Genomic DNA, 57,671 nt, shown 5'->3' with positions numbered 1-57,671 from the left:
TTATTTGTTAAACATTTATAAGAATATTTTTATTTTAATTTAGGACTTACAAGAAAGATTGGATTGCCAATTCATAACTTTTTAAACCAAAACCTAAAATTACTCCTTTTGCATTTCCAGAAATATAGGACTGGTGTCTGAAGCTTTCACGTGAAAAGGTATTAGAAATATGGACTTCAATCACTGGAGTTGTAATGGCTTTTATGGCGTCGCCAATGCCAATGGAAGTATGGGTATAGGCCCCGGCATTTAGAATAATACCATCGTAGGAGAAACCAAATTCCTGAATTTTATCTATTAATTCGCCTTCAATATTACTTTGAAAGTACGTGAATTCTATTGTTGGAAATTTTATTTGTAATGAGGTAAAATATTCTTCAAAGGTTAAGCTGCCATAAACTTCTGGTTCGCGTTTTCCTAAAAGATTGAGATTTGGTCCGTTGATAATGCTAATTTTCATAATTCCAGTTTTTGTAAAAATAAAAAAACCGTTCCAATTTAAAGAACGGTTTTGATAAATTTAATTTTTTATTGGAATTTAGAACGTAAATCCAGCTGATATTTGTAAAACGGAGTTCTTAACTTCAGCCTCTTTTGAAGCTTCGGTTAATCCTAATACGTAACGACCTTGTAGAAAAAAGTTTTTAGTGATATTAAATCCTAAACCTCCAGCTACTCCAAACTCAAAAGTTTCAGCATTTTTTACATCAAAATCATTTCTTTCGCTCAATAAAAAAGAGGCTTGTGGTCCAAGATCAAGACTGACTGTTTTATTCAAATGAAATTTTGCCAAAACCGGAATGGATAAATAACCCAATTCATTTTTAAATTCTTCTCCAGCATTTTCATAGCTTGCTCCTTGAGTAGAATATAATAATTCAGGCTGAACAGAAAAACCATCAGTTAACTTAATCTCGGCTACTAAACCAGCATGATAACTGGTAATTGCATCTTTTTTATTGTAATTAGTTGAATTGATAGTTATTTCGCTTCCCGTTTGATTGGCGTAATTTAAACCGGCTTTAATTCCAAATTTAACTAATTGAGCTTGCATAGTACTTGAAATAGCGAGCAGTAAAACGGTAACTAAAATTGTCTTTTTCATAATATTGTTTTTAATTATTGTTCTTAATTTGAACATGCAAGATAAAACTCTTAAAGTATAGAAATATTATAATTTTATATTTTTTACTTATAAGATTCACTTAAACTTAAAGATCAAATTGATATTGTTTTTATTTAACAGATTTTTTTCACGACTTATAATTATTTTAAAAAACAGTAAACACATTGCAATCAGATGATTAAATGTTAATTTTTACTGTTTTTAATCGAATTAATTTGAAATTCATCGAATTTTATTAATTAATGTAATTAGCTGTATATGAGTTGTTTAACTTTGTGTTGCTAAATGTAAATAAAATTATTATGAAAAAAATTACTTTGTTATTAGTTGCAGTTTTCACGTTTGGAAATGTAAATGCTCAAGATGGAGGGATTAAAGTAGGAGCTCATGTAGGTTTGCCTACTGGGGACATTAAAGATGCTTATTCTGTTAATTTAGGTGTCGATGTTACTTACATGTGGAATGTTACAGACAAATTTAGTGCGGGTGTTACAACAGGGTACACTGCTTATTTAGGTGAAACAATTGGTTCTGGAGCTGGTAGATTTGAAGTCCCTAACGCTGGATTTATACCATTAGCTGCTACAGGGCAATACTCATTTACTGATAATTTGTTTTTAGGGACTGATTTAGGGTATGCAATTTATGCTGGTAGCGGTGATGGAGATGGTGGTTTCTTATACCAACCGAAATTTGGTTATCAATCTGAAAAAATTGAAGTTTATGCAGGTTACAAAGGAATTTCTAATAACGGAACATTTTCTTCAATCAATTTAGGTTTTAACTACAAATTCTAAATTTTTGAAAATTGATTATAGCACCTTCCACATTCGTGGAAGGTTTTTTTATGCCCAAAAAAGCTTTACTTTGTAATTATGAACTGGATTTCCTGTATAAAAAACTATCAATCATACTTAAAAATCGAACGTGGTTTGTCTAAGAATACTATAGATAATTATTCTTTTGATATCGAACGGTTGTGCCTTTTTTTGGCTAAAAACGAAATTATCGTTTCGCCAATAAAAATTGGAGAAGAAACGGTGCAGCAATTTATCTATAGTGTGGCTAAGGAAGTCAATCCACGTTCACAAGCCAGAATTATATCAGGTCTTAAAAGTTTTTTTAGTTATTTGATATTTGAAGATTACCGGGCAGACAACCCATTAGAACTTATTGAAACTCCTAAAACGGGCAGGAAGCTTCCGGATACGCTATCGGTGGATGAGATTGATCGTATTATTTTTGCGATAGACTTAACCACAAACGAAGGCGAACGCAACCGGGCCATGCTCGAAACACTTTATGGTTGTGGATTACGGGTTTCAGAATTAGTTTCTTTGAAAATTTCCGACTTATTCTTTGAGGAAGGCTTTATTAAAATAACGGGTAAAGGAAATAAGCAGCGTTTTGTTCCAATAAGTGATTTGACGCAGAAATACATTAAAATTTACAGGAATACTATTAGAACACATAGTACTATTCAAAAAGGTTTTGAGGATACGCTCTTTCTAAATAGAAGAGGAAAACAGTTAACTCGAGCAATGATTTTTACTATTATAAAAACCTTAGCAGTCAAAATTGATTTGAATAAAACTATAAGTCCGCATACTTTGCGACATTCTTTTGCAACTCATCTTTTGGAAAATGGAGCTGATTTACGCTCAATACAGTTGATGCTAGGTCATGAATCGATAACGACAACAGAAATATATGTGCATCTTGACAGAAAGTTTCTGACACAAGTTCTAAATTCGTTTCATCCCAGAAAATAACATTTTGTGTTATAATTTCAAATTTTAAACTATTTAGGAAGGAAAAGATCTACAGATTGAACCTAAAATGAAATTTCTAAATAGCAAGGGGGCTTTCTCATTAAATTGATGCGATTTTATTGTTAATTTGATAGCTAAATAAAAAATATAATCTAAATTGTGTTGTATTATAATGATAAAAAGTAGTTATGATTTTTGATTTTCCCCAAAACGAAAATTGCCAAGAGGTAAATAATTTTTACAATAAATTATTTAATGAGATTCCAGATTTAATTTTTGAATTTGTTATTGCTCCTGACAATACCTATTTATTTCCATTAGTGAGTAAATCGGTAAACGATTTTTTTGAGTTGTCTTCAGATCATTTTGTTGACAGTGATAAATTCCTTGTCTATGACAGGATATTTGAGGCCGATCGATTGTCGTTTTTTGAGTCATTGGTAAAAGCAAAAAGAAACATTACAAGATGGGATTTTGAGTTCCGGGTTTTATTACCTGAAAAGGGATTGCGCTGGCTTAAAGTTGAATCAAAACCAGAATTATATCCTGATGGGAATATTGCTTTTTATGGAAGGATTTCAGATATAACAGACTTAAAAGAGCAGCAAATTAAACTTAAAATTTCTGAAGAACGTTTTAAATTTGCTCTTGAAGCTTCTACAGCAGGAGTCTGGGATTGGGATTTAACGACTAACAAAGTTTTCTATTCCTCACAATCGATGAAAATTCTCGAACAGGAGTCTTTGGATATTTTTGATAATCCTGAGCGTTGGGATGAAATTGTGCACCCTGATGATTTAGAAAAATATTACTCTGAAATTCATGATCATTTTGACAATAAAACACCTTTTTATGAAAATTATCACCGTGTTTTAACGTCAAGCGGAAAATATAAATGGATTTTAGATAGAGGAAAAGTAATAGAGCGGGACATCAATGGGAAAGCATTGCGAGTTATAGGAACGCATACTGATATTTCTTTGCAAAAAGAAAAAGAACTAGAGTTAATAAAAACAATGGAATTGTATAGTCAGCAAAATAGCCGACTATTGAATTTCTCACATATTGTATCCCATAATCTAAATACTCAAGCGGGTAATATTAAATCACTATTAGATTTTATAGATGCTGATGATAATTTAGAGAGCAACAAAGAAATGTTGTCTCATTTGCGCACTGTTTCGAATGATTTAAACGAAACAATAGCAAATTTGACCCAATTGGTACTTATACAAAGTAATTCGAGTATTCCGATTGAATCATTGGACTTGAATTTATATTTAAATAAGACTTTGGACTTGATCAAGAATTTAAAAAATCAAAATCAAGTTACCATTATAAAAGAGATTCCTGATGGTGTTTTTGTCGATTTTAATCCAGCATACTTAGAAAGTGTTTTGTTGAATTTTACAACAAATGCCATAAAATATTCGAATCCTAATAAGCCTGTTGAGATAAAATATTCTTTCTCATTGGAAAATGGAAATAAAACGTTGTCAATTTCTGATAATGGATTAGGGATCGATTTGAAAAAATATGGGGATTCTCTTTTTGGAATGTACAAAACATTTCACAAGCATGAAGAAGCCAGAGGATTAGGATTGCACATTACAAAGAATCAAATAGAATCGATGAAAGGGACTGTTTCGGTTGAAAGTGAAGTTGGGGTAGGAACTACTTTTAAAATCATTTTTAACGACTGCTTGAATGATTAATTAGCTGATTTCGAAAATAGATAGCATATTTTAATGATATTCTTCTTTCTATATAATGCAAAAAAAAAACTTCTCAGTGATGAGAAGTTTTTTTATATATGTAAATTCAATAAATTATTTAGCAATATTCACGGCTCTTGTTTCGCGAATTACAGTTACTTTAACTTGTCCAGGATATGTCATCTCCGTTTGGATTTTTTGTGAAATATCAAAAGATAAGTTAGCTGCATTTTCATCAGAAACTTTCTCGCTTTCAACAATTACACGAAGTTCTCTACCCGCTTGAATGGCATAAGCATTTTTCACACCGCTGAATCCGTACGCTACTTCTTCAAGATCTTTTAGACGTTGAATATAAGAATCCAATACTTGTCTTCTCGCTCCTGGTCTTGCACCTGAAATAGCATCACAAACCTGAATAATTGGAGATAATAATGATTTCATTTCAATCTCATCGTGGTGTGCTCCAATAGCGTTACAAACCTCTTCTTTTTCACCGTATTTCTCAGCCCACTGCATTCCTAATAATGCGTGTGGCAAATCACTTTCGGCATCTGGAACTTTACCAATATCGTGTAATAAACCAGCTCTTTTAGCCAGTTTTACGTTTAAGCCAAGTTCAGCAGCCATGATTCCACAAAGTTTAGAAACTTCACGGGAGTGTTGCAATAAATTCTGTCCATAAGAAGAACGGTATTTCATACGTCCTACCACTTTAATCAATTCAGGGTGTAATCCATGAATTCCTAAATCGATAACGGTACGTTTACCAACTTCTATAATTTCATCGTCAATTTGTTTAGCAGTTTTTGCAACTACTTCTTCAATACGTGCCGGGTGAATTCTTCCGTCAGTTACTAATTTGTGTAATGCCAAACGAGCAATTTCTCTTCGTACAGGATCAAAACAAGAAAGGATAATAGCTTCCGGTGTATCGTCTACAATGATTTCTACTCCGGTTGCAGCTTCCAGTGCGCGGATATTTCTACCTTCACGACCAATGATTCTTCCTTTTACGTCATCAGATTCAATGTTAAATACAGAAACACAGTTTTCTACTGCTTCTTCCGTACCAACTCTTTGAATGGTATTGATGATGATTTTTTTCGCTTCTTGCTGTGCCGTCAATTTTGCCTCTTCAATAGTATCTTGAATATGAGACATTGCTTTGCTTTTTGCTTCAGCTTTAAGTCCTTCTACTAATTGATCTTTAGCTTCTTCAGCAGATAAACCAGAGATAACTTCCAACTGTTGCAATTGACTTTTATGTAGTTTGTCAACTTCAGTTTGTTTTTTATCTAGATTTTCAATTTTTGTGGTGTATTCTAAAGTTTTAGATTCAAAATCATCATTTACTTTTTTAGCTTTTGATAATTCATTAGAAATTTGAGATTCTTTATCGCGAACTCTTTTTTCTATTTCGGCAACTTTTTTATCACGGGATAAAATAACTTGTTCGTGTTCTGATTTTAATTCAATAAATTTCTCTTTTGCTTGAAGAATTTTATCTTTTTTTATGTTTTCAGCTTCCAGATTAGCATCTTTCAAAATGGATGATGCTTCTTTTTTTGCGTTTTTAATTAAGTTTGAAATATTGCTTTTTTCTATCAGTTTGGCAATACCAAAACCTCCCGCAATACCTATAATTCCTGAAATAATAATCGTTAATATGTCCATGTTTGTTAAAATTTATATATAAAAAAAGCCTACATTAGGTTGCTTGTATAAACTCGGAAAGACAAGTTTTGAGCTAACTCGTTGTTCAAGCTTCCGTACTTAAACGGCTTGCTATAGTAACGATGATTTGCTCATTCTAAATTGTTAGTGTTGAGTTTACCAAATATGAACTAATGTAGGCAGTATCTTAGTTTTTGTAAAGAACGTTTATTTGTCGAGATATTGATCTAAAATCGAATTGATTTTTTTAATTCTTTCGATGGTTGCTTCTCCATCTATGGCATTATCAATTTGTTTTTGTTCCGTTTGTGAAGCAAATTGTAAAGCACACATTGCCAATACATCTTGCTTGTCACGAACCGCGTAATTTTCTTCAAATTGCTTGATCATCTTATCAATTTTTTTCGAAGCGCTTCTAAGGCCTTCTTCCTGAGAGAAATCAACCGTTAACGGGTAGACTCTGTCTGCGATTGATATTTTAATTTTAAGCTTTTCGTCCATATCTTTTATTAATCTGATAGCTGTGCTATACAGTAATCAATTTCGCGAATTAATGAATTTATTTTAAGCTTCGTATCTCTTTTATTATCGTCACTGCCTAGTAATGTATTTGCTACTTTGAGTGTTTCATACTGCGTTTTTAGCGCTTCAATCTCTTGTGATTGAGTTTGTATTATGGATGCAGTTTTTGTTAATTCGTTTTTCAAATCTTGATTGTTTTTCTCCAAACCTTTCATTTTTGTAAAAAGTTTTTCAATCTTATTTTCAAGAGTATCAATAATTTCTGCAATTGCACTCATTATATATCTTATTCATTACATAATCATACAAAGTTAGTATTCCTTTTTAATTTTGCAATATTTTATTATTTTTTTTGCATTAAATTAATTAAATATCAGTTTTACAAATGGTTACGAACTATTTTTTTTAGCGCTGTTTTGAATACTTTTTTTATCTTAGCAAAAATGTAAACGATGAGATTTTCTGTATTTTTTTTATTTTTTTGCACTGCTGTTTTTGCACAAGTTGACTATCCAAAAGATTATTTTAGTTCACCATTAGATATTCCGATGCAATTATCCGGGAATTTTGGAGAGTTGAGACCCAATCATTTCCATGCGGGTTTTGATTTAAGAACGCAACAAAAAGAAGGATTAAAAGTATATGCAGTGGCCGATGGTTATGTGTCAAGAATAAAGATATCTACTTTTGGTAACGGAAAAACAATCTACATCAATCATCCTAATGGGTATACATCCGTTTATGGACATTTAAAAATGGCCAATGGTGAAATAGAAAACTACATCAAGAAAACGCATTATGCAGCACAATCATTTGAAATTGAAATGTTTTTTAAGCCAGATGAAATGGTGGTGAAAAAAGGAGAAATTATTGCTTTCTCTGGTAATACAGGAGCTTCCGAAGGACCGCATTTGCATTTTGAATTTCGGGATTCTAAAACAGAATTCATAATCAATCCGATGCTTTTTGGGTACAATAAATTTTTAAAGGATACTAAGAAACCAGTTGTTTCAGGAGTTTATGTGTATCCTTTAGATTCGAAAACTACAGTCAATCATTCGAAACGACCTTTATTACTGAATGTTTCATTGCAAAAAGACGGAACCTATTTATCTGACAAAGTAGTTGCAAACGGTGCAATAGGTTTTGGAATTTCTGCTTATGACACTGATGATGTCTCGTTTAATAATAACGGAGTGTATAAAGTGCAATCTTTTTATAATGGAAAACCAAACTTCGGGTATGAATTCAATACGTATTCATTCGACGACATGCGCTACATTAATGCGCTGATTGATTATTCGCGATATAAGAAAATGCAACAACGGGTTCAGAAGCTTTTTATGAAAAACCCGTATAATTTGAGCATTATCCAAGCTGATGAGAATAAAGGAGTGCTACAAGTTACTCCAAATTTAGCATCGCTGTATCGCATTGAAGTTTCGGATTTCTTTGGAAATAAAAAAACAATAGCCATTCCTGTTCAATATGATTTATTGACTACAATAATCAGTCCTGAGCCAGTGCAATCGAATTATTTTGTCAAAGCTAATAAAGATAGCAATTTTGCTTTAGCAAACATGTCGGTTTTCTTTCCTGCAGGAACTTTTTACGAAGATTTTGATTTGAATTTTGATGTAAAAAATGATACTTTGTTTTTACACGACGATACTGTTCCAGCTCACACTAATTTTACGGTTTCAATTGAAGATACAAAATCGACTGAAGCGCAAAGAGAAAAAATGTTCATTGGTAGAATCGAAGGAAAAAAAGTAAATTACAATCCAACCTATAGAAAAGACAGCGTATTCAATACAAAGGTTAAAGTTTTAGGAAAATATGCTTTGGTTGCAGATACTATTACACCAAAAATAAGTATGGCCGTTCCTGTAGAAGGGAGATGGATCAGCGAGCAAAAAACAATTCAGCTTTCCATATACGATGACTTGTCAGGTATAAAATCATACAACGGCTATTTAAACGGAAAATGGGTATTATTCGAATATGATAATAAAACCAGAAAACTAATTCATTATTTCAGTGATGGAATTGTTGCTGATGGTGCTAATGATTTAAAAGTTGTGGTGATTGATAATGTAGGAAATTCGACTACCTTTGAAACTCGTTTTTTTAGAAGCCAAAAAAAATAAAAACCAAATCATTTGAGTACTAATAAATTAATTTTTGTTTTCTTTTTTTTCTTCGCAAGCCTAAGTTTATTGGCCCAAACGGCTAGAATAAAAGGTGTGATTTTAGACAAAAACAATCAACCGGTAGAAAACGTAAATGTTTCTTATTCCAGTATTGGCACTCAATCCAATAAAAATGGTTTTTATGATCTAAAAGTCCCTGCGAACCAAAAAGTAACGTTAGTTTTTACGCATGTCTCGTTGAAAAAAATAACGGTAATTTTTTCTTTGGATTCTAATGAACAAAAGGAGTTCAACCCAGTGATGAGTGATCAGGAAGAGCAAATGGGTGAAGTGATTGTGACATCCAATAACCGAAAACTGATTCAGGGTGTTGCAACAATTGAGCCTGAAATCATCCGAAAAATTCCAGGAGCTAATGCCGGAATCGAAAACATTTTAAAAACCTTACCTGGAGTAAATTCTAATAATGAATTGAGTACGCAATATGCAGTTCGAGGCGGGAATTATGACGAGAATTTGGTTTATGTAAATGAAATTGAAGTCTATCGTCCGTTCCTGATTCGTTCGGGACAACAAGAAGGGTTGAGTTTTACCAATACGGATTTAGTTCAAAATGTTGATTTCTCGGCGGGAGGTTTTCAAGCTAAGTTTGGAGATAAATTATCGTCTGTTTTGGATATTACCTATAGAAAACCGGTTAAATTTGGCGCAAGCCTTGAAGCAAGTTTTCTTGGCGGAAGCCTTTCCGTTGATGCGGTGTCCAAGAATGAAAAATGGTCTGGGGTTACGGGAGTTCGATACCGCAACAACAGCCTCTTGGTAAAAAGCCAAGAGACTCAAACGAATTTCACCCCTTCATTTGCGGATATTCAAACCAATATAAACTATCAGGCTTCGGCTAAATGGCAGTGGAGTTTTCTTGGGAATATTTCACAAAATAAATACCAATATCAGCCATTAACGAGACAGACTAATTTTGGAACCATTGACAATCCTATGGCACTTACTGTTTTTTATGAAGGTCAGGAAAAGGATAAATATGATACTTATTTTGGGGCTTTAAAAACAACTTTTAATGTTTCGGATAATTTTACTTTGAAATTTATCGGTTCTGTTTTTCAAACTTTAGAACAAGAATATTTTGATATTTTCGCCCAATACCGTTTAGGAGAAGTGGATTCCAGCATTGGATCAGAAACCTTTGGAGAAGTCGCTTTTACAAGAGGAATTGGTTCTCAGTTGAGTCATGCCAGAAATGATTTGGATGCACTAATTGTAAATACAGAGATAAAAGGATTTCATGATTGGAAAGAAAACCAATTTGAATGGGGAATTAAGTATACACGGGAATCTATTCGTGACAGAATAATAGAGTGGGAGGTAATTGATTCGGCTGGTTTTTCATTGAATCCACCAATTGTTGATTTGCCTAAAAATGATCAGCCGTATTCGCCTTACACCGGACCGCTTGTTCCGTATAAAAATATCCGAGCGACTAATTTTAACTCCATCAATAGATTTTCCGGTTATGGTCAATGGAGTTTGAAAGCGAATATTGGTACGAGTAAAGTTTGGTATAATGCCGGAGTACGCGTGCACAATTGGGAAGTTACAGGCGATAATGTAACGGGTAAATCCCAAATTACTTTTAGCCCCAGAGCACAATTTGCCATAAAACCAGATTGGAAGAAAGATATGGTTTTTAGGCTTTCGGGAGGATTATACCATCAACCGCCATTTTACAGGGAATTGAGAGATGCAGATGGAGATGTGCAACCCAATACCAAGGCGCAACAATCTGTTCATTTTGTTTTTGGCAATGATTACAGTTTCAAAATGTGGGATCGCCCTTTCAAGTTGGTTTCAGAGTTGTATTATAAATCACTGACGGATGTAAATACATATACGATTGACAATGTTCGCATTCGTTATGCGGCAAATAATAATGCAACAGCCTATGCGCAAGGATTAGATGTTCGCTTGAACGGGGAATTTGTGCCCGGAACAGAATCATGGTTTAGTTTTGGTTACTTGAAAACAGAAGAAAACAGTAATGATAAAGGATATATTGCCAGACCTACGGACCAAAGATTGAAATTTGGGCTTTTGTTTCAAGATTATATGCCTAATATTCCAAGTATAAAATTGTACTTGAATTTGGTCTACAATACTGGATTGCCGGGTGGTTCGCCATCGTATGCTGATCCTTATTTGTACCAAAATCGATTGAATGATTACCGCCGTGTGGATGTTGGCTTCTCCAAAGTTTTTATAGATAACACTACAGTAAAAAAGAATACAGGTTGGTTTAAGGACTTTAAAGAGTTGGCGATAGGATTAGAAATTTTCAATCTTTTTGATAATCAAAATGCCATTACGAATACTTGGGTTCGGGATGTGTATTCTAAAAATCAATATGCGATTCCTAATTATATGACCACCAGAGTTTTTAATGTGAAATTGACGGCGAAGTTGTAAACGCTAACAATTAGAAAAGTTTAACCCAATTTTAATTAGTTAAATCAAGTACCGAATACCATTACCATTTTTAAAAATGATTACATTTGAATTTTAATAGTACAACAACATGAAAAAACTACATATCACAATATTAGGAATCGCAGTTTTACTTTTAGCCAGTTGCAAAGAGGAAATCGAAAAGCCAAAAGTGACTTATAATGGATCTAATAAAGGAAAAGCAATTGCCGTAGCCGATTCTACTCAAATACAAATTGCCGACTTGCCACTTCAAATGGAAGGAACGGATTATTTGATTCATCCCGTAGCGGATTTAAGTATTCGTGAGAAAGGGATAAAATCGAGATATGGTTCTTCCAGCGTCAATGATTTGAGTTTTACCATTTCTAATTATGGAGAATTTGAAATTACCGGGTTTTTGCAAAATATAAAATTTCAAAAAGTAGATTCGGATTCCATCAGAAAATTGACAGACAAGCCTGTTTTGATTCAAACAGCTACGTATTTGAAGTCGGTTGCTGATAAAACCAATAATCAGATTATGGTGTATACGATGGTCGACATGGATACAAACAAAGACGGAAAATTAGATACAAGTGATATTAAAGCATTGTATTTAAGCGAAATTAGCGGTAAAAAATTCACTAAGATATCGTATAATTTACAGGAATTAATAGATTGGAAATTGATAGAATCTAAAAATCGTTTGTACTACAGAACCGTAGAGGATACCAATAAAAATGGAGAGTTTGATAAGAAAGACGTGGTGAATTACTACTATATTGATTTGTCAAAAAAGGAATGGAAAATAATTGGTTACGAACCGGTTTAGAAGCGATAATTTTAAATCAAAATATCACTTTCCAAGTCTGATTTTTCTATGGTAAAATCAAATCCCAGTTGTTTTACTAATTGGATAACTAAGTTTTTGTACCAGTTTTCGGATTTAGGATGAATGTATATTTTTTCGATCAACTGATTGATATTTACACTAATTTTCAGTCCTTCATTGATTTTGATAGTGCTTTCGCCAATGTCAGAAATGATACGAACTTCACGTTCATATTGAAAACTTTTTCGCTTGAACAAAAAAGGGAAAAACATATCGTCAAACGGAATGTGTTCTTTTTTGTAATCGATGTAATTTACTTCTCCAATATATTGATAGAAATTTGTTTCAGGACCAAGCGATTCCTGTAATCTGCCAATTGTGGATTGAATCGCTAAACCTTCACTGTTTTGCGTAAAAATCTGCCACATAGCAAACGATTCATATTCATTGATATGCCAGCTGCTAATGGCTACTTTTTCTCGATGGGTTTTGTAAAAATTTAAAAAGTCAGGATTGTCAATGGAAAGTTTTTTTATTTCCTCAAAAGTTGGTTCGCTAAAGGTGCCTTCATATTGATCTTCAAATTTATCGGATCGCGACATAAACAGCTTTTGTGACAACAACAAATCAAGAAACTTAGATAAGTCAAGGTATTTCCAAACAACAGTATTTGGATCTTCAGGAAGTTTTATGTTTGGATTGTTGATGTACATCTTTTAGATTTAAAAATTTAAAAAATTGAATTATTTAAAGATTTTCGACCCTCAATAAAATCTTAAATCAAAAATCGTTAATCTGCAATCTTCATTCAAAGGACTGCATTGTCACTAATTTGTTATACATGCCATTCATTGCAATAAGTTCGTCATGTTTTCCTTGCTCGACTATTTTTCCTTTTTGCATCACCACAATCAAATCTGCTTTTTGAATAGTCGAAAGACGGTGTGCAATAACAATTGAAGTTCTGTTTTGCATCATATTTTCCAGAGCTACTTGAACGAATTTTTCGCTTTCGGTATCCAATGCTGATGTTGCTTCATCGAGAATCATAATTGGAGGATTTTTCAAAACTGCTCTGGCAATTGATAATCGTTGTTTTTGTCCGCCGGAAAGTTTGTTTCCGCTGTCGCCAATATTTGTGTGAATTCCGAGTGGTAAGTCTTTTACAAATTCGTACGCATTGGCAATTTTCAACGCTTCGATGATTTCTGTATCCGTGGCGTCATGTTTACCAAGTGCGATATTTGCTTTTATGGTATCATTAAACAAAATGCTGTCTTGAGTCACTAATCCCATCAAATCACGAAGGGAATGCAAATTAATGTCTTTGATGTTGATTTCATCGATGCTTATTGTTCCTTCATTTACATCATAGAAACGAGTTAATAAATTGGCAATCGTACTTTTTCCGCTTCCGGATTGTCCTACAAGAGCAACTGTTTGCCCTTTTTTTACGTTAAGTGAAAAGTCTTTTAAAACGTTCTCGTCTTCGTATCTAAAATTAATATTCTTAATTGCTATACTGTCTTCAAAAGCTAATTTTTTAATTGCATTTTCGCTGTCTGTAATCTCATTATTTACTTCTAAAACTTCAAAAACACGTTGAGCAGCTGCTAGTCCATTTTTTACCGAATAAGAGGCTTTAGAAATGGCTTTGGCAGGAGTTAAGATATTATAAGCAAGACCCATGTAGGCTAGAAATTTAGCGCCATCAAGTAATGCTTTTCCATTAGGTAATGTATCAGCAAGTACCATTTTTCCACCAAACCAAAGCAATATGCAAATAGTAATGATCCCTAAGAACTCACTTAAAGGCGTAGCCAAGTTGTTTTTTTTACCTATACTGTTGGACAATTTTAAAACTCGGGTGACTGAATCATTAAATTTTTGTTTAAAATTTGATTCGGCATTGTAACTTTTAACAACTTTTAGTCCAGATAACGATTCTTCTACAATCGAAATTAGATAGCCGTTTTCATATTGAACTTTTTCGGATTTGCTGCGCAGTGATTTACCAATTTTTGATATTAATAGTCCTGAAAGTGGGATAAAAATAAAGACAAACAAGGTTAACTTGAAACTTATAGCAATCATACCAACAAGAGTGAATACGATGGTCATTGGCTCCTTAACGATCAATTCTAAGATAGAAAAAAAAGAATTTTGAACCTCGTTTACATCACCTAACATTCGAGCCATAATATCACCTTTTCTTTTTTCAGAATAGTAGGAAACAGGTAAGTTAATGATTTTGTGATACATTGAATTTCTTAAATCCTTCAGCACACCATTTTTAAGATGCATCAAATGATTGGATGCTAGGTAATTAAATAGATTTTTTAATAGAAAAGTTACACTTACTATGGCAATAACTAACAGTAAGGCAAATTCAGGACCATTCTTTTCGGTTAGTAGTGTGATGTTGTAATATAAGTATTCTTTAGAAAATTTGATGATGTCAAAAATAGACTCTAAAACAGGTTTTTTATCGATTTTTTCAGAAGTACCAAAAAGGACATCCATCATTGGGATTAATGCAATAAAAGACAAGGTACTAAACAGTGCGTAAAAAATATTGAATATTACGTTCCAGACCACATGAGAGCGATATGGGTTTGTGAAAGGAATAATTTTTTTGAAATTTGAGTCCATTTAAGTTGTTTTTTTATCATCAAGACCCGATGAGTTCTCCACTTATCGGGTCTGTCTGAAAAATCAATTTTTTATTAAATTAGTTCAATTGCATTGATGCAATAATATTTTTTATTTTGTTGTCCAAAATGCTCTCTACTTCGTTGAAATCTTCTACGGAATCCAATTCAGTATTTACACTGATGTAGAATTTTATTTTAGGTTCCGTTCCACTTGGTCTGGCGCATATTTTAGAGCCGTCTTCAGTGTAATAAATAAGCACGTTCGATTTTGGGATTTCCATTTTGGTTTCCTCATCGGTAAGCAAGTTTTTAGCAATTGAAGATTGGTAATCTTCCATCATTACAACTCTCAATCCGTTGATTTCTTTCAATGGATTCTCACGTAAATCAATCATCATCTGATTAATTTCCTGTAAGCCATCCATTCCTTTTTTAGTCAATGAAACTAAGTATTCTTTGTAAAAACCGTTGTCAACATACAGTTTTAGTAATTCTTTGTAAACAGTGCTTCCTTTAGCTTTGGCTTGAGCCGCCACTTCGCAAATCAATAAAGTCGCCGCCACAGCATCTTTATCACGTACGGCATCGCCTACCATGTAGCCAAAACTTTCTTCACCACCACCAATGAATTCCAACTCCGGAAAATCCTTAATCATCTTGGCAATCCATTTGAAACCTGTCAAACCAACTTTACATTCTACGCCGTAGTTTGTCGCTAATTCCATCATCATAGGAGTAGAAACTATTGTAGAACCTACAAATTGCTTGCCATTGATTTTACCTGCTTTTTTCCATTGTTCCAATAAAAAGGCAGTCATTAAAATCATGGTTTGATTTCCGTTAAGCAAAGTCATTTTGCCTTCGTTATTTCTAACGGCAACTCCTAAACGGTCACAGTCAGGATCAGTCCCAATAACAATATCAGAATTGGTTTTATCAGCCAAGGCTAATGCCATCGTCAATGCTTCCGGCTCTTCAGGATTTGGAGATTTTACCGTTGGGAAATCACCATTTGGCTCCGCTTGTTCCGGAACAATATGAACGTTTGTGTAACCTGCTTGTGATAAGGTATCAGGAACCAACGTTATTGAAGTTCCATGTAACGAAGTAAAAACAACATTTAGATTTTCTTTGGCTTTAGCCGAAGTTCCAAAACTGGCATTCTCGATAGTCGATCTGATAAAAGCTTCATCAACTTCCTTGTCAATATAGTGTATCAAATCTTCATTGGCAGTAAACTTGATTTGATTGTAATTTAAATTCTCAATAACATTGATGATTCCCTCATCTTCCGGTGGCACAATTTGTCCGCCATCTTCCCAGTATACTTTGTATCCGTTGTATTCCGGCGGATTGTGAGATGCCGTAAGAACAATTCCGCATTGACAGCCTAAATGTTTCACCGCAAATGACAATTCTGGTGTGGGTCTCAATTCCGAAAACAAATAGACTTCAATTCCATTAGCCGAGAAAACATCCGCAACTAATTTGGCCAAAGTATCACTATTATGACGACAATCGTAAGCAATAACGGCTTTCAAAGGTTGGTTTGGAAATGCAGTATGCATATAGTCCGATAGTCCTTGCGTACTTTTTCCAAGCGTATATTTATTGATGCGATTGTTTCCTACACCCATAACACCGCGCATTCCACCAGTCCCAAATTCAAGATTTTTATAAAAACTCTCTTCCAGTTCTTTAGGTGATGTAGTTATCAATTCGGTAATAGCTTCCTGAGTAGCGGTGTCAAATGTTGGCGTAAGCCACTCATTTACTGCGTCCAAAATGTTTTGTTTGATATCCATGCTATATTTTTTTAGTTTCTAAATTCGTAATTAAAATTTAAATACAGTTTTTTGTTTTTTTAGAAGCTATATCCTGCTATCCGCTGTATCTTTTTCTTTTTTTAAAGAAGAAAAAGAAAAAGGATGCCGCTGCTACCAGGGCTAGGTATTGGCTAAACGATAACTATTTCTTTTAAATTTAGTTTTAATTAAATTTATAAAAAATTAACTTCACTTGACACTTTATAACGCTCTTCATTGTTTTTTGTTCGCAAAATTATTTCACCAAGAAATCCAGCCAAAAATAATTGTGTTCCCAAAACCATTGTGGTAAGTGCAATATAAAACCAAGGATTACTCGTTACCAGACTATAGCGCATGTCATTATACATATGATATAGTTTTGAAATACCAATATATCCGGCAAGTATAAAACCAATGATAAACATTACGGAGCCTATGGCACCAAATAAATGCATTGGTCTTTTTCCAAATCTGGAAAGAAACCAAATGGTTATTAAATCCAGGAAACCATTGATGAAACGTTCCATCCCAAATTTAGTTTCTCCATATTTTCTGGCTTGATGTTGCACCACTTTTTCACCAATTTTTCCAAAACCGGCATTTTTTGCCAAAACTGGAATGTATCGGTGCATTTCGCCCGAAACTTCAATGTTTTTTACAACAACATTTTTGTACGCTTTCAATCCGCAATTGAAATCATTCAATTCAACTCCCGATGTTTTTCTCGCTGCCCAATTGAATAATTTTGAAGGTAAGTTTTTTGCCACAACAGAATCGTAGCGTTTCTTTTTCCAACCGGAAACCAAATCATATTTACCATTGGTAATCATATCATATAATCCCGGGATTTCCTCTGGGCTATCTTGCAAATCGGCGTCCATGGTGATAATTACATCGCCTTTGGCTTTTGCAAAACCGGCATGTAAGGCTTGTGATTTTCCGAAATTTTTCATGAAACGAACCCCTTTAACGTTTGGGTTTTCTTGGGCAAATCCTTCGATAATATTCCATGAATTATCGGTACTTCCATCATCCAGAAAAATGATTTCATAAGAATAATTATGAGATTGCATCACTTTGATGATCCAGTTATAGAGTTCATTAAGCGATTCCTCTTCATTAAGAAGCGGTATGAGTATAGATAAATTCATTAATTTTTATTCTTGTGTAGATTTGCTTTTGAAAAATGCTGCCAAAATTAATCCGAAAATTGAACTAAAAACAATACTAAAAACGGATCCTTTTAGTAATTCCAATGTAGAATAAGGATTGTTTTCTTTCATTTTTGCTATTGCTTCATTAATGGCTGATGCTGGTGTACCAAATTTCTGCATCATATTGACAGTATATTTAATCATTAATTCACTTAAAGTCTCTTTAGCAGAAGGATCAATAAAATTGAATAAAAGAACATTAAAAAGAGTAGAAATTAAAATACCTATTAGTGTAGCAATGAAGTAAGTCGTAAAAGCATCTTTGAAAGAGAAAACATTGTTGAGCTCTTTTTTTGTTTTCGAAAGTAAAACAATTCCCAATACAAGGTATATTAAAATACTTAAAGCTCCAATCCACCAAGAAGTAAACAGATTTAAATCAATAGCGTATATTGTCGAAGTAATTAATGCAGAAACAATTCCAATTGTTACTCCAAAGGTTATTCCATTCTTTTTAATAATTTCATTTATCATTGTTACTGTTTTAGAATTAATCCACAAATATAACAATTCCCAATATATTCGTAGCTAAAAATCGTTTTTTACGATTATATAAAAAAAGTGATGCAAAGATTTGTTTATTGGAAAATAATTGTAAATTTGCAAACTCAAAATAATATTGTAAAACAAAAAGTTATAAGGAGTTTATACCTTTTCTGTTAGAAGAAAAGCTTCAAGACAAGTTATAATTAACAAATAAAAAAGATTAACAAGATGAAAAAAGGAATTCACCCAGAAAATTACAGATTAGTTGCATTTAAAGACATGTCAAATGACGAAGTTTTTATCACTAAATCTACTGCAGATACAAGAGAAACATTAACAGTTGACGGAGTTGAATATCCAGTTGTAAAAATGGAGATCTCTAGAACATCTCACCCTTTTTACACAGGTAAATCTAAACTTATTGATACTGCAGGACGTATTGATAAATTCAAAACTAAATACGCTAAACACGTTAAATAATTTTAACTTGTTCTCAAATACAATCAAGCCTTCCTTTTTGGAAGGCTTTTTTTATTTAATATAGAATGAGTTATACAGTCACTCCCATTAAAATAAATATAAATCTTTGTAACTTTGAACCCGATAACCAAATCAATATTTTAATAATTGCCAAATCAATTTATTTATGAATTACATCCTTTTTGATGGTCCCGCTCGAAATGCACTTTTGCCATTTACTTTCACACGCCCGGTTGCTGATATTCTTATCGGAATCATGACCATTCGTCAAAAATGGGAAATGCGTCTGGGTTCTACTACAACTACATTGACAGAGGAATATTTATCAGAGAAATTTCCAATGGTAGAATTAGAAGAAAATGTAATGATAAACGCCTCTTTTCTTCCTAATGATGTATTAGCAGAGCTGGTTAGTAATCTGGAACCAAATCAAGCCATTTTTAAAGGCGATGAAGTCATTGCTTTTTATACGAATGAGGAACAAGAAGAAGTAGATTTTGACACCTATGAAATTATTGAATACAAGGATGATTGTTTAACGGTAGCACATACTTGGGATATTTTTTCAAAGAATGGACAGGCTATCCGAGAAGATTTTGCATTCTTAACCGAGGATAGAAAATCACAACCCATCCCAAAAAGTGTCAATGTGATCTCGCCGGAGAATGTATTTATAGAAGAAGGAGCAAAATTAGAATTTGTAACTTTAAATGCTTCAACAGGTCCTATATATATAGGTAAAGATTCAGAAATTATGGAGGGTTCCGTAATCAGAGGGCCTTTTGCCTTGTGCGAAAATGCGCAAGTAAAAATGGCTGCAAAAGTTTATGGCGCTACAACTGTTGGACCCTATTCCAGAATTGGTGGTGAAGTAAAAAACACAGTGCTTTTTGCGTATTCGAATAAGGGACATGATGGGTTCCTTGGAGATTCTGTTCTTGGCGAATGGTGTAATATTGGAGCTGACAGCAACAATTCTAATCTAAAGAATAATTACGAAGAAGTGAAATTGTGGAGTTATGAAACGGAAGGTTTTGCTAAAACTGGACTTCAGTTTTGCGGATTGATGATGGGGGATCACAGCAAATGCGGAATTAATACTATGTTCAATACGGGGACGGTAGTAGGAGTGAGTGCTAATATCTTTGGCAGTGGGTTTCCTCGCAATTTTGTACCTAGTTTTTCCTGGGGTGGCGCTTCCGGTTTTACCACTTATGTGACCAAAAAAGCTTTTGAAACGGCTCGATTAGTAATGAGTCGTAGAAATGTGGATTTTGACGAAAGAGAAGAAGCTATTCTAGAACATGTTTTTGAGGAATCAAAAAAGTGGAGAAAAGAATAATTTCTACTTTATATACAATGTAAAAAGCCTCTTGATTGAGGCTTTTTTTATTTTAAGTACTACTAAGTAAATAGCTGTTTATTGATAAGCATAAATAAGGGAGCCGTTTTTTATCAAGTCAATCAAGGGATTGGCATTATTGTCAGGAACAGAAAAACATCCCCAACTGAACTTACTAAACATTTTTTTTGACGAATGAACCACGATATTTCTTTTCAAAGCATTCGAATTTTTATCGTTTTCTAAACCATCTAATCTTAAAGAATATCCCCACATGCCTTGATAGGTCTGTAGCGTAACATAACATCCTAATGAAGTGGCTTTACTTCCTTCAATATTGCTAAATGAACTAGGAGTCAATCCGGTTCCTGAGCCGGAACCATGATCAACATTACTGGTCAGAAGTATTTTGTTATTTTTTAAATCAATAACATACAGCCTTGCTTCGTTGATTGATTTTGAAAAATCAATTAGCGTAATAATATTTTTATTTTTGGCTTTAGAACCCCATTTTGTTTGTACTTCACAAGCTTTCTGTACAATTTCTTCATTGCTCTGAGCTACAATAAAATTAAAAGCGCATAAGAGAATAATTGTTAATGTTTTTTTCATGAACTAGTTTTTAAATTTTCATTCAACCTAGAAAAATTAGGTTTTTCGTTTACACATCGATTTTGTTTTCTACACTATTCTCCTGTTTTTTACATTGTTTAAACATGGATAACTGTTTTCATCATGATTTAGGGATTTGTTGTTTTTAAGATTTTTATTTTGTTTCAAATGCAAAATATTTTCAGTTAGTAAAGGTCTAAATATCAACTACAAAACTATAAAAAAACACTATTATTGTGCTCGGTTTAATTTTTTTATTTCTTGTATTTAAAATTTAAATTGTTATAAATTATTCAATTGTCCAATTACTGAATTAATCTATCTTTGCACTTTTAAAATCAGATAATCAAATTATCTAAAAATCTTATAATCTAAATGATTACAGTTAACGATATTTCTGTGCAATTTGGTGGCACAACACTTTTTAGTGATGTTTCTTTTGCTATAAATGAAAATGATAAAATTGCCCTAATGGGTAAAAATGGAGCAGGAAAATCGACGCTGCTTAAAATTATTGCGGGTCAAAGCAAGCCTTCAACCGGTAATATTTCGGCACCAAAAGATGCTGTTGTGGCCTATTTGCCTCAGCATTTGTTGACTACAGACGGTGCAACGGTGATGCAAGAAACGTCGAAAGCTTTTGGAGAAGTTTTTGCAATGAAAGCGGAGATTGATGAAATCAATGAACAATTAACCATTCGTACGGATTATGAAAGTGATGCATACATGAAATTAATCGAAAGAGTTTCTGACTTAAGCGAGAAATTTTATGCTATTGAAGAAATAAATTACGAAGCCGAAGTAGAGAAAATTCTAATCGGTTTGGGTTTTGTCCGCGAAGATTTTGTCCGCCAAACTTCAGAATTCTCTGGAGGATGGAGAATGCGAATTGAACTGGCTAAAATCCTTTTGCAAAAACCAGACTTAATTTTACTGGATGAGCCTACCAATCATATGGATATTGAAAGTATTCAATGGTTAGAGGATTTCTTGATTAATTCAGCCAAAGCAGTTGTGGTAATTTCTCACGATAGAGCTTTTGTCGATAATATTACCAATCGTACCATCGAAGTTACGATGGGACGTATTTATGATTATAAAGCTAAATACTCTCATTATCTGGAACTTAGAAAAGACAGACGTGTGCATCAGCAAAAAGCGTATGATGAACAACAACGAATGATTGCTGATAATAGAACTTTTATCGATCGTTTTAAAGGGACATTTTCTAAAACGGATGCCGTTCAATCCCGTGTTAAAATGTTAGAGAAATTGGTTATTGTTCAGGTTGATGAGGTGGATACTTCGGCTTTGAAACTAAAATTTCCACCTGCGGCTCGTTCAGGACAATATCCGGTAATTGTAAAAGATTTAACAAAATCGTATGGCAATCACGTTGTTTTTTCGAATGCAAATATGGTCATTGAAAGAGGAGAAAAAGTAGCTTTCGTAGGGAAAAATGGGGAAGGGAAATCAACGATGATCAAAGCCATTATGAAAGAAATCGAAATAAATGGCGGAAGTTTAGAAATTGGTCATAATGCCCAAATTGGTTATTTTGCTCAAAATCAAGCCTCTTTATTAGATGAAAACGCCACTATTTTTGAAACTATTGATGATATTGCCGTGGGTGATGTTCGAACTAAAATTAAAGATATTTTAGGAGCTTTTATGTTTCAGGGTGATGATGTGACCAAAAAAGTGAAAGTACTTTCCGGTGGCGAAAAAACGCGTTTGGCAATGATAAAATTATTGTTGGAACCAGTTAATTTATTGATTTTGGATGAGCCTTCGAATCACTTGGACATGAAAACCAAAGATATTATCAAAGATGCGTTGCGTGATTTTGACGGAACATTAATTTTGGTTTCTCACGACAGGGATTTCTTGGATGGATTGGCAACTAAAGTTTTTGAGTTTGGAAATAAAAGAGTAGTAGAACATTTTGAAGATATTGCCGGTTTCTTGGCTCATAAGAAAATGGACAGTATGCGAGAGATAGAAAAGTAGTATTCAGCAGCCGTTTATTATTCAGTTGCTACTTTAATATAATTTTTTCAAAGGGACTGTTCTTTAGTAAAACAGGCCCTTTTTTTATAATCGTATTCCGGGAGGAAGTAACTCTTTGTAAACAGGATTTTTTTTAAAAAAAACTACTATTTTAGGAAGAATAGGTACCACTTTTAATTTTCGTTCAATGGCAATCTCCATGATATTTTTTAGGAAATTAGAAATGAATTCTTCGTTTTCAAATGTTTCGGGCACATTTATTTTTGTTAAAAATATTTTTTTCTCCTGAAATGAATATTCGACAGAAACTAATCCTTCGTCTACCATAGTTTCAAATTGTCTTGAAAAAGTATTGTCTTTGATTTCCATAATGATTCCTGCTTCCATAATAATTAACTTTGATTCATTGGTGTTTCTGCCAATAGTATTTTTAATTTGGTGCTAATCTTGATCTCGAATAGACCGAGATGAGTTATTCCCATGGTATCTCTTACCTTCAAATTTGACTATTAACTTCTATTTCGCTATCAATTAAAAAATAAATAAACTCCGTTTTGAGGAATTTTAGCTTCATATGTCGAGTGAATTGCTATCGAAAATACCTAAATAAAAAAAAGTTTTCTGGTAAATCCAAAGCGCATTTTCGTCATTACTGTCTTTTGGCGAAACGATATTTACAAAGGTATTGATTTGATTCTCAATATCAAATGATTTCTTGGCGTATCTTGGTGCAGCTCCTTCTTTGTCAGTCAATGCTTATAATCGTAATTTTAAGTTAACCAAAATTAGCTTTATTTTTGAATTCTATTCAAAATAGTTTTGCAGTCATAAATTATTGATAATATAAAGTAGTAAATCAGCTTGATTTCAATTAAAAAATTAATTTTATAAAAAAATAGAGATAATAAATCGGACGTTATTGAAAAATAGTTAAAACAATCATGAGTAAAATCCCAGTTTATTTAATGCCAGGATTAGCGGCAAGTACTGCCATTTTTGAGCGAATTGCGCTTCCGGAGGATGCTTTTGAAATTCATCTTTTGGAATGGGAAATTCCTCTTGATAAAGAGTCTTTAGCGGATTATGCGAAGAGACTTACAGTTAAAATTAAACATGCTAATCCCGTTTTAATCGGAGTTTCGTTTGGAGGTATTTTGGTACAGGAAATGGCTAAATATGTTGAAGCTAGGAAAGTTATTATCATTTCGAGTGTCAAAAGTAATGTGGAATTTCCCAGAAGAATGAAAATTGCTAAAACTACCAAAGCCTATAAATTAATTCCCATGAATCTGATTGCAAATATTGAGAGTCTTGCTAAGTTTTCCTTTGGCGAAAAAGTAAATCAAAGACTTAAGCTTTACGAGAAATTTCTCTCGGTTCGAGATATTCGTTATTTGAATTGGGCGGTGGAGCAGGTGATTTTATGGAACAGAACTGCTGCAGATGAAAAAGTAATCCACATTCATGGAGATATGGATGATGTTTTTCCTATAAAATATATCAAGAATTGTGTCGTTGTAAAAGGAGGGACGCATATAATGATTTTGAACAAATACAAATGGTTGAATGAAAATTTACCTTCCATTATATTGGGAACAGAAAAACAGTAAACGCACTTTTATAACTATATGAAAGGCATAAAAAAGAAAAAATGAAATTAATTAATAAAGTTGCCTTGGTCCTTACCGTGATTTTTGCGAGCGGTGTATTTATTTTTGCTGCTAAAAATCCGAACGAAGAAAAAGAGGTAGCAAAAGAAATTGCTAGTGATTTTCCTGTAAAATTGGATTTTGCAGGTGAAGAAACTCCCTTGAAAATATCGGATGTAAAAGAGCGTTTGGACAGAGAGTTGTTGGTAAATGTAAATCTGCATGCGTCCACTATTTTAGCTATAAAAAGAGCGAATCGTGCTTTTCCTGTAATTGAGCCTATTTTAAAAAAGAACGGTATTCCGGATGATTTTAAATATCTGGCAGTTATAGAAAGTGGATTAGTAAATGTGGTTTCGCCAGCAGGAGCAAGAGGAATTTGGCAATTCATGCCTGATACAGCCAAGGAGCGCGGAATGGAAGTCAATGAAAATGTGGATCAGCGCTATGATTTAGAAAAATCAACGCATGCGGCTTGCAGTTATTTTTTGAGTGCCAAAGGAAAATTTGGAAGCTGGACCTTGGCGGCAGCTTCTTATAACGGAGGAATGACAGGTGTGAATAAACAAATTGGCATCCAAAAAGTATCTAATTATTATGATTTGTTGCTTACCGAAGAAACGTCTCGCTATGTTTTCAGGATTTTAGCTTTGAAAGAAATCATGACGAATCCTGTGAAATATGGATTTACCATTGCTCCGGAAGATTTATATGGAATTTTGCCAACTCGAAAAATTGAAATTGATAGTACAATTACAGATTTGGCTGATTTTGCTAAAAGTGAAGGGATTAACTATAAGATTTTGAAAATTCACAATCCTTGGCTCAGGGAAACTAAATTAATAAATGATACCGGTAAAAAATACCAAATCGAGATTCCTTTGAATGGGTATTAACTGATTTTTTGAACCATATATGGCATTTAAGGAAATATGACTGTCCGTTACGAATGCCAAAAAAAATATTTCAATCTCTGTATTAAAATTCAAACTTACAAAAGTGCTTTGTAAAGACCTGTAAATGTTGAATTTAACAAAGAAAACATTGTAATTCTTAAGCAGTGAGGTTTAGAGGTTAAGAGATGCTGGCTTTGTTCTGTTTTAAGAATGAGATTTTTTTTTAAACAAGAAATAAAGATATCAAGCGGCATTCACGACATTCAGTGATTTTTTTAAGAATTTGTTGAAAAAATTGACTCTTAATCTCATTGTTGATGATAGTAAAAAAATAATCATGGTCTGTTTAGCAGGACAGTCATATAAGGAAATATAAGTCACGTAAAAACTAAAATCAGCAATTGCTTAAATGAACTTATATTTCTTATAGGGTTGATTTTAAAAATGTGAAGTAGTTCTGTTCTTGCGAAAAGTAGAATAGGAACCAAATAAAAAAAGGGACAAATGTGTATCATTTGCCCCTTTTTCGATAATTATAAAAATTATATTTTCTTCATTTGTTCTTTCATCATCACAATCTGTTCTTTCAACATATTTTGTTTGTCTAATTTTTTAGCTTCATTCAATAAGGTAGTAGCCTCTAATTTCCTTCTGCGTGTCATTGCAACTCCGGCTAAATTCAATTTGGCTACAGCCAAATCCATATCCATTGATAATCCTAACTCAATTGCTTTTTTGAAATATTTCTCCGCTTGATTGATATTTGTTTGCGAAAGCATGATTCCATGCAGGTAATTAAAGTATCCTTGTTGTTTTTGTACCAAAGCTGTTTCTGGGTTTTTGATGTAAGCCAACCATTTTTTAGCGCCTTCAAAATCTTGTTTTCTTAGTTTTAAGAAGGCTAATAAGATGAATTCGTTTTTAAAGTAAAGGAAAATAGGAAATGCACTCAATAATATAAGGAAAATTCCATTACCGATATTACTTTCTGTAAATTGCCAAATGCCAGTAATGATAATTAGTCCGGCGATAATAAGTTTAATATTTCTGTGAAACATAGTGTGATTATTTTAAGATCACAAATATAGTAAAATGAATTGAAAATATTTTTACAAAACTGCTTGTGAGAAAAAAAAGTCTTTGTATATTTGCACTCGGTTTTAGAATAACAGTTATTCAAAAATAGGAAGACATATAAATAAGATTTTAAAGATACAAAGCAATGAGCAAAAGAACGTTTCAACCATCGAAAAGAAAAAGAAGAAATAAGCACGGATTTATGGACAGAATGGCTTCTGCTAATGGAAGAAAAGTTCTTGCGCGTAGAAGAGCTAAAGGAAGACATAAATTGACTGTTTCTTGCGAACCAAGACACAAAAAATAATGTTTCTATAAACATAAATAAGGCGTTACTTTTTTTAGTATCGCCTTTTTTTATACCTATTCGTTAAAAAAAGTTTAAGATTTACAGTTAAAGGGTTTGAGTTCAGTAACTTTAATCTTTTGAAAACAACAACTACACAACACAATAATACCATACAATGCCAAAAGATACATCCATAAAATCAGTTTTAATAATAGGTTCAGGTCCTATTGTTATTGGTCAAGCGTGCGAATTTGATTATGCAGGTTCTCAATCTGCCCGTTCTATTCGTGAAGAAGGAATTGAAGTTATTTTGATAAACTCCAATCCGGCAACAATTATGACCGACCCAACCATGGCCGATCATGTTTATTTGAAGCCATTAACGACGAAATCAATTATCGAAATCCTTAAAGCCCATCCGCAAATTGATGCAGTTTTACCTACCATGGGAGGACAAACCGCTTTAAACTTGTGTCTGGAAGCAGATGAAAAAGGAATTTGGCAGGATTTCGGAGTAAAGTTGATAGGTGTTGATGTCAATGCCATTAATATTACGGAAGACAGAGAACAGTTCAAACAATTGCTTAAAAAAATTGGGGTGCCTTCTGCACCTGCAGAAATATGTACTTCATATCTTAGGGGAAAAGAAATTGCTCAGGAATTTGGTTTTCCATTAGTAATTCGTCCTTCGTTTACACTTGGAGGAACCGGAGCTGCTATTGTCTATAAAAAAGAAGATTTTGATGAACTTTTAACCAGAGGTTTAGAAGCATCACCAATTCACGAAGTTTTAATTGATAAAGCTTTAATGGGTTGGAAAGAATATGAATTGGAACTTTTGAGAGATAAAAACGATAATGTTGTAATTATCTGTTCTATCGAAAATATGGACCCAATGGGAATTCATACGGGAGATTCAATCACGGTTGCGCCTGCGATGACTTTGTCTGATACGACTTTTCAAAAAATGCGTGATATGGCAATCTTGATGATGCGCAGCATCGGAAACTTTGCCGGAGGTTGTAATGTGCAGTTTGCCGTTTCACCTGACGATAAAGAAGATATAGTAGCGATTGAAATCAATCCTCGTGTATCTCGTTCATCCGCTTTGGCATCAAAAGCAACGGGTTATCCTATTGCAAAAATTGCTTCCAAACTGGCTTTGGGATATAACTTAGACGAATTACAAAATCAAATCACCAAATCGACTTCGGCTTTATTCGAACCAACTTTGGATTATGTGATTGTGAAAATTCCACGTTGGAACTTTGATAAATTTGAAGGAGCTGACAGAACATTGGGACTTCAAATGAAATCCGTTGGAGAGGTAATGGGAATTGGACGTTCGTTCCAGGAAGCGTTGCACAAAGCCACTCAATCATTGGAAATCAAAAGGAATGGATTAGGTGCTGATGGAAAAGGATACACTAACTACGAGCAGATTATCGAGAAACTTACTTTTGCGAGTTGGGATCGTGTTTTTGTAATTTATGATGCTATCGCGATGGGAATTCCGTTGAGTCGCATTCATGAAATTACCAAAATCGATATGTGGTTCTTGAAACAATACGAAGAACTTTATACGTTAGAAAAAGAAATTTCAAACTATAAAGTAGATTCTTTGCCAAGAGAATTATTGTTGGAAGCGAAACAAAAAGGTTTTGCAGACAGACAAATCGCGCACATGGTAGGTTGCTTGGAAAGCCAAGTGCATACGTTGCGTACTACAATGAACATCAATCGTGTATTCAAATTAGTGGATACTTGTGCGGCGGAGTTCAAAGCAAAAACGCCTTATTACTATTCGACTTTTGAAGCCGAAATAGAAAAAGCGGACGGAACACGTTACGTTGACAACGAAAGTATAGTTACTGATAAAAAGAAAATAATTGTTCTTGGGTCAGGCCCAAATAGAATTGGACAAGGAATCGAATTTGATTATTCTTGTGTTCACGGTGTGCTTGCCGCCAAAGAATGTGGCTACGAAACCATCATGATCAACTGTAATCCGGAAACGGTTTCGACTGATTTTGATACAGCCGATAAATTATATTTCGAACCGGTTTTCTGGGAACATATTTACGATATTATCCAACATGAGAAACCAGAAGGTGTTATCGTGCAATTAGGAGGGCAAACGGCTCTTAAATTGGCTGAAAAATTGTCTAAATACGGTATTAAAATTATAGGAACGAGTTTTGATGCTTTGGATTTAGCCGAAGACAGAGGACGTTTCTCTGAACTTTTAACCGATTTGAAAATCCCTTTCCCACAATTTGGTATCGCCGAAACGGCTGACGAAGCTTCGGCTTTAGCAGATGTTTTAGACTTTCCATTATTGATTCGTCCTTCGTACGTGTTGGGTGGTCAGGGAATGAAAATTGTAATCAACAAACAAGAATTAGAAGAACACGTAATCAATTTATTGAAAACGATTCCAGGAAATAAATTGCTTTTAGACCATTATTTAGATGGTGCAATAGAAGCCGAAGCCGATGCAATTTGCGATGGCGAAAATGTGTACATCATAGGAATTATGGAGCATATCGAACCTTGCGGAGTACACTCTGGAGATAGTAACGCGACTTTGCCACCATTTAACTTAGGGGAGTTTGTCATGCAACAAATAAAAGACCATACCAAGAATATTGCGTTGGCTTTGAGAACGGTTGGTTTAATAAATATTCAGTTTGCGATTAAAGATGATATCGTTTATATTATTGAAGCGAATCCTAGAGCCTCTCGTACGGTTCCTTTTATTGCGAAAGCTTACGGAGAACCGTATGTGAATTATGCGACTAAAGTAATGTTAGGCCACAATAAAGTAACCGACTTTACTTTCAACCCACAGTTGAAAGGATATGCCATCAAGCAACCGGTTTTCTCTTTCAGTAAGTTCCATAATGTAAATAAAGCATTAGGACCGGAAATGAAATCAACAGGAGAAAGCATCTTGTTTATTGATGATTTGAAGGACGATCAGTTCTACGAATTGTACTCTAGAAGAAAAATGTATTTGAGTAAATAATACTTGAATTTAGTATATGTAAAAAGCCCCGTTTGGGGCTTTTTTGTGGGATAGTGTTTTATTTGCTTATAGTTACGGGGTCAAAGTCGGAGACGTTTGCCCAGCGCATACAGACTAACTCTTCGTAGAGCGGGGTGGGACGCTCGCACCAGCAGGGTCAGTGCTTTGCGATGGTAGAGAATTATTAAACACTGATGCAAATATGCATAAATGTCCAATTAAGCACTGTTTCTCTACTATTGTAAACCCCTATTAGCGGTATGTTTTATTCAAATGTTGATGCCGCTTCCAAAATCAGCGCTGTTACTTCTTTTGGGTGAGATGCCAAAGAGGCGTGTCCTGCGTCAAGATTAATGATTTTTTTAGGATTCATTCTTTCTGCCATTTCTTTCTGAGTTACTGGTGGTATCATATTGTCTTGATTGGAAATTTGATACCAACTCGGTTTTGTTTTCCACGCTGGTGTACCTGCTATGTCGCCAAAGCATTGGCTGTGGATTGGTCTTTGCGCTAAAGACATTACCAAGGTGTCTTCTTCATTTAAGTCTTGGCAGAAATTTTTGTGATATTCATCATATTTAATCCATAAAAATCCTTTAGCATCGGGGTAAATACTGGCTCCTCCCGAGGAAGCTCGTCGACCTAAAAGTGCGCCTAAACTGTCACCTGCATCGGGTGCAAATCCAGCAATGAATACCAAGCCGACAACTTTGTCGTGGTTTCCTGCTCCTGAAATTACTGCTCCTCCGTAAGAATGTCCCACCAATAGGACTTTTTCGTCTTGTGCATCAATTAAATCGTTTGTTTTGTTGATGTCATCTTGCAATGAGGTTAAAGGATTTTGAACGCTACGTACTTTATAACCTTCTTTTACCAATGCAGGAATTACGTGTTGCCAATGGGAGCCATCGCCCCAAGCACCATGGACCAAAATAATGGTCAAGTCTTTTGTTGCCATAATTTTTATTTTTTAAATTGTTATAACACAAAGCTATCCACTTAAAATTCAATAAACATTCACTTAAGTTAATTAGTAGAAATTCGTTTTCTTATTCTGCTAAGAGATTGTGGCGTAATACCCAAAAAGCTTGCAATGTGTTTTTGGTGGATTTGTTGGAAAACCAATGGGTTTTCTTTTAATAGATTCTTATATCGTTTTTCAGGGGTATAGTATAGTAAGTCTTCGATTCTTTTTTTTGCATCAAGATATAATTTTTCTGTCATTTTTCGACCGAATTCCTGCCATTAAGCTTCTTTGTTATATAATTTTTGTAAATCATCCTTATGTAAAAGCAAAAGTTCTGATTTGTGAATTGCTTGTATGTTTAATTTTGATTTTTTGTCACACAATATACTTTCATAATCAGTAAAGAATTGATTATGAAAATGAAAAATAAAGCTTATGTCATTACCATTTTCATTGTTATAAAAACTTCTCATCGTACCGTTTTTTACAAAACCAATATACTGGCATTTCTCTTCCTGTTGTAAAAAGAACTCTGATTTTCCAAGCGTAATACTTTTCAAAAGAGAAAAAAACTCTTCAAAATGTTCAACATCTACTTGAAACAGGCCACCGTATTTTTGAAAGTTATCAGACATTTTTTTATAGCTATTAAATGTAGCTAAATTCGCTATTGCTTTGTGTTTACAAAATATTTGAACTTTTGCATAACATAATTCTGAAATTATTTCTTCTTCAATTTCTTCTTGAAAAAATCAATGGTTCTTGTCCACGATAAAGTTGCGGCTTTTTCATCGTATCTGGGCGTGGTATTGTTATGAAAACCATGATTCACTCCGGGATAGAAATAAGCGGTGTGTTCTACTTTGTTCTTTTTAAGTATAGCTTCAAATGCAGGCCAACCCTCATTTACGCGAGTATCTAAACTGGCATACTGCGCCATAATGGGTGTTTTTATTTTTTCGGCTTCTTCGGCAGTGGGTTGTCCTCCGTAATAGGGAACTGCGGCGCATAAATCTGGGATTTTGACCGCCATCATGTTGGCAATCCAACCGCCAAAACAAAATCCTACCACACCGATATGACCATTACAATCTTTGTGTGATTTTAAGTATTCATAAGCTGCAATGAAGTCTTCGAGCATTTCTTCACGGGTACGTTTTTTCTGTAATTCCCTTCCCGCATCATCATTCCCTGGATAACCGCCCAGTGGAGATAAGGCATCGGGTGCCAAAGTGATGAATCCTTCCACGGCAGCTCTTCGTCCTACATCTTCAATATACGGATTCAGTCCACGGTTTTCATGTACAACAATAATTCCCGATAATTTTTTTTGGTTCCTGTGGGTTGGGATAAAAGGCCTTTGATTTTTCCACCGCCTTTAGGAGAATCGTAGATTATAAATTCTGATTTCAGCCTTGGATCACCGGGTTTAATCAAAATAGAATCCAGGTAATTTGGTGTCATAAAGCTAAGAAGTGACGGAAGCGTAAGCGTTCCTACCGCAAACAAGGATAGTTTCTCGACGAATTGTCTTCTTTCAATTTTGTTATGGGCGTAGTCATCGTATAAGTCAAATACTTCCTGACTGATATCTTCTTTGGTTAGTTTTTTCATAGCATTTATTTTGATTCAACTAATTTAGGAAAAAAAGCGATTGTTTTATCAAACTCCAAAAATGCCGTTTTAAGGAATTGGCAATTGTAAATTTACTTTTAAGTTTTTTCTTTCTTTTTTTAAAATAGCGAGATTGATTCTTTTTTACTATTTTAGTAAAGGATTAAGCTTGGGATTAGAGCGCAATGTATACTCTTAAGATTCACATTTTTTAGGACTATTTTTTTTAAAATCTTTAAAATCGCATTAATAAATAATTGGCATATTGAAAATATAGAGATGTTATTCTTCTAAATGGTATTAACTAAGTCTTTCTAACATAAAAATAGGTATGAAAATAGCGTCATTATTGTACAAAAACAATATTTTTTTCAGAGAAAGAAATAATGAGAATATGAATTTCAATGAAGCCCAATTAATAATTGGTTTCGGATCAAGGGAGTTACTGTCTCAAGACAATCCCTTTAATGAAATTAAAATTAAATTTCCAAATGCCCAAATTGCATTATGTTCCTCTGCTGGAGAAATTTTTAAAAATGAAGTTTTAGACAACACAATCTCATTGGTTGCCCTTCAATTCAAATCAACTTCTTTAGAAACTACACAAGTTCGTATCGATGATTATTCTTCCAGCTTTGAAGCGGGTAAAGCACTTATTCAAAATTTTTCACAAGAAAATTTAAAACTCATTTTTGTGCTATCCGATGGCGGAAAAGTAAACGGGAGCGAACTGGTAAAAGGAATGAATTTCTTAAAGAATAATGAGGTTTTAATAACAGGTGGCTTAGCTGGCGATGGAACAAAATTTGAAAAAACAATTGTAGGGTTAAATCAAAGACCCGAATCAGGAAATATTATTGCGATAGGTTTTTATGGGGATAAATTGGTTTTGTCTCATGGTTCATCAGGAGGTTGGGAAGCTTTTGGTATAGAAAGGACTATTACCAAAGCGAAGGCAAATGTTTTATTTGAAATAGACCATAAAAGTGCACTTGGCATATATAAAAAGTATTTAAGGGAATATGCGGATGAACTACCAGAGTCAGCGCTGCATTTTCCGTTATCAATTAAATTAGATGAAGATCAGGACCCTGTTGTTAGGGCTATTCTTTCTATTGATGCTGAAAATCAAACGATGACTTTTGCAGGAGACATTCCGGAAGGAAGTAAAGTCCGGTTTGCGAAAGCAAATTTTGACCAATTAATTGATGCCTCAACTGAGGCTGCAATTTCTTGTTTAGAAATGTCCAAAGACAAGCCTAAATTAGCGATACTAATCAGTTGTGTTGGCAGAAAAATACTTCTTGGAAATAGAGTTGAGGAAGAAGTTGAGGCAGTGGAAGCTATTTTTGGAGACCATACCACACTTACTGGCTTTTATTCTTATGGAGAAATTTCGCCATTAAAACCATTAGCAAATTGTGAACTTCATAACCAGACAATGACCATCACTTGTATAAACGAAATAGACTAATTATGGGTTTTCATAAACTTTTGCAGAAACAAATAAAGCAGTACTTGACTCTTGAATTTGCCGAAAATAATGAGTTTAAATCTTTTTTTAAGGCGATTAATGACTCTTATCTGACTTTTGAAAGAGATAAAAATTTGATGAATCACGCTTTTCAAGAAAGCGAAAAAGAATACCGCGAAGTTAATGAAGATTTAAAAAGCGAGGATGAATTAAAGACGAACACCATTAAAAATCTATATGAAAGCCTTCAGGAAGATGAAGAAAATTACGATACTTTTAATGAAGAAGAAAAGAACAATTCACTCTTTATTTCTAGGTATATAAGCGAACAAATTAGAAAAAGAAAAGAAACTGAAAATCGGCTCTCACGAACGGTTGAATTATTAAAAACATTATTGGCCAATCTTCCGGCAGGGATTTTAATGGAAGATGAAAACCGAAAACTATTGTTTACCAATCAATCGTTTTGCGATGTATTTTCAATTCCAATACTACCCGAAACCATGATTGGGGTGGATTGTACCAACTCAGAAGAACAGTACAAAAGCTTGTTTAAGGAACCTGAAGCTTTTAGTCCCAGAATCAATGAAATTTTAGCCGAAAGAAAGGTTGTGACTAATGAACTTCTGGAGAGGATTGACGGCCGGTTTTTAGAAAGAGACTATATACCAATTTCTATAGGTAATGAATCTGAAGGTCATCTTTGGAGGTATGTAGATGTTACCCAAAGCATACAAAATAGGAATCTTTTGGAACAAAGTGAGAAGCGAAGCAGACTCATCATGAATGCTTCGTTAAATGCTATTATAACGATAGACAGCAATGGGATTATTACTTTTTGGAACAGCCCTGCCGAAACTATTTTTGGTTGGGAGAAAGAGGAAGTGTTAGGAAAAGATTTATCAGAAATAATTATTCCTCATCAATATGCTGAAGCACATAACAGAGGAATGAAGCACTATATGAAAACGGGTGACGGCCCTGTTTTAAACAGACATTTTGAAATTACGGCCATAAACAGAAACGGAAATGAATTTCCCATAGAAATTTCCATAATTCCTATAAAACAGAATGGCGAAACATTTTTCTGTTCCTTTATTCAGGATATCTCAGAAAGGAAAAAAGCAGAAGAAAATCTAAAATCTCAAGAAGAAAAATACCGAAATATTATTGCCAATATGAATCTTGGTTTAATGGTGGTTGATAACGATGAGATCATTCAATTTGCCAATCAGAGTTTTTTATCCATTTCCGGTTATGAAATGGATGATCTTCTGGGAAAAAATGCATCAGAGGTTTTTGCTACTGAAGAAAATTCTGAGATTATGAATTCCAAAAAGGAAATGAGAGAAAATGGAGTTTCTGATGTTTACCAACTATGTGTGAAAAACAAAAGTGGTGAGTCAAGATGGTGGGCAATAGGCGGGGCACCGGAATATGATGACAAAGGGGAATTAATTGGCTCCATTGGGATCCATTTGGATGTAACCGAACAAAAACAGCTGGAAATCGCCCTTGAAAAAGAGAAAATAAAAGCTCAGGAAGCTTCAAAAGCTAAAGAAGCTTTTTTGGCCAATATGAGCCATGAAATAAGAACACCGCTTAATGCAATTATTGGATTTTTAAGAGAATTAGAAAAACAGGAACTTACGGAACTTCAAAAGAAATATATTGAAAACAGTTCCATTGCTTCGAAGCATTTATTAGCCATTATTAATAATATTTTAGATATTTCAAAAATTGAAGCAGGCGAGATGTCGCTTGATTATGAAGATTTTGTTTTTGAAAATGCTATAACTAACGTAATCAGTGTGCTTCAGTCTAAAGCAGAACAAAAAGGATTAAATCTTACTGCGAATATTTCAAAAGCGATTCACCAAGTGTTAAATGGAGATGCCTTACGATTGGAACAAATATTGTTTAATCTTGTTGGTAACGCCTTAAAGTTTACCCAAAAAGGAGAAATAGCTGTTAATTGTGAACTCATAAGCGATACCGATATTTCCCAAGAAGTGAGTATTTCTATTTCGGATACAGGAATAGGCATGGATAAAAAATTTGTTGATACTATCTTTAATAAGTTTTCTCAAGAAGACAAAGCAATAACCAGAAGATACGGAGGTACGGGTTTAGGTATGGCTATAACTAAAGAGTTTGTTCAATTAATGGAAGGAAGAATTGATGTTGAAAGTGAAAAAAATAAAGGAACAACAATTCGAATTAATCTTAGTTTTAATAAAGGCAATGAAAAAAATATAAATAAGATACATGTTGATAAAGAGTCAGTGCGAATAGACAATATATCAATCCTTTTGGTAGAGGACAATGATTTAAATAGGTTGGTAGCCCAAAATTCTTTGCAATATTTCAATTGTAAAGTAACCGAAGCAGAAAACGGACTTGAAGCGCTCGAAATTTTGAGAAGACAAGATTTTGATATTATCCTCATGGATATCCAAATGCCGGAAATGGATGGTATTGAGGCTACAAAAATTATAAGAAATGAATTTAAACTTACTACGCCAATTATTGCTCTGACTGCAAATGTTTTTAAATCTGAAATTGAAAAATGCCGTGAAGCAGGGATGGATGACTATATAGCTAAGCCTTTTGATGAGAAAGTAATGATTGAAACTATTGCTAAACATGTCAGAAATAATACGACTTCGTTGTCAGTGAATGCGAAAGAGATTGCCAGTACGAATAAACTATACAATCTAAATTCAGTATATGATTTAAGTAAAGGAAATGTGAAATTTATAGATTCAATGATGCTAATTTTTGTAGAGCAAACTGCAGTTATACTTGAAAAAATAGAACATAAAATTATTAACAATAATTTTATGGAAGTGGGGCAATTGATACATGAAATAAAGCCCAGTATAGAAATTTTCAAAATAAATTCCATTATTGACGATGTAAAAACTCTTGAAAAATTGGTTAGGGAAACGCAAGATAAAGAGCAAATGTTAGCCCTTTTTGAATCAATAAATATAGTACTGAAAAAAGCTGTTGCTCAGATACAGGAAAATGAACTTCGTAAATGAGATGTAATATAAGAATATTAAGAAAAAATCTCTGGAAATCCTACATTGTAGACCCAAATATTGGGCTTGATGTTTAAACACGCATTTCACAAATTTACACGAATTAATTCATGTAAATTTGTGAAATTCGTGTTTTACTTTTTTCAGGTGTGTTTTATTTCGCTTGATTTTTATCAAAATTCACCATCCAGTTGACCCCGAATTTATCGGTAAAAGTTCCAAAATAGTCACCCCAAAACGCATCTTCCATTGGCATTCCCACTTTTCCGCCTGCTGAAAGCGCATTGAATAATTTGTCAGCTTCTTCTTTGCTTTCTGCATTGATGGAAATCGAGAAATTATTCCCATAAATGGTTTTGGTTCCAAAGGATTCGAAGCTGTCACTTCCCATTATAGCCGTTTCTTTACTAATGGGTAAGGATACATGCATTATTTTTTCTGCTTCTCCAGGAGGACAAGTTTTGCCGTCCATCGGTGGCATGTCCTTAAATTTTCCAAAATAAGAAAATTCACCGCCAAAAACTGATTTGTAAAAATTGAACGCTTCTTCGCAATTCCCATTATAGGTGATGTACGTGTTTACTGTTGCCATTGTGATTGTGTTTAATTGTTAAACTTTTATGTGTGTTATTATTCTTTTTTGTTTACCAAATGCCTTTTGTACCAAACAATTGCTAAATCAGCTACTTCAAGTAATTTTCCAGGTTCTTCAAAAAGGTGTGTTGCTCCGGGGATTATTTTTATTTTTTTTACGGATTCTAATTGACCGTAGGCCATTTTATTCATGCCAATAACCGCAACATCAAGACCGCCTACAATGAGCAGAGTGGGAGCGGTTACCTGTGGCAATTCGGTAATGGCTAAATCTGGACGTCCGCCACGGGAAACTACCGCTTTTATTTTTTTCTTAAAATAAGCTGCCGCCCGCAATGCCGATGCAGCTCCAGTACTTGCACCAAAATAACCTATGGGCAAATCTTTAATGTTCTTATAGTCCATCAGCCATTGCGTCGTTTCTATCAATCGGTCACTCAGTAAATCAATATTGAATCGATTCTCATAAAGTTTATCTTCTTCTTCCGTGAGTAAGTCAAAAAGAAATGTGCCTATCTTTTGTTTTTGAATCAACTCGGCTACCACTCTGTTTCGGGAACTGAATCTGGTACTGCCACTTCCGTGAGAAAAAATGACTATTGCTCTTGCATTTTCAGGAATTATCAAATCTCCTTTCAATGTTACAGATGATAAAGGGATATCTAAATCTAATTTCTCCATCATTTCAAATTTTAAAAATAAAACCGCATCTTAAAATCATATTATTCAGTGCTAATGGGAAGACGCAACAATTGTATCACTTCCTTATCTTCCACTTGATTGAATTCTTCGTAAAATCCGCTTACTCCACTAAAATATTTGGGAGCCATCAAATAGACAAACTCATCAGTATTTTTTTTAAATACAGGCACGGTGTCATAAGGTATTACAGGCGTGGCGACAATTATTTTTGCAGGTTTTTTTTTTCGTAACATTGCGATACTGGCAAGCAAAGTATTTCCTGTAGCGATGCCATCATCTACTAAAATTATATTTTTCCCTTTTATATCCTGCGGTTTTCTGTTGCCCACGTAGAGCTCGTATTTCTCTTTCATTAATTTCCGCAGTCGGATAATTTCATCATCAATGTACTTTTTGGGAATATTTGAATGCTCATCAAGAATCATGGAATCTGATGAGACGGCACCAATCGCAAATTCTTTATTATTAGGATGTCCTATTTTTTTTGAGAGCACAATATCTAAAGGAAGATGTAAGTTTTTAGCAATTACATATCCCACAGGCACGCCACCTTTGGGAACGGCAATTATTATGGTATTGCTATTCTGGTACTTTTTTAGTTTCTCCGAAAGCAATAAACCAGCCTCAATTCTATCTTTTAATATCTCGTTATACATAATTTTGAGTTTTATGTAAAAGAATAAAATTACACATAAATATTGATTTTCAAATGATTGCGATTTTTTTTTAAAATATATTAGTGTTGAGATTATAAATTATGCTAAAAAAATTATTGAAAAGGAATATTAAGGACGATTAAAAAACATGGTTTTTACAAATGAAAAAGTAGCATAATAAAAAACAATTTAGACTAAGGAAAGACTTATTTAAAAACTAAAATCACTACTTATTTATAAAATGTTTTTTGCTATTTTTACTTCACAACAAATGGATAGTAATAACTGCAATGAAGAAAATAAATTCAAAAGCAAAGGCAGATACGAATACTGGTTTTGGAACAAATGCTAATAATTATGGTGGACGTTTTGTGAATAAAAATGGATCTGCTAATGTAGAAAAGCGAGGCATGCAACTTTTGCATCGCATTAGTTGGTATCATACCATGATTGATTTGCCAAGATGGAAATTTATGTTAATTCTTCTTTTATTCTATGTGGGGATGAATTTTTTATTTGCGTTGCTGTACTATGCAATTGGAATCGAAAATTTGAATGGGATTGATTCTTCAGGTTCAAATTGGGTTAAATTTGGTCAGGCCTATTTTTTTAGTGCACAAACATTTACAACAGTGGGGTATGGGCACATTAGTCCTTCCGGTTTTTTAACCAGTTTATTAGCGGCTGTAGAGGCATTGATAGGATTGTTGAGTTTTGCAATTGCGACCGGTTTATTCTTTGGGCGTTTCAGTAAGCCCACCGCTTTTTTGAAGTTTTCACACAATGCCCTGATCGCTCCTTATGGGGAAACAAAAGGTTTAATGATTAGGATTACACCTTTTAAAAATACTAATTTTACTGATGCCGAAGCTAAAATGACGCTCGGAATGAGTGTGGAAGAGAATGGTGCAAAGACTAATAAATTTTATTCTTTAGCATTAGAATTGGAAAGAATAAATGCATTAACCTTAAGCTGGACTTTGGTGCATCCCATAACAGAAAACAGCCCACTTTATAACTTAACCAAAGAAGATTTTGATAATATTCATGGTGAAATCCTTGTTTTTATAAAAACCTTTGATGATATGTTTAGTAATACCGTTGCCATTCGTACTTCGTATACTTTTGAAGAAGTTATTTACGGAGCAAAATTTGAACCTATGTATACGCGAAGCACTGATAATTCCAAAACTATTCTTGATTTAGACAAATTAAATGCCTTTTACAACGTCACTTTAGAATAATACAATAGTTTTCAAATTATTTCAAATTTATATTAAAATTTATTTTACATTTGTTTATTAAATTTAGATAAATGATAAACAATATAAAAAGTGTGTTTAGTATTAAAGATCTTGAAAATCTTTCAGGAATCAAAGCGCACACGATACGAATCTGGGAAAAAAGATATGATATTCTTCAACCGATGCGTACAGATACTAATATCCGATTATATGATTTGGCTAGTTTGCAAAAACTATTAAACATTACTTTGCTACACGACTATGGATATAAAATTTCAAAAATAGCTACGTATCCTCAAGATAAAATCCCGTCTCTTGTACGAGAAATAATTTCGAATAGAACAGCCAAAAGCCATGCTGTGAGTGAATTTAAGATGGCGATGATGAATTTTGACCAAGAATTATTTTTCAATACTTACAATTGGTTGATTGCTGACAAATCATTCAAGGAAGTATTTCTTCAAGTTTTTATTCCTTTGATGAACGAACTGGGATTATTATGGCAATCAGATACCATAACGCCGGCTCATGAGCATTTTATCAGCTATTTAATCAAACAAAAATTACTCATAAATACTGAGAAATTGCAGGTTTTAAAGCAAACTAAAAAAGATAAAGTTTTTGTGCTTTCTCTTCCTATGAATGAAATTCATGAACTTGGGTTGATGTATTTAAATTATGAAATTTTATTATTGGGTTATAAAACCATCTATCTGGGTGAAAGTATGCCCATCAGTAATTTAAAAGATTTAAAAAAACATTTTGACTCCATTATTTTTATTTCCTATCTCACGGTGCAACCTGAAAGAGATATTTTGGACGAATACATCCAAAAAATGTCTGAAGAATTACTGGATGATACTACTGAATTATGGTATACTGGACGTTTGGTTGAGTTTATTAATAAAGAAGGACTCTCAGATAAAATATCAATTTTCAATTCCATTTCTGAATTAGTGGATGAAATTTAATTTTTTGTTTAAACTTTTCGTATATTTGCTAAACAAATGAGAGAAATAAAAAAAGTTGCAATTATAGGTTCTGGGTTTTCTTCGCTTGCTGCTTCCTGCTATTTAGCACAAAGTGGTCATGATGTTAGCGTGTATGAAAAAAATGCGACAATTGGCGGAAGAGCTCGACAATTAAAAATGGAGGGTTTTACTTTTGACATGGGACCAAGTTGGTACTGGATGCCAGATGTGTTCGATCGTTTTTTTGCTGATTTTGATAAAAAAACTTCTGATTATTACGAGTTAATAAAGTTATCACCAGCGTATCGTGTGTATTACGGAATCGATGATTTTATTACCATTGCGGATAATTTAACCGATATAATATTTGCTTTTGAAGCGATTGAAAAAGGTAGTGGAAAAATATTAAATGATTTTATGGCTGAGGCCAAAAGCAATTATGATATTGCCATAAAGAATTTAGTATACCGTCCGGGAGTTTCTCCACTGGAGTTAATAACCGTTGAAACGGCTAAAAAAGTAGGACAGTTTTTCAGCAACATCAGTAAAGATATACGTAAGAAATTTAAAAATGAAAGGCTGATTCAAATTCTGGAATTTCCAGTTTTGTTTCTTGGTGCAAAACCATCCGATACGCCTTCGTTTTACAGTTTTATGAATTATGCCGATTTTGGTCTTGGAACCTGGCATCCAAAAACAGGAATGTTTGATGTGGTTCGTGCCATGGAAAGTTTAGCATTAGAATTAGGAGTCAAATTCAAAACGAATTCTAATATTGAAAAGATAATTGTTGAGAATAAAACAGCTAAGGCTTTAGTTGTAAATGGCGAAACAATTGCTTCCGATTTGATTTTGAGTGGTGCCGATTACCATCATACCGAAACATTATTGGATCAAGAACATCGTGCGTATTCTGAGAAATATTGGGACAGCCGAGTTTTCGCACCTTCATCATTATTGTTTTATGTTGGTTTCAATAAAAAAATAGATAATATTTCACATCACGCATTATTTTTTGATGTCGATTTTTATCAGCATGCTAAGGATATTTATGATGAACCACAATGGCCAAAAGAACCGTTGTTTTATGCCAATTTTCCATCAGTGACAGATAAAACTGCCGCTCCCAAAGGAATGGAGTCCGGTTTTTTTTTAGTGCCTCTGGCTCCAGGAATCACTGATAATGAGGCGTTACGAGAAGAATATTTTGAAAAAATAATAGATCGTTTTGAAACGTTAACACAGCAAAGTGTGAAAAATAATATTATATTTAAAAAATCATTTTGCAAAAACGACTTTGTATCGGAGTACAACTCTTATAAAGGAAATGCATACGGAATGGCGAATACGTTATTGCAAACCGCTTTTTTGAGACCTAAATTAAAAAGTAAAAAAGTAAAGAATTTATATTTCACAGGTCAATTGACCGTTCCGGGACCGGGTGTTCCGCCAGCATTAATTTCAGGAAAATTAGTGTCAGAATTAATTAACAAGCAATTTTCAGAGCAATAATATGAAGCAATTATTTGATGACGTATCTTTTAAATGTAGTAAGCTAGTTACAAAAAACTATAGCACCTCTTTTTCTATGGCGGTTTACATGTTGTCGCCTAGTATAAGAGATGCCATTTATAGTATTTATGGATTTGTTCGTTTTGCCGATGAAATTGTAGATTCATTTCACGGTTTTGACAAAGAAAGTTTAATCACGGAGTTTGAGGATGAGTATTACAAAGCAATCGAAAGAGGAATAAGTTTAAATCCAATCTTGAACTCTTTTCAGCAAACGGTAAAGAAATATAACATTACTGATGACTTGATTCAGGCTTTTTTGAAAAGTATGAAATTAGATTTAATCAAATCCGATTATAACAGCAAAGCTGAATATGATGAATATATTTATGGCTCTGCAGATGTGGTTGGATTGATGTGTCTAAAGGTTTTTGTTGACGGTGATAATAAACGATATGAGCAACTAAAAGACGAAGCCATGCGATTGGGTTCTGCTTTTCAGAAAGTTAATTTTTTGAGAGATTTGAAAGATGATAATTTGGTATTGAACCGAAATTATTTCCCGGGAGTCGATTTGAATTCATTCGATGAAAAAGCTAAAACAGCAATCATCAATGAAATCGAAGAAGATTTCAAAGTCGCCTATGAAGGAATTGTGAAATTGCCAATAGAAGCTAAGTTTGGAGTTTACACCGCCTTTGTGTACTACAAAAAACTACTAAAAAAATTAGAAAACACACCTTGCGATGAGATTGGAAATGCAAGGATTCGGGTTTCTAATTATACCAAAGCAGGTCTCTTGGCGCAATCTTTTGTAACGTATAAATTAAAATTGGTATAAAATAATACCAGTTTTGAAAAGTATATTTTTAATTAAATAAAAAAACAATGATTTCTTTTTTAATCTTTTTGGGTGTTTTCCTTTTCATGGAATGTGTGACATGGCTTACACATAAGTACATTATGCACGGTTTGATGTGGTATTTTCATGCCGATCATCACCAACCTAAATACGCCAATGTTTTCGAACGAAATGATTTTTTCTTTCTAATTTTCGCTATACCCAGTATCTTACTTTTTTACTTTGGAGTTGAAGGCGGAATGAACTATTTGTTTTTTATTGGTCTCGGAACCACATTTTACGGATTTTGTTATTTCATGATTCATGATGTCTTGATCCACCAACGTTTCAAGTGGTTCAAAAACACCAATAACAAGTATTTGATTGGATTACGCAAAGCACACAAAGTACATCACAAACATTTGGGTAAGGAACAAGGAGAGTGTTTCGGAATGCTATTCGTGCCTTTTAAGTACTATAAAATTTAATTGTAAAAATGAAACTCTATAAAAAAGAAAGCATTCAACATGTTAATGCAAGTTTAGAAGAATGTTGGGCTTTTTTTTCCAGTCCAAGTAATCTTCAGAAAATTACACCGGAAACAATGGGTTTCGAAATCACAGATTTCGATAATAAATCCATGTACGCAGGGCAAATAATACAATACAAAGTATCACCACTTTTAGGATTAAAATTGCCTTGGGTTACTGAAATTACATTTGTAAAAGAGAATAGTTATTTTATCGACGAACAACGTTTTGGTCCTTATGCATTGTGGCATCACAAACATTTTTTTGAAGCCACTGAAAACGGAGTAAAAATGACTGATTTGGTTCATTATGCGCTGCCTTTGGGTTTCATTGGTCGCATTATGAACACACTTATCGTAAAAAATAAATTAAAAGCCATTTTTGATCACAGACGTGTTATGGTAGATCAAATGTTTAATTCAAAATAATGGTGAAACAAGAAGTATCTTTTTTTTGGTTCAGACGCGATTTGCGTTTAGAAGATAACGTTGGATTATTTCAAGCTTTGAAGTCTAAATATCCAGTGATTCCGTTGTTTATTTTTGATGATTCCATTTTAGACAGTTTACCAAAAAACGATGCTCGAGTAGGTTTCATCTACGAATCACTTTCAAAAATAAATCAACAATTACAGGAAACAGGAAGTTCTGTTTTGGTAAAAAAAGGAAAAACTATTGACGTTTGGCAATCGCTGATTCAAGAATTCGATGTCAAAGAAGTTTTCTTCAACAAAGATTACGAACCGTACGCCATACAACGTGACACCATTATTTGTGAAATTTTGGAAGCCAACAATACCATTTCTTATTCTTTTAAAGACCAAGTAATTTTTGAAGAAAAAGAAATCATAAAGGCTGCTGGATTGCCGTACACGGTTTACACTCCTTTTAAAAATAAATGGTTAGAAAAATACAAATCAATGGCTCCGGTTCCAGAATATGATGCCACGGATATGTTTTCTAATTTCCATAAAAATAGTTTTACTTTTCCAACATTAGAACAAATAGGTTTCGAAGAAAGTCCAATAAAAGTAAAGCCGTACAATTTAAAATTCATTGCAAATTATCACGATATAAGGGATTTTCCAGCCTTGGACAAAACCTCATATCTTTCGCCACATCTGCGTTTTGGAACCGTAAGCGTTAGGAAATTAGTCAATTGGGCATTTCATAAAAATGATGTCTTTTTGAGTGAATTGATTTGGAGAGAATTCTTCATGCAAATTTTATTCAGTTTCCCAAAAGTCGTAACACAAAACTTCAAATCAGCGTATGATGGGATTCAGTGGCGTAATAACGAAGATGATTTCAAACGTTGGTGTTCGGGAACAACTGGATATCCTATGGTCGATGCCGGAATGCGTCAGCTCAATGAAACCGGATACATGCACAACAGAGTCCGAATGGTCGTGGCGAGTTTTCTCTGCAAGCATTTATTGATTCAGTGGCAATGGGGTGAAGCTTATTTTGCTCAAAAATTACTGGATTATGAATTGTCTGCCAATGTAGGAAACTGGCAATGGGCGGCAGGAACCGGTTGTGACGCCGCTCCTTATTTTCGTGTTTTCAATCCGGAAATACAACAGAAAAAATTTGACGAAAAAGGAAGCTACATCCGAAAATGGATTCCAGAATTTGATTTAGGTTATGGAAAACCAATGGTAGAACATGCTATGGCTAGAGACAGAGCGATTGCGACTTACAAAGCCGGAATTTTAAAATAAAAAGATAAAGATTGAACGGATTCATAATTCGTTCAATCTTTATTTTCCTTTTTCAAGCAGGTATAGAAAAGGATATTTGTTTACTAACGGATCAATTTCTTCAGCATTCCCTCGAAAATAAATCCATGAAATGGCAAAACGGAATACCAGTATAATTTTCCCCAAATTCCTCTTGGTCTGAATGTTGCGGATTGGTACAAAGTATTTCCTATTATTTTGAATTCTAACCAAGCTTCACCTGGTAATTTCATTTCGGCAAATAAAATTAACTTTCCCTCTTCTTTATTGGCATACAAAACACGCCAAAAATCTAAGGCATCACCGGAATGAATGTCATGTCGGTTCGTTCTTCCTCTTCGGGAACCCACGCCACCGTATAATTTGTCTATAAAACCTCGTAAATTCCAAAGCCAATCGCCATAATACCAACCCGAATCACCACCAATGGACCAAACTCTGCTGATGGTAAAATCGCGGTCTATGATTTCCATTTTACGGCGGTCGATGTAGCAATCCTTTTTTGGAACTTTCAAATACTCCGACATATTGCTGCTAAAACGCCCGCTGATTAAGGAATCTTTCCAGCTCGAAGCTACTTTGTCTTCGTCTACTTTTATCAAAGCACGGGAAAGCGCTTGTTTGTAGGTCATAGGAGAAACATTCAATAAAGCATTGATTCTGTTATCACTGCAAACCACTTCGACTTTCATACTGCTAACCAATGCTGATGCGAGTCTATACGATGTTGAGGTTACAAAATACAACCAATACGAGGATAATTTTGGAGTCATTATTGGGACAGTAAAAATCCATCGCTTTAGTTTTTTTGCTTCTGCAAAACCCAAAAGCATTTCTTTGTACGTTAAAATATCCGGTCCGCCAATGTCAAAACTCTGATTGTAGGTAAGCGGATTTAATAAGGATTTGGATAAAAAATCAAGTACATCTGGAATTGCAATCGGCTGGCATTTTGTGTTGAGCCATTTTGGAGTTATCATAATGGGCAATTTATTCACTAAATCCCGAATGATTTCGAACGAAGCACTTCCAGAACCCACAATAATTCCAGCTCGTAAAGTTGTCGTGGCAAACGTTCCAATATTTAAAATTTCTTCTACTTTTTTCCTGGATGATAAATGTTTCGAAAGGGATTTGTCATTTACGATTCCGCTCAAATAAATAACTTGTTTTGCTTCGGTTTCATTCAATCGTTGCACAAAATTCAGTGCTGACACGCTTTCTAATTCATCAAAATTATTAGCAGATCCTGACATGGAATGCATCAGATAATAAGCAGCATCAATAGCATCTGGAATGGCTTTCAATGTTTCTTGTTTGAGAAAATCGACCTCAATTACGGTAACACTTTTTTGAAATTCTATTGGACAATAAAACCTGTTTTTATCTCTTACACAACAGATTATTTCATGTCCTTGTGCCACCAACAAAGGCAAAAGTCGCTTCCCGATATAACCTGTTGCACCTGTTAAGAGAATTTTCATGATTTTGTGTTTTTTTGCCGTTAAGGCACTAATTTTATAATTTAAAAATCGTGATGTTATTAAAATTAACTCAGTTTATTAGAAACCAAACTAATAAATTCTTTTCTGGTTTTGTCTTTTTCGAAAGCACCGGTGAAAGATGATGTTGTGGTAACTGAGTTTTGTTTTTGAATGCCTCGCATTTGCATGCACATGTGTTGGGCTTCAATAACAACGGCTACACCAAGTGGATTCAAAGCGTCCTGAATACAGTTTTTAATCTGGTCTGTCAATCGTTCCTGAACTTGCATTCTTCTGGCAAAAGCATCCACGACTCTTGGGATTTTACTTAAACCTACAATTTTACCATTTGGAATATAAGCGACATGTGCTTTTCCAAAAAACGGCAACATATGGTGTTCACACATAGAGTAAACTTCGATGTCTTTTACCACAATCATTTGTTGATGGTCTTCGATAAACATCGCTGATTTTAGTATTTCCAAAGGATCTAATCCGTAACCATGAGTTAGATATTGCATTGCTTTTGCAACACGTTCAGGTGTTTTTTCAAGACCTTCACGAGTAACATCTTCCCCTAAATTTTCAATTATTACTCTATAATTAGCAGCTAAAGCTTCCGTTATTTCAGTATCGTATTGTTCGATTTTTTCGTAACTTTTCATTTCTTTTATCATGGTATGCTGTCTTTCAATATTAAGTTTGGCTAATTATTTTTTTAGATTTTAAAAGTCACTATTCCGTAATCCATTTCGAATATCTGACCTGAGATTGATTTCGTATTTTCAGAAATCAGGAAGTTTGCCATATTGGCCACTTCTTCCGGTTTCAAATAACCTTTCATCGGGTGGCGTTCCACCATATTTTCTTTCATTCGATCATTTCTTAAAATACCTGCCGAAAGTGATGTTTCGGTAATCGTGGGAGCAATGGCATTGATGCGTACTACCGAAGCCAATTCTGCTCCCAGCGATTTCACTAATCCTTCAATTCCTGCTTTTGCGGTAGCAATACTAGCATGAAACGGCATTCCTAATTTTGCGGCTACGGTGCTAAACAAAACAATCGATGGATTAGTTCCCTTTTTTAAAACAGGTAAATATTTCTGAATGGCTTTTACTGCGCCAATTACATTAATTTCAAAATCATTTCTAAAATCATCGATACTAAGACTTCCTATTGGTTTCAAATTGATGGAACCCGGACAGTAAATCAAGGTGTCAATAGTTTCTATTTCCGGAAGTGCATCCTGCAAAACATCTGCAGAAAAGTGTTTCAGATTGGGATGTGTGATATCTGGCGTGTTTCTACTAATGTTGTACACCATGTTTGTTTCTAATTGTTGCAACAAAATTGCACTACCAATTCCCTTACTACCACCAATGATTACTATGTTTTTCATTTTATATATATTGTTGTTTTAACAGATTACTGTTCACTGAACACTAATTTTTATCGTTTGGAAATTTTGTTATTATTAATTTGTCTTTGCATGGTACATTTAAAACGTCCTTTCTTAAAATCCCTTAATTTTTCATGTTTTGTTTTACGGCCTTGCACTCTTTCGCGCCACATTCTAAAACTCGAAGGTTTCATTTCGATGCGCATCAAGTCGATTACTTCTTGTTCTTTTAATCCAAATTGCATTAAAATCGCATCAAATGTGGTTCGGTCTTCCCAAGCCATTTCTATGATTCGGTCTTTGTCTAAATCAGTAAGTTCTTTTTTTATAGTCACGATATTTTATTTAATTCAAATTGCTATTGAAAAATTATTCGCTGTCGCCAATATCAGCCATAGTGTGTAACTTTAATATGCGGGAACTTTCCTCTTTTACCAATGGATTTTTCTTCATTTTCCATAAAAAATCACTGGCAAATTTTCTCGTCCGTTCCATATTTACAATTGGTTTCGGATAACTGATGCCTATTTCGAAATCATTAAATTTCTGGTCTAAATAGGTCATTTTATACGGTTCATGTACAAATCCTCGTGGCAAATTGCGCAATTCCGGAACCCATTTTTTTATAAATTCACCATCAGGATCGTGTTCGTAACTGTTCTTTATTGGATTATATATACGTAACATATTGATTCCGGTTTCACCAGCCTGCATTTGCAACTGCGGAAAATGAATTCCGGGTTCAAAATCCAAGAACATTTGTGATAAATGTTGTGTAGCTTCTTGCCAAGGTTGCCATAGATTATGTGTAAAAAACGATACTAACATGGCACGCATTCTAAAGTTCAAATAACCGGTTTCATTCAAGCACCGCATAGATGCATCGATTAATGGAAATCCCGTTTTTCCTGTTTTCCAAACTTCAATATAATTTTCATTGACTTTCTTTTTCAACGAATGGAAGCCTTTATTGACACTTTCAAACTCCATGACTTCTTCCATTTCAAATTTTTGAATGAAATGGGCCTGCCAAGTCAGTCTGGATATAAAAGAGTCAATTTGCTTTTTATGGCTGCACGTCAATCTGAACGATGCTGCTTTTTGCAAAACTTGCCTGGATGATATATTTCCCCAAGCAATGTATGGGGATAATCTGCTGCAACTTTTTCGAGCCAATAAAGGTTTTGAAATATGGGAATTATAATTGTGATAGCGCTCGTCAAAGAAGTTTTGTAAATATTTACCAGCCATTGTGCTGCCTCCTTTTTGAAAAACAGTATCCGGAATGGTTTCTAAATTTGTCTTTTCTAATGCTTTTTCGAGTTCTGTTATTGCTTCCGTATCGAGGAAATTTTCTGCTTTCGAATCAAAAATAAATTGGAGTTCATTCATGTATTTTTCCCATTTTGAAACCCAATCCGTTCTGTTTCTCAACGCTCTAAAAATTCCGTTATTGGTGTTTTCAACCCAATTGATTTGATTGTTTTTACAAAAACGTTTAAAGGTTTTGTCTCTTTCGTACGTGATTTTTAATCCCGTTTCCTGATGCGAAAAAACCGAATCTATTTTATATGTTTCTTGTATAGTATTGAAAACGGGAAGCACCTCTGAGGACACCGCTAAAACATGTGTGTTCGATTGTTCCAGTTGTTTATTGATATCTACAAGCGATTGCTTGATGAAATTCCAATGTCTCGGACTGTAATGCGAATCGTTTTCTAAAGATTTTTCGAATACATAAAGCAACAAAGTAGGTGTATCAGTTTGTGTAGCATTAAAAATCGCTTCGTTATCCTGTAAACGAAGGTCCCTTTTAAACCAAACTACATTGATATGTTTCTTGTTTGTATTCATTTAATTTTTAAAATAATTGTTGTTGCAGCCATAATTTCTGGAATTTTGATTGCCCGTCGTAATTTTCAGCTTGTAGCTTAATATTGAATTTTCGATCTCTTAGGTCGTTTCCAACTCCTGAAACATACATCCAATTCCCGTAATTGCTGTGTACATCGTAATCAATAAGCATCGCTTCAAAATAAGCGGCTCCGATACGCCAGTCTAACAGAAGCTCCTTTGCAAAATAAGATGCTACATTTTGTCTCCCGCGATTACTCATCCAGCCTGTTTGTTGTAATTCAATCATGTTGGCATTTACAAAAGGCTCTTCTGTCGTGCCGTTAATCCAATTGTTTATGTCTGATGGATTGGTTTTCCAATCGTATTTTTTGTCTAAAATTCCTCCAATTTTAAAAATCGAATTCCCATTTTTCATCGAAACATATTTAAAATAATCCCTCCAAATCAGTTCGAAAATCAACCAATACGTAGAATCATTTTTCCTGATTTGTTGCTCATATCTAACAATCTCCCAATAAATAGTTTTCGCCGAAATGGAACCGTTTGCCAACCAAGGAGAAAATTTCGAACTAAAATCAGTCCCAATTAATCCGTTGCGAGTCAATTTATAAACACTTAGTTTTTTGGTTTTCCAAAAATAATGCTCCAGTCTTTGTAGCGCTTCGTTTTCACCACCGCAAAAAGGAAATGCCGTTCTGGAATCTATTTCAAAATCACTAAATCCCAATGTTTCCATCGTAGGAATTACAGTTTCGTTTGTGGTCCAATTTTCTTCAGACTTCGGTTGAACTGCGAATTCAGATCTGACTTTTGTCAATTTTTCACACTGATTCCTGAATTGTGTAAAAACATTTGGAATCGATGAAATGTCAAACGGAATGTCTTCAGGATAAAATAGAAACTGATTGTAAGTGCTTTTGAACGCTACTGAATCCGAAACTTTCGATTTTATATTCTCTAAAACTTCCATTTCCTCACTTGTCCATTCTTCTTGAAAGTAAACAGAATTAATTTCGTTTTGAGCTACAATTTCGGGAATAGAATCTTCGGGATTTTGATGATACACCAAAAGTTGAATATTTAATTTTTCCAGATTTTGTTTCAATGCTGTTACCGATTCAATTAGGAATTTAGCCTGGAATTTCTCTGTTTTCTTAAAACCAAATCTTGTTTGTTTAAAATGCCTTGGATCAAAACAGTACATCGCGATTACGATTTCATTTTCATCAATAGCATTTGTCAAAGATTCATTATCATTGACTCTCAAATCATTTCTAAACCAGACTAACCCTTTTTGTTTCTTTTGCATTTTTCACTACAATATTTGACTTCGTCCCAAACCTTTTCCCATTTTTTCCGCCAGCTAAAAGGTCGGTTACAAACCAAACACATTTTTGAAGGCAGATTTCCCTTTTTCACTAGTTGTATTTTTGATATTCATTGACAACGATTTTCGCTTTCAAATCAAACATCAAATTGTATAATCCAAAAAAAGTTCGGTTCATATAAATGAAGTGTTTGGAACCTCGATTGCCATTCATTTTTCTAAGATTTGTGTCTTTTGAAAATCGTTCGCCCAATTGTGCGATGCTTTCAAAAAATGCTGCGTCCGAGAAATCAAAAGTTTCGGTTTGAAAAGGTTTAGTGAAAAGCGATAACAAATCGTAAAACATTTGAGTGAAATACGCCACTTCCTCTTTGGAATCATCCACTCTAAGGATTTCTAATTCGAATAATTTTTGGCTAAAAAGTTTCTTGTTATCAATTACTTCTTTGTTTATTAATTCGAAATAAGGAATATAGAAGTCATTAGGGATTAGTTTCATACAACCAAAATCCAGTGCCACTAATTGGTTTTCATCGTTAATCAAGAAATTTCCCGGATGCGGATCAGCATGTACTTTTTTCAGGATATGTATCTGATACATGTAGAAATCCCATAAAGCTTGACCAATTTTGTCTGCGATTTCCTGATTGTCATTTTTATTGGTAAACTCCGAAAGATGTATTCCTGTCATCCAATCCATCGTGATAATCTTCTCCGATGAATATTCAGAATAGTAATTCGGGAAAACCAAATTTTCAATCTTTTTACAGGCTTCAACAACTTCTTGGCTTTGTTTCAATTCCAATAAATAATTGGTTTCCTCAATCAATTTGTCTTCAACTTCCTTAAAATACTTGTCAGAATCTTTCCCCTGAAGGTTAAACATTCTAATCGCTATTGGTTTTACCAAAGCCAAATCTGACGAAATACTATTGGCAACGCCAGGATATTGGATTTTTACAGCCAGCTTTTTACCATCTTTTACTGCAACATGAACTTGTCCTATACTTGCGGCATTAACAGAATTAGCATTGAATTCATCAAAAATTTCATAAGGTGTTTTTCCAAAATTTGTCTTGAAGGTTTTTAACACTAATGGTGCCGAAAGTGGAGGAACAGAAAATTGTGAAAGTGAAAATTTTTCTACATAAGCCTGCGGCAAAAAGCTTTTGTCCATGCTTAACATTTGCGCTACTTTCAGCGCACTTCCTTTCAAACTTTTCAGTCCGTCATAAATATCTTCTGCGTTATCTTCGTTGAGTTTGTCACGAGTCAAATCTGAATTAACCATTTTTTTTCCGTAATATTTCAGGTAGTTTACACCAACTTTTGCACCTGTTTGCACCAGTTTTGTAGCTCTTTCAATTTTTGTAGTAGGTATGTAGTCTATCGTTTTCATTACTTGTTGTATATTTTTTCTTTGAAAATAAATTTTCCAAAGTCTATTAAGCTATCTAGCGGAGTGATGTTCATCAATTCAAATGTGGCTTTTACAGACTTCTCAATATAGATGTCTGTTTTCTCAAAAGCAGGAGAAGAATCATCTAGCCAGAATTTTAGCGTCAATAAAAGTTGTATCCAAGACGTTTCCTGAAATGCTTTCTCTTGGAAATTTTGAAGTTTTTCTTGTTGCGTTCTAAACTCGTCTGAGATTATTTCAATCAGATAATTTTTAAAACTGTTTCTAAGTTTAGAAAGTTGCATTAGTTTCTTTAATTGAATGTTGTGTTCTTTTAAAACGAGCATAACATAACTTCTGTTCGCTGTTAGAATTTCAAAAAAAGTAAAATAGAAACTTAGCATTTTACTTTTCATATCATACATCTCGTATTCTTTGTTTTTATTCAGTAATTCTACCGTTTTTTCTAAAAACATTTTAAAAATCTCTTTCTCGATACTTTCTATAGTTCCAAAGAATGTATAGAAATCAGCTTCCGTAAAATCATTTATTTTTGCAAAATGATATACTGATTTCGGTTTTTCACTATGATCGAGTACATAGTTCATGTACATTAAAACTATTTTGTCCTTTGTTAGTATTGTTTTTTTAGCAGCCATTTTTTGTATATTTCTAATTAAAGTATAAAGATATGAAATGTTTAACTATATATTAATAAAGTTAAACAAAATTTAATATAATTTTATATCATTATAAATCATTAGCTTTACATTATGATGAAAAAAAATGTGTTAATCAGTGGAGGTTCAGGATTTATTGGCAGCCATTTAACAGGCTTATTGATAGCGAAAGGGTACTCAGTTTCCATCTTGAGTAGAAGTGAAAAACAAAACAAGGGTGACATTTTCTATTACAAATGGGATGTTATAAATCAGACTATCGATGAAGAAGCGGTTTTAAAAGCTGATTATATGATTCACTTAGCAGGTGAAAATATTGCTGAGAAAAGATGGACCGCCAAACGAAAAGCTGCTATTATAGACAGCCGGGAAAAATCTACTCAGTTGTTGTATTCCGTTTTAAAAAAGAACAATAAAAAACTCGAAGCTTTTATTTCAGCTTCGGCGGTAGGTATTTATGGAGCCGTAAATGGCGAAGAGATTTGTTCAGAAAACACGCCTCCTGCAAATGATTTCTTAGGGTATACCTGCCAGAGATGGGAAGGGACTTTGGATTTTATTGAAAACTTGCATATTCGAACCGTAAAAATCCGCACGGGATTGGTATTAGGGAAAAATGATGGTTTTTTAAAGAAACTGCTTCCTTTATTCAAGTTTAGATTGGGTTCTGCATTGGGTTCCGGAAAGCAATACATGCCATGGATTCATGTTGATGATTTATGTAGCATCTATTTTCAGGCAATAGTTGATTCAAATATGGAAGGACCTTATAACGCAGCAATGAATGACAATACGACCAATACTATTTTTTCTAAAACATTGGCGCGTATTTTTGGTTATCCTATTTGGTTGCCTAATATTCCTGTTTTTGTATTAAAATTGGTACTGGGGGAAATGGCTATAATTGTCCTGACTGGAAGAAGAGTCTCATCTGATAAAATTGAACAAACTGGTTTTCAATTTCAATTTAAAAATCTTGAAGTGGCATTAAGAGATTGTATAGCAAAATAGATTTATTCTAAGACACAAATGAGTTGTGTGTTTACACTTTTAGATATCTTGCTGCGAACAATAAAAGGAATTTGAATCATAAAATCATCAGTGTTTAAGGGAAATTGAGCGTTAATTTCAATTCGTTTATCCACTTTTTTTAGGGTACTATTAATGCCTATTTTTCTAGTTCTGCCATGAATGGTAATTTTCCCATTTATTTTATATTCTTTAGCGACTGAATTGATATTTTTTAAATCAAATTTTTCGATTTTACCTTTAAAAACTGCTCTGGGATATCGGTTGCTTTCCATGTAGTTTTCATTAAAATGTTCTTCCATCAGATTTCTTTCAAATTTGAAATCTTTGATGTTCATCCAACAGGCAATCTGTCCCGTTTTAGTTATCAAAATACAGGTTGTTTTTTCATTCATTGCTTTCACTTCTTCAAATAAAGGGATTGAAGCTTCAAAATGTATGGTGCCTCCATAAGTTACCATTTTTTCTTGAGCAATAGTTCTAAACGCAATAACTAGTAATACTATTAGAGTAATTTTTTTCATAGTGGTTTATGAATTAAATTACTTAAAGTTACGAAATAAACAAATGAAATAAAAGCATTAAGCCGTTGAAAAATCACCAAATCAGTTAATTTTTCAAGGTTTTTTTAATCAGAAATTAGGTTGTAATTCTAAAATGTAATATTCGTAGAAAAGCCGTCTTTACCAATGATTATTACAATCATAGTTCCAACTTAATGTTGTATTTTTTTAAGTTCTCTAATGATTCTTTTGAGGTGTAATCAAACTTTTCTTCGTGTAGGTCTTTTTCCTTTTTTAAGGCGATTTGTTTGATGCAATTGCAAAAGCGACGTACTTCATTAAGATTGGACAGAATTAATCCGGGAACAAGCATGCTATTGCCTTCTTTGTCTTTGGCGACCATAGTAAAATAAGACGAATTACAATGTTTAATTTTTCCCGTTTGAATATTTTCGGCTTCTACACGAATGCCAATAATCATGGAACTGTTACCTACATAATTGACACTGGCTTTCATTGTAACGAGTTCGCCTACTTCTATTGGTTTTAAGAAATTCACGGTATCTACTGAAGCGGTTACGCAATAATTTCCTGAAAATTTTGAAGCGCAGGCAAAAGCGATTTGATCTAATAAAGACAAAATATAACCTCCGTGTATCTTTCCGCTAAAATTAGTGTGTGACGGTAGCATCAATTCTGAAATTCGAATATTAGAGGATGCGACAGTTTTAAAGGTACGGTTCATTTATTTTATTTTAAAAGGAGAATTCACCATTTTTACGTCTGTAATAAAGTAGCGCGTATCGCCCCACCAAGGAAATGTTCTATAGCGTTCCACATAAGTTACCTGAACATATTTACCTTCCATATCTTTCAAATCAGTAATCACTTTTTCCTGATTGTCCATCACCGAAAAAGAGAAAATCTGTGCTCCAGAAATCCCTTGACTTATTTCGCCCTCCCAAGTTTTGAATGCAACTCCTTTTCGGCTCACTTTTATTAGTTCGCCTGAACGTACCCCTTCGCTATACGTGGCATTGTATAAAAAAGCGAAATAACCGGCAACTGATACTACAAGTATTAATGCAATAACCATTAAAAATTTCCTCATTCTTTGTTTAGTTTAAAAGTTGATTTTCGTCTTTTTCTGCTCGATTTAATATGCTTTCCGGAAGTGCTTTCTTCGCTTTGGCTCCCATTTTTTTCAATTTCTCCACACTCACGATTAAGTTTCCTTTTCCTTCCACGAGTTTATTCATGGCACCGCTGTATTCTATTTTACTCTCGTCTATCTTCTTTCCAATTTTGATTAAATCACCTACAAAACCCTCAAATTTATCATACAATGCGCCAGCTTGGCGCGCAATTTCCAAAGCGTTTTCCTGTTGTTTTTGGTTGGTCCACATGCTGTCAATAGTTCGTAAAGTAGCTAATAAAGTCGCAGGCGTAACTATGACAATGTTCTTCTCAAAGGCTTTGTTGTACAAACTCGTATCTTCATTAAGTGCCATAGCAAATGCGGGTTCAATAGGAATAAAAAGCAAGACAAAATCAGGACTTTCTATTTGGTATAAATCGTGGTAATTTTTATTGCCTAATTGTTCTACATGGCGTTTGATGGAATTGACGTGTTCTTTTAGATATCCGATTTTCAGAATATCATCTTCCTCATTGATGTATTTTTCATAAGCTGTCAAAGAAACTTTAGAATCGACAATCATCTTTTTACCATCCGGCAGATTGATGACAACGTCAGGAAAAACGCGATTTCCATCTTCGGTAGTGAAAGCTTGTTGTACTTCATATTCACGGCCTTTTTCTAATCCTGATTTTTCAAGAACGCGTTCTAAAACTAATTCGCCCCAATTCCCCTGCATCTTGCTGTCGCCTTTCAAAGCTTTTGTCAAGTTGATGGTTTCTTTGCTCATTTGGATATTCATTTCTTGTAAGCCTAGAATTTGTTGGCGCAAAGCTGCATGATAATCAATACTTTCTTTGTGTGTGTCTTCAACTTTCTTTTCGAACAAATGAATTTTATCCTGCAAAGGCGACAGGATGTTTTTCATGTTTTCCTTGTTCTGCTCCGTGAATTTAGTAGACTTTTCTTCTAATATTTTATTGGCGAGATTCTCAAATTCTTTGGTGAATTTTTCCTGTAATTTTTCGACTTCTTCTTTCTGTTCTTTGTTGCGCTCCCAAAGATTTTCAAAATCAACTTCCTTTTTAGAAAGCTGGATGGCTAAGCTGTCTTTTTCGTTTCGAATACTTTCTTTCTCA

General features: G+C 33.8%; 56 protein-coding genes, 1 other RNA gene and 1 pseudogene (1 of these 58 running past the window's edge). 23 read left to right on the top strand and 35 right to left on the bottom strand.

Features of this window, described 5'->3' with window-relative positions:
- Positions 1-46 precede the first annotated feature (46 nt).
- Both aroQ and E0H99_RS06855 read right to left on the bottom strand, forming a co-directional pair.
- A complete protein-coding gene (aroQ, locus tag E0H99_RS06860) occupies positions 47-460 on the bottom strand; it encodes a type II 3-dehydroquinate dehydratase (protein WP_131992896.1) in 414 nt (137 codons plus the stop codon).
- Between the two features lie 78 nt (positions 461-538).
- Positions 539-1,105, bottom strand: a complete 567-nt coding sequence (locus tag E0H99_RS06855; RefSeq protein ID WP_131992893.1) for a porin family protein — start codon at positions 1,103-1,105, stop codon at positions 539-541.
- Positions 1,106-1,428: 323 nt separating this feature from the next.
- Between E0H99_RS06855 and E0H99_RS06850 the strand changes: the two genes are divergently transcribed.
- The 3 genes from E0H99_RS06850 to E0H99_RS06840 all read left to right on the top strand — a co-directional run bounded on the left by E0H99_RS06850 (position 1,429) and on the right by E0H99_RS06840 (position 4,613).
- A complete protein-coding gene (locus E0H99_RS06850; protein ID WP_131992890.1) occupies positions 1,429-1,923 on the top strand; it encodes a hypothetical protein in 495 nt (164 codons plus the stop codon).
- A gap of 78 nt (positions 1,924-2,001) precedes the next feature.
- A complete protein-coding gene (gene xerD / locus E0H99_RS06845; RefSeq protein WP_131992887.1) occupies positions 2,002-2,898 on the top strand; it encodes a site-specific tyrosine recombinase XerD in 897 nt (298 codons plus the stop codon).
- A 188-nt stretch (positions 2,899-3,086) separates the two neighbouring features.
- Entirely contained in the window at positions 3,087-4,613 is a 1,527-nt protein-coding gene (locus E0H99_RS06840) for a sensor histidine kinase (RefSeq protein ID WP_131992884.1), read from the top strand.
- 114 nt (positions 4,614-4,727) lie between these two features.
- Here the strand turns inward: E0H99_RS06840 and rny are convergent, their stop codons facing one another.
- From rny to E0H99_RS06820, 4 genes are all read right to left on the bottom strand, one after another.
- Positions 4,728-6,290 carry a ribonuclease Y gene (gene rny, locus E0H99_RS06835; protein WP_131992881.1) on the bottom strand — a complete coding sequence of 521 codons (1,563 nt, stop codon included), beginning with the start codon at positions 6,288-6,290 and terminating at the stop codon, positions 4,728-4,730.
- Between the two features lie 49 nt (positions 6,291-6,339).
- A non-coding RNA gene (gene ssrS, locus E0H99_RS06830) (6S RNA) lies at positions 6,340-6,446 on the bottom strand.
- 51 nt (positions 6,447-6,497) lie between these two features.
- Entirely contained in the window at positions 6,498-6,791 is a 294-nt protein-coding gene (locus E0H99_RS06825) for a cell division protein ZapA (protein WP_131915206.1), read from the bottom strand.
- 8 nt (positions 6,792-6,799) lie between these two features.
- A complete protein-coding gene (locus tag E0H99_RS06820; protein WP_131915205.1) occupies positions 6,800-7,090 on the bottom strand; it encodes a hypothetical protein in 291 nt (96 codons plus the stop codon).
- A gap of 174 nt (positions 7,091-7,264) precedes the next feature.
- Here E0H99_RS06820 and E0H99_RS06815 point away from each other — a divergent pair, with 174 nt between their 5' ends.
- The 3 genes from E0H99_RS06815 to E0H99_RS06805 all read left to right on the top strand — a co-directional run bounded on the left by E0H99_RS06815 (position 7,265) and on the right by E0H99_RS06805 (position 12,275).
- On the top strand, positions 7,265-8,962 hold the full coding sequence (locus E0H99_RS06815; RefSeq protein ID WP_131992878.1) for a M23 family metallopeptidase: 1,698 nt from the start codon (positions 7,265-7,267) through the stop codon (positions 8,960-8,962).
- A 12-nt stretch (positions 8,963-8,974) separates the two neighbouring features.
- Complete coding sequence (locus E0H99_RS06810) at positions 8,975-11,443, top strand: carboxypeptidase-like regulatory domain-containing protein (RefSeq protein WP_131992875.1); 2,469 nt, start codon at positions 8,975-8,977, stop codon at positions 11,441-11,443.
- Between the two features lie 109 nt (positions 11,444-11,552).
- The gene (locus E0H99_RS06805; protein ID WP_131992872.1) at positions 11,553-12,275 is read left to right on the top strand and encodes a hypothetical protein; all 723 of its coding nucleotides are present in this window, start codon (positions 11,553-11,555) and stop codon (positions 12,273-12,275) included.
- Between the two features lie 11 nt (positions 12,276-12,286).
- Here the strand turns inward: E0H99_RS06805 and E0H99_RS06800 are convergent, their stop codons facing one another.
- From E0H99_RS06800 to E0H99_RS06780, 5 genes are all read right to left on the bottom strand, one after another.
- Positions 12,287-12,988 (bottom strand): DUF2971 domain-containing protein, encoded by a 702-nt coding sequence (locus E0H99_RS06800; RefSeq protein WP_131992869.1) that lies wholly within the window; start codon positions 12,986-12,988, stop codon positions 12,287-12,289.
- A 91-nt stretch (positions 12,989-13,079) separates the two neighbouring features.
- The gene (locus E0H99_RS06795; RefSeq protein ID WP_131992866.1) at positions 13,080-14,927 is read right to left on the bottom strand and encodes an ABC transporter ATP-binding protein; all 1,848 of its coding nucleotides are present in this window, start codon (positions 14,925-14,927) and stop codon (positions 13,080-13,082) included.
- Between the two features lie 79 nt (positions 14,928-15,006).
- Positions 15,007-16,734, bottom strand: a complete 1,728-nt coding sequence (locus E0H99_RS06790; RefSeq protein WP_131992863.1) for a phospho-sugar mutase — start codon at positions 16,732-16,734, stop codon at positions 15,007-15,009.
- A gap of 194 nt (positions 16,735-16,928) precedes the next feature.
- Complete coding sequence (locus E0H99_RS06785) at positions 16,929-17,888, bottom strand: glycosyltransferase family 2 protein (protein WP_131992860.1); 960 nt, start codon at positions 17,886-17,888, stop codon at positions 16,929-16,931.
- 6 nt (positions 17,889-17,894) lie between these two features.
- Positions 17,895-18,425 (bottom strand): DUF4199 domain-containing protein, encoded by a 531-nt coding sequence (locus E0H99_RS06780; RefSeq protein WP_131992857.1) that lies wholly within the window; start codon positions 18,423-18,425, stop codon positions 17,895-17,897.
- A gap of 240 nt (positions 18,426-18,665) precedes the next feature.
- Between E0H99_RS06780 and E0H99_RS06775 the strand changes: the two genes are divergently transcribed.
- Both E0H99_RS06775 and E0H99_RS06770 read left to right on the top strand, forming a co-directional pair.
- Positions 18,666-18,917: a type B 50S ribosomal protein L31 gene (locus E0H99_RS06775; protein WP_039109118.1), complete on the top strand. Its 252-nt coding sequence runs from the start codon at positions 18,666-18,668 to the stop codon at positions 18,915-18,917.
- 166 nt (positions 18,918-19,083) lie between these two features.
- On the top strand, positions 19,084-20,259 hold the full coding sequence (locus tag E0H99_RS06770; protein ID WP_131992854.1) for a GlmU family protein: 1,176 nt from the start codon (positions 19,084-19,086) through the stop codon (positions 20,257-20,259).
- A gap of 78 nt (positions 20,260-20,337) precedes the next feature.
- On the opposite strand, the gene E0H99_RS06765 is transcribed toward E0H99_RS06770, so the two are convergent.
- On the bottom strand, positions 20,338-20,871 hold the full coding sequence (locus E0H99_RS06765) for a murein L,D-transpeptidase catalytic domain family protein (protein WP_131992851.1): 534 nt from the start codon (positions 20,869-20,871) through the stop codon (positions 20,338-20,340).
- A gap of 375 nt (positions 20,872-21,246) precedes the next feature.
- On the opposite strand from E0H99_RS06765, the gene E0H99_RS06760 reads away from it, so the two are divergent.
- The gene (locus tag E0H99_RS06760) at positions 21,247-22,881 is read left to right on the top strand and encodes an ABC-F family ATP-binding cassette domain-containing protein (RefSeq protein ID WP_131992848.1); all 1,635 of its coding nucleotides are present in this window, start codon (positions 21,247-21,249) and stop codon (positions 22,879-22,881) included.
- An 84-nt stretch (positions 22,882-22,965) separates the two neighbouring features.
- Here the strand turns inward: E0H99_RS06760 and E0H99_RS06755 are convergent, their stop codons facing one another.
- Both E0H99_RS06755 and E0H99_RS06750 read right to left on the bottom strand, forming a co-directional pair.
- Complete coding sequence (locus E0H99_RS06755; protein ID WP_131993589.1) at positions 22,966-23,250, bottom strand: GNAT family N-acetyltransferase; 285 nt, start codon at positions 23,248-23,250, stop codon at positions 22,966-22,968.
- 201 nt (positions 23,251-23,451) lie between these two features.
- Positions 23,452-23,634, bottom strand: a complete 183-nt coding sequence (locus E0H99_RS06750) for a hypothetical protein (RefSeq protein WP_131992845.1) — start codon at positions 23,632-23,634, stop codon at positions 23,452-23,454.
- A gap of 188 nt (positions 23,635-23,822) precedes the next feature.
- Between E0H99_RS06750 and E0H99_RS06745 the strand changes: the two genes are divergently transcribed.
- Positions 23,823-24,491, top strand: coding sequence for an alpha/beta hydrolase (locus E0H99_RS06745; RefSeq protein ID WP_131992842.1), 669 nt, complete (start codon positions 23,823-23,825; stop codon positions 24,489-24,491).
- Positions 24,492-24,532: 41 nt separating this feature from the next.
- Positions 24,533-25,426, top strand: a complete 894-nt coding sequence (locus E0H99_RS06740; protein ID WP_131992839.1) for a lytic transglycosylase domain-containing protein — start codon at positions 24,533-24,535, stop codon at positions 25,424-25,426.
- A 542-nt stretch (positions 25,427-25,968) separates the two neighbouring features.
- Here E0H99_RS06740 and E0H99_RS06735 read toward each other — a convergent pair.
- Complete coding sequence (locus E0H99_RS06735) at positions 25,969-26,484, bottom strand: DUF2892 domain-containing protein (RefSeq protein ID WP_131992837.1); 516 nt, start codon at positions 26,482-26,484, stop codon at positions 25,969-25,971.
- A 164-nt stretch (positions 26,485-26,648) separates the two neighbouring features.
- Here E0H99_RS06735 and rpmH point away from each other — a divergent pair, with 164 nt between their 5' ends.
- Together rpmH and carB are read left to right on the top strand one after the other, a co-directional pair.
- Positions 26,649-26,810 (top strand): 50S ribosomal protein L34, encoded by a 162-nt coding sequence (rpmH, locus tag E0H99_RS06730; RefSeq protein WP_007136275.1) that lies wholly within the window; start codon positions 26,649-26,651, stop codon positions 26,808-26,810.
- A gap of 157 nt (positions 26,811-26,967) precedes the next feature.
- A complete protein-coding gene (gene carB / locus E0H99_RS06725; RefSeq protein ID WP_131992834.1) occupies positions 26,968-29,820 on the top strand; it encodes a carbamoyl-phosphate synthase large subunit in 2,853 nt (950 codons plus the stop codon).
- A 265-nt stretch (positions 29,821-30,085) separates the two neighbouring features.
- Here the strand turns inward: carB and E0H99_RS06720 are convergent, their stop codons facing one another.
- The 4 genes and pseudogenes from E0H99_RS06720 to E0H99_RS06710 all read right to left on the bottom strand — a co-directional run bounded on the left by E0H99_RS06720 (position 30,086) and on the right by E0H99_RS06710 (position 32,401).
- Positions 30,086-30,778 (bottom strand): alpha/beta hydrolase, encoded by a 693-nt coding sequence (locus tag E0H99_RS06720; RefSeq protein ID WP_131992831.1) that lies wholly within the window; start codon positions 30,776-30,778, stop codon positions 30,086-30,088.
- A 68-nt stretch (positions 30,779-30,846) separates the two neighbouring features.
- The gene (locus tag E0H99_RS17410) at positions 30,847-31,044 is read right to left on the bottom strand and encodes a hypothetical protein (RefSeq protein WP_240723454.1); all 198 of its coding nucleotides are present in this window, start codon (positions 31,042-31,044) and stop codon (positions 30,847-30,849) included.
- Between the two features lie 21 nt (positions 31,045-31,065).
- Entirely contained in the window at positions 31,066-31,422 is a 357-nt protein-coding gene (locus E0H99_RS17405; RefSeq protein WP_240723453.1) for a Crp/Fnr family transcriptional regulator, read from the bottom strand.
- Between the two features lie 86 nt (positions 31,423-31,508).
- Positions 31,509-32,401, bottom strand: a pseudogene (locus E0H99_RS06710) (dienelactone hydrolase family protein).
- A gap of 331 nt (positions 32,402-32,732) precedes the next feature.
- Here E0H99_RS06710 and E0H99_RS06705 point away from each other — a divergent pair.
- On the top strand, positions 32,733-33,875 hold the full coding sequence (locus E0H99_RS06705; protein ID WP_131992828.1) for an FIST signal transduction protein: 1,143 nt from the start codon (positions 32,733-32,735) through the stop codon (positions 33,873-33,875).
- Positions 33,876-33,877: 2 nt separating this feature from the next.
- On the top strand, positions 33,878-36,922 hold the full coding sequence (locus tag E0H99_RS06700) for a PAS domain-containing hybrid sensor histidine kinase/response regulator (protein ID WP_131992825.1): 3,045 nt from the start codon (positions 33,878-33,880) through the stop codon (positions 36,920-36,922).
- A gap of 154 nt (positions 36,923-37,076) precedes the next feature.
- Here the strand turns inward: E0H99_RS06700 and E0H99_RS06695 are convergent, their stop codons facing one another.
- The 3 genes from E0H99_RS06695 to E0H99_RS06685 are packed head-to-tail and all read right to left on the bottom strand — an operon-like array spanning position 37,077 to position 38,874.
- Positions 37,077-37,514 (bottom strand): VOC family protein, encoded by a 438-nt coding sequence (locus E0H99_RS06695; protein ID WP_131992822.1) that lies wholly within the window; start codon positions 37,512-37,514, stop codon positions 37,077-37,079.
- A gap of 38 nt (positions 37,515-37,552) precedes the next feature.
- Positions 37,553-38,200: a dienelactone hydrolase family protein gene (locus E0H99_RS06690; protein WP_235832126.1), complete on the bottom strand. Its 648-nt coding sequence runs from the start codon at positions 38,198-38,200 to the stop codon at positions 37,553-37,555.
- 38 nt (positions 38,201-38,238) lie between these two features.
- A complete protein-coding gene (locus E0H99_RS06685; protein ID WP_131992819.1) occupies positions 38,239-38,874 on the bottom strand; it encodes a phosphoribosyltransferase in 636 nt (211 codons plus the stop codon).
- A gap of 290 nt (positions 38,875-39,164) precedes the next feature.
- Between E0H99_RS06685 and E0H99_RS06680 the strand changes: the two genes are divergently transcribed.
- The 7 genes from E0H99_RS06680 to E0H99_RS06650 all read left to right on the top strand — a co-directional run bounded on the left by E0H99_RS06680 (position 39,165) and on the right by E0H99_RS06650 (position 45,695).
- On the top strand, positions 39,165-40,118 hold the full coding sequence (locus E0H99_RS06680) for an ion channel (RefSeq protein ID WP_394346067.1): 954 nt from the start codon (positions 39,165-39,167) through the stop codon (positions 40,116-40,118).
- Positions 40,119-40,189: 71 nt separating this feature from the next.
- The gene (locus tag E0H99_RS06675; protein ID WP_165930266.1) at positions 40,190-41,089 is read left to right on the top strand and encodes a MerR family transcriptional regulator; all 900 of its coding nucleotides are present in this window, start codon (positions 40,190-40,192) and stop codon (positions 41,087-41,089) included.
- 36 nt (positions 41,090-41,125) lie between these two features.
- Positions 41,126-42,601, top strand: coding sequence for a phytoene desaturase family protein (locus E0H99_RS06670; protein ID WP_131992816.1), 1,476 nt, complete (start codon positions 41,126-41,128; stop codon positions 42,599-42,601).
- A gap of 1 nt (position 42,602) precedes the next feature.
- Positions 42,603-43,442 carry a phytoene/squalene synthase family protein gene (locus E0H99_RS06665; RefSeq protein ID WP_131992813.1) on the top strand — a complete coding sequence of 280 codons (840 nt, stop codon included), beginning with the start codon at positions 42,603-42,605 and terminating at the stop codon, positions 43,440-43,442.
- A gap of 47 nt (positions 43,443-43,489) precedes the next feature.
- Positions 43,490-43,930: a sterol desaturase family protein gene (locus E0H99_RS06660; RefSeq protein ID WP_131992810.1), complete on the top strand. Its 441-nt coding sequence runs from the start codon at positions 43,490-43,492 to the stop codon at positions 43,928-43,930.
- An 8-nt stretch (positions 43,931-43,938) separates the two neighbouring features.
- Positions 43,939-44,400 carry an SRPBCC family protein gene (locus tag E0H99_RS06655; RefSeq protein WP_131992807.1) on the top strand — a complete coding sequence of 154 codons (462 nt, stop codon included), beginning with the start codon at positions 43,939-43,941 and terminating at the stop codon, positions 44,398-44,400.
- Positions 44,400-45,695, top strand: a complete 1,296-nt coding sequence (locus E0H99_RS06650; protein ID WP_131992804.1) for a cryptochrome/photolyase family protein — start codon at positions 44,400-44,402, stop codon at positions 45,693-45,695. The genes E0H99_RS06655 and E0H99_RS06650 overlap by 1 nt, the downstream gene beginning before the upstream one ends.
- A gap of 83 nt (positions 45,696-45,778) precedes the next feature.
- Here the strand turns inward: E0H99_RS06650 and E0H99_RS06645 are convergent, their stop codons facing one another.
- From E0H99_RS06645 to E0H99_RS06605, 9 genes are all read right to left on the bottom strand, one after another.
- Positions 45,779-47,197 carry an SDR family oxidoreductase gene (locus E0H99_RS06645; protein WP_131992801.1) on the bottom strand — a complete coding sequence of 473 codons (1,419 nt, stop codon included), beginning with the start codon at positions 47,195-47,197 and terminating at the stop codon, positions 45,779-45,781.
- 65 nt (positions 47,198-47,262) lie between these two features.
- The gene (folE, locus tag E0H99_RS06640; RefSeq protein ID WP_131992798.1) at positions 47,263-47,862 is read right to left on the bottom strand and encodes a GTP cyclohydrolase I FolE; all 600 of its coding nucleotides are present in this window, start codon (positions 47,860-47,862) and stop codon (positions 47,263-47,265) included.
- A gap of 53 nt (positions 47,863-47,915) precedes the next feature.
- The gene (locus tag E0H99_RS06635) at positions 47,916-48,599 is read right to left on the bottom strand and encodes an SDR family NAD(P)-dependent oxidoreductase (protein ID WP_131992795.1); all 684 of its coding nucleotides are present in this window, start codon (positions 48,597-48,599) and stop codon (positions 47,916-47,918) included.
- Between the two features lie 50 nt (positions 48,600-48,649).
- Complete coding sequence (locus E0H99_RS06630) at positions 48,650-48,934, bottom strand: TIGR03643 family protein (protein WP_262711301.1); 285 nt, start codon at positions 48,932-48,934, stop codon at positions 48,650-48,652.
- A 34-nt stretch (positions 48,935-48,968) separates the two neighbouring features.
- A complete protein-coding gene (locus E0H99_RS06625) occupies positions 48,969-50,453 on the bottom strand; it encodes a cryptochrome/deoxyribodipyrimidine photo-lyase family protein (RefSeq protein WP_131992793.1) in 1,485 nt (494 codons plus the stop codon).
- Between the two features lie 7 nt (positions 50,454-50,460).
- Positions 50,461-51,765, bottom strand: a complete 1,305-nt coding sequence (locus E0H99_RS06620) for a DASH family cryptochrome (RefSeq protein ID WP_131992790.1) — start codon at positions 51,763-51,765, stop codon at positions 50,461-50,463.
- On the bottom strand, positions 51,741-51,875 hold the full coding sequence (locus tag E0H99_RS06615; protein WP_131992787.1) for a DUF2256 domain-containing protein: 135 nt from the start codon (positions 51,873-51,875) through the stop codon (positions 51,741-51,743). The genes E0H99_RS06620 and E0H99_RS06615 overlap by 25 nt, the downstream gene beginning before the upstream one ends.
- Positions 51,875-53,182 carry an ABC1 kinase family protein gene (locus tag E0H99_RS06610; protein ID WP_131992784.1) on the bottom strand — a complete coding sequence of 436 codons (1,308 nt, stop codon included), beginning with the start codon at positions 53,180-53,182 and terminating at the stop codon, positions 51,875-51,877. Before E0H99_RS06610 ends, E0H99_RS06615 begins: the two co-directional genes overlap by 1 nt.
- A complete protein-coding gene (locus tag E0H99_RS06605) occupies positions 53,182-53,841 on the bottom strand; it encodes a TetR family transcriptional regulator C-terminal domain-containing protein (protein WP_131992782.1) in 660 nt (219 codons plus the stop codon). Before E0H99_RS06605 ends, E0H99_RS06610 begins: the two co-directional genes overlap by 1 nt.
- 114 nt (positions 53,842-53,955) lie before the next feature.
- Here E0H99_RS06605 and E0H99_RS06600 point away from each other — a divergent pair, with 114 nt between their 5' ends.
- On the top strand, positions 53,956-54,873 hold the full coding sequence (locus E0H99_RS06600) for a TIGR01777 family oxidoreductase (RefSeq protein WP_240723452.1): 918 nt from the start codon (positions 53,956-53,958) through the stop codon (positions 54,871-54,873).
- A gap of 2 nt (positions 54,874-54,875) precedes the next feature.
- Here E0H99_RS06600 and E0H99_RS06595 read toward each other — a convergent pair whose 3' ends face one another.
- The 4 genes from E0H99_RS06595 to rmuC form a co-directional block, all read right to left on the bottom strand.
- Complete coding sequence (locus E0H99_RS06595; protein ID WP_131992779.1) at positions 54,876-55,415, bottom strand: YceI family protein; 540 nt, start codon at positions 55,413-55,415, stop codon at positions 54,876-54,878.
- Between the two features lie 178 nt (positions 55,416-55,593).
- Positions 55,594-56,139 (bottom strand): acyl-CoA thioesterase, encoded by a 546-nt coding sequence (locus E0H99_RS06590; RefSeq protein WP_131992776.1) that lies wholly within the window; start codon positions 56,137-56,139, stop codon positions 55,594-55,596.
- On the bottom strand, positions 56,140-56,505 hold the full coding sequence (locus E0H99_RS06585) for a 6-phosphogluconate dehydrogenase (protein WP_131992773.1): 366 nt from the start codon (positions 56,503-56,505) through the stop codon (positions 56,140-56,142).
- 7 nt (positions 56,506-56,512) lie between these two features.
- Positions 56,513-57,671 carry the 3' portion of a DNA recombination protein RmuC gene (rmuC, locus tag E0H99_RS06580; protein ID WP_131992770.1) on the bottom strand. It continues 212 nt past the right edge of the window, so the window shows 1,159 of its 1,371 coding nt (coding positions 213-1,371); its start codon lies beyond the right edge, outside the window; the stop codon is at positions 56,513-56,515.

The organism is Flavobacterium sp. GT3P67, assembly GCF_004349155.1.
GTDB lineage: Bacteria > Bacteroidota > Bacteroidia > Flavobacteriales > Flavobacteriaceae > Flavobacterium > Flavobacterium ranwuense.
Note: the sequence above shows the minus strand (reverse complement) of the source record. Positions and strands in the feature narration are given on the sequence as shown.

Coding starts and splice junctions, on each gene's coding strand:
- aroQ (WP_131992896.1), bottom strand. CDS start 460: ATGAAAATTAGCATTATCAACGGACCAAATCTCAATCTTTTAGGAAAA.
- E0H99_RS06855 (WP_131992893.1), bottom strand. CDS start 1,105: ATGAAAAAGACAATTTTAGTTACCGTTTTACTGCTCGCTATTTCAAGT.
- E0H99_RS06850 (WP_131992890.1), top strand. CDS start 1,429: ATGAAAAAAATTACTTTGTTATTAGTTGCAGTTTTCACGTTTGGAAAT.
- xerD (WP_131992887.1), top strand. CDS start 2,002: ATGAACTGGATTTCCTGTATAAAAAACTATCAATCATACTTAAAAATC.
- E0H99_RS06840 (WP_131992884.1), top strand. CDS start 3,087: ATGATTTTTGATTTTCCCCAAAACGAAAATTGCCAAGAGGTAAATAAT.
- rny (WP_131992881.1), bottom strand. CDS start 6,290: ATGGACATATTAACGATTATTATTTCAGGAATTATAGGTATTGCGGGA.
- E0H99_RS06825 (WP_131915206.1), bottom strand. CDS start 6,791: ATGGACGAAAAGCTTAAAATTAAAATATCAATCGCAGACAGAGTCTAC.
- E0H99_RS06820 (WP_131915205.1), bottom strand. CDS start 7,090: ATGAGTGCAATTGCAGAAATTATTGATACTCTTGAAAATAAGATTGAA.
- E0H99_RS06815 (WP_131992878.1), top strand. CDS start 7,265: ATGAGATTTTCTGTATTTTTTTTATTTTTTTGCACTGCTGTTTTTGCA.
- E0H99_RS06805 (WP_131992872.1), top strand. CDS start 11,553: ATGAAAAAACTACATATCACAATATTAGGAATCGCAGTTTTACTTTTA.
- E0H99_RS06800 (WP_131992869.1), bottom strand. CDS start 12,988: ATGTACATCAACAATCCAAACATAAAACTTCCTGAAGATCCAAATACT.
- E0H99_RS06795 (WP_131992866.1), bottom strand. CDS start 14,927: ATGGACTCAAATTTCAAAAAAATTATTCCTTTCACAAACCCATATCGC.
- E0H99_RS06790 (WP_131992863.1), bottom strand. CDS start 16,734: ATGGATATCAAACAAAACATTTTGGACGCAGTAAATGAGTGGCTTACG.
- E0H99_RS06785 (WP_131992860.1), bottom strand. CDS start 17,888: ATGAATTTATCTATACTCATACCGCTTCTTAATGAAGAGGAATCGCTT.
- E0H99_RS06780 (WP_131992857.1), bottom strand. CDS start 18,425: ATGATAAATGAAATTATTAAAAAGAATGGAATAACCTTTGGAGTAACA.
- E0H99_RS06775 (WP_039109118.1), top strand. CDS start 18,666: ATGAAAAAAGGAATTCACCCAGAAAATTACAGATTAGTTGCATTTAAA.
- E0H99_RS06770 (WP_131992854.1), top strand. CDS start 19,084: ATGAATTACATCCTTTTTGATGGTCCCGCTCGAAATGCACTTTTGCCA.
- E0H99_RS06765 (WP_131992851.1), bottom strand. CDS start 20,871: ATGAAAAAAACATTAACAATTATTCTCTTATGCGCTTTTAATTTTATT.
- E0H99_RS06760 (WP_131992848.1), top strand. CDS start 21,247: ATGATTACAGTTAACGATATTTCTGTGCAATTTGGTGGCACAACACTT.
- E0H99_RS06755 (WP_131993589.1), bottom strand. CDS start 23,250: ATGGAAATCAAAGACAATACTTTTTCAAGACAATTTGAAACTATGGTA.
- E0H99_RS06745 (WP_131992842.1), top strand. CDS start 23,823: ATGAGTAAAATCCCAGTTTATTTAATGCCAGGATTAGCGGCAAGTACT.
- E0H99_RS06740 (WP_131992839.1), top strand. CDS start 24,533: ATGAAATTAATTAATAAAGTTGCCTTGGTCCTTACCGTGATTTTTGCG.
- E0H99_RS06735 (WP_131992837.1), bottom strand. CDS start 26,484: ATGTTTCACAGAAATATTAAACTTATTATCGCCGGACTAATTATCATT.
- rpmH (WP_007136275.1), top strand. CDS start 26,649: ATGAGCAAAAGAACGTTTCAACCATCGAAAAGAAAAAGAAGAAATAAG.
- carB (WP_131992834.1), top strand. CDS start 26,968: ATGCCAAAAGATACATCCATAAAATCAGTTTTAATAATAGGTTCAGGT.
- E0H99_RS06720 (WP_131992831.1), bottom strand. CDS start 30,778: ATGGCAACAAAAGACTTGACCATTATTTTGGTCCATGGTGCTTGGGGC.
- E0H99_RS17410 (WP_240723454.1), bottom strand. CDS start 31,044: ATGACAGAAAAATTATATCTTGATGCAAAAAAAAGAATCGAAGACTTA.
- E0H99_RS17405 (WP_240723453.1), bottom strand. CDS start 31,422: ATGTCTGATAACTTTCAAAAATACGGTGGCCTGTTTCAAGTAGATGTT.
- E0H99_RS06705 (WP_131992828.1), top strand. CDS start 32,733: ATGAAAATAGCGTCATTATTGTACAAAAACAATATTTTTTTCAGAGAA.
- E0H99_RS06700 (WP_131992825.1), top strand. CDS start 33,878: ATGGGTTTTCATAAACTTTTGCAGAAACAAATAAAGCAGTACTTGACT.
- E0H99_RS06695 (WP_131992822.1), bottom strand. CDS start 37,514: ATGGCAACAGTAAACACGTACATCACCTATAATGGGAATTGCGAAGAA.
- E0H99_RS06690 (WP_235832126.1), bottom strand. CDS start 38,200: ATGATGGAGAAATTAGATTTAGATATCCCTTTATCATCTGTAACATTG.
- E0H99_RS06685 (WP_131992819.1), bottom strand. CDS start 38,874: ATGTATAACGAGATATTAAAAGATAGAATTGAGGCTGGTTTATTGCTT.
- E0H99_RS06680 (WP_394346067.1), top strand. CDS start 39,165: ATGAAGAAAATAAATTCAAAAGCAAAGGCAGATACGAATACTGGTTTT.
- E0H99_RS06675 (WP_165930266.1), top strand. CDS start 40,190: ATGATAAACAATATAAAAAGTGTGTTTAGTATTAAAGATCTTGAAAAT.
- E0H99_RS06670 (WP_131992816.1), top strand. CDS start 41,126: ATGAGAGAAATAAAAAAAGTTGCAATTATAGGTTCTGGGTTTTCTTCG.
- E0H99_RS06665 (WP_131992813.1), top strand. CDS start 42,603: ATGAAGCAATTATTTGATGACGTATCTTTTAAATGTAGTAAGCTAGTT.
- E0H99_RS06660 (WP_131992810.1), top strand. CDS start 43,490: ATGATTTCTTTTTTAATCTTTTTGGGTGTTTTCCTTTTCATGGAATGT.
- E0H99_RS06655 (WP_131992807.1), top strand. CDS start 43,939: ATGAAACTCTATAAAAAAGAAAGCATTCAACATGTTAATGCAAGTTTA.
- E0H99_RS06650 (WP_131992804.1), top strand. CDS start 44,400: ATGGTGAAACAAGAAGTATCTTTTTTTTGGTTCAGACGCGATTTGCGT.
- E0H99_RS06645 (WP_131992801.1), bottom strand. CDS start 47,197: ATGAAAATTCTCTTAACAGGTGCAACAGGTTATATCGGGAAGCGACTT.
- folE (WP_131992798.1), bottom strand. CDS start 47,862: ATGAAAAGTTACGAAAAAATCGAACAATACGATACTGAAATAACGGAA.
- E0H99_RS06635 (WP_131992795.1), bottom strand. CDS start 48,599: ATGAAAAACATAGTAATCATTGGTGGTAGTAAGGGAATTGGTAGTGCA.
- E0H99_RS06625 (WP_131992793.1), bottom strand. CDS start 50,453: ATGAATACAAACAAGAAACATATCAATGTAGTTTGGTTTAAAAGGGAC.
- E0H99_RS06620 (WP_131992790.1), bottom strand. CDS start 51,765: ATGCAAAAGAAACAAAAAGGGTTAGTCTGGTTTAGAAATGATTTGAGA.
- E0H99_RS06610 (WP_131992784.1), bottom strand. CDS start 53,182: ATGAAAACGATAGACTACATACCTACTACAAAAATTGAAAGAGCTACA.
- E0H99_RS06605 (WP_131992782.1), bottom strand. CDS start 53,841: ATGGCTGCTAAAAAAACAATACTAACAAAGGACAAAATAGTTTTAATG.
- E0H99_RS06600 (WP_240723452.1), top strand. CDS start 53,956: ATGATGAAAAAAAATGTGTTAATCAGTGGAGGTTCAGGATTTATTGGC.
- E0H99_RS06595 (WP_131992779.1), bottom strand. CDS start 55,415: ATGAAAAAAATTACTCTAATAGTATTACTAGTTATTGCGTTTAGAACT.
- E0H99_RS06590 (WP_131992776.1), bottom strand. CDS start 56,139: ATGAACCGTACCTTTAAAACTGTCGCATCCTCTAATATTCGAATTTCA.
- E0H99_RS06585 (WP_131992773.1), bottom strand. CDS start 56,505: ATGAGGAAATTTTTAATGGTTATTGCATTAATACTTGTAGTATCAGTT.